Raw genomic sequence first — 57,671 nt, 5'->3', positions numbered from 1 at the left:
TCCGATCTCAGGTCCTGCTCTGGTATAGAGCACACTGTTAGCTTCTCTTGTAATAGTGCTTCCTACAACGTTTGTAATAGCAAGTGTAGGGCAGTTGTAGGACATTATTTCCCTAACAGCCGCGAGGGTATCTGCAGTCTCCCCGGATTGGGTGATTGCAATGGCAAGGGTTCCATCACTTATAACCGGGCTTCTGTACCTGTACTCCGAGCAGATGTCTATATCGCAATGAATTCCTGCAAGCTGCTCAAAAAGGTATTTCCCAAGCAGCCCTGCGTGCCAGGAGGTTCCACATGCCAGAATCTGGACTCTTGAAAGTTTCCTTATCTCTTCATCGGCCATATTAAGTTCTTTGAGATCTATCGTTCCTTCAAGTTCCGAGACTTTGCCTGCAAGTGTATTGTGAATCGCACTCACCTGCTCGTGAATTTCCTTGAGCATAAAGTGTTCGTAACCGGCTTTTTCGGCAGCTTCAAAGTCCCACTCGATCTTTTCTATCTTCTTTTCGCGGACTTTTCCTTCTCTGTCAAAGATCTCTACGCTGTTAGGAGTTAGAACTGCGGTTTCAAAGTCATTTACAAAAATTACATCCCTTGTATAATTCAAAAAAGCAGTTACGTCCGATGCGGCAAAGTTCTCTCCCTTGCCGAGTCCTATAACAAGTGGGCTGTCTTTCCGGGCAAGCACAAGTTTTCCCTGTTCGTCAGCACAGAGAACTGCAAGAGCATAAGAACCTTCGATCTCTTTTAGCGCTTCCCGCAGTCCTGTAAGAAGTTCGCATTTTGCTTCTCTTCCATCTGGCTTACCATATATGTGCTTATGCAGGAGGTGTGCGATCACTTCGGTATCAGTTTCCGATTTGAATTCATATCCTTCTGCAGTAAGCTGTTCTTTCAATGCCATGTAGTTCTCTATTATTCCGTTATGCACAACTGAGATTTTACATGGGTTTCCAGAGGTATGCGGATGAGCGTTTATTGTGCTGGGTCTTCCGTGGGTTGCCCAGCGGGTGTGCCCTATTCCGATGTTGCCACTTAGTCCTTCTGGGATTGTGGCTTCAAGGTTTACGATTTTGCCCACTGACTTGTAAGTATCGATTCCGCTGCCCAGAATTGAAATCCCAGCAGAATCATATCCACGATACTCAAGTTTTTTGAGAGATTCTATGATGACAGATGCAGCAGAGTTTTCCCCTGCATATCCTACAATTCCACACATTTTTCCACCTTTATAGGGTTAAAGAACAACCGAATGACGGGACAGATCCCTGTATATGGTGTTTCCAGATTCCACCTGGCAGTCAACAGCTATTGTTACTCCGGCCTTTACAAGTACGCTATTCCCAATCCGGTTGTCGTCTCCGAAGATGGTGCCGAGTTTGGGAGCTCGATGAATATTTCCGTTCATAATGATCGATAGACCTTCTTTTTCTTCAACAAAGAAACCTGAGCCAATTGTATTGTTGCTTCCAATTATGGAATTAGAGATCTGCCCATGAGAGTATATCCTGCAGTCATTCATTATTATGCTGTTCTGTATTTCGGTAAATGACCTGATCGATACATTGTCTCCTATTGTTGTGGAGGGAAGAATAACTACATTGGGACCTATATCACAATTTTCCCCTATGACTGCAGGGCCTACAATGTAAGTTCCTGAGCGAATCCTTGTATTCTTTCCTACTGCCACCTTTCCACTGAGGAAAACTCCCTCTTCAATTTCCCCCTCAAGCTTCGGTTCCCTGGCTGAATTTAAGACTATGGCATTAGCTTTTAATAAGTCCCAGGCATGGACAGCATCAAGCCATTTTGATTCGGTAGGGACGGAAGTAATGATTTTCCCTTCGTCAATCATAAGCTGAAGGGTATCGGTTATTGCATACTCCCCGTTTTCGGATATCGGGGTTTTTTCGATGGTTTCAAAGACCTTCGGCGTAAAAATATAAATTCCTGTATTTACAATACGGCTCAGGTCTCCAGGCCTTTTTTCCAGAATTCTTGTGACTCTCTTTTTTTCTTTCAGAACCACACCATAGCCTGCAGTCTCTTCCATCTGAACAGTTAGAAGGCTTGCATCCCCTTCATAATTGTTTAGAAGATCCGCTATAGTTTTCGGTTCCACCAGGTTGTCTCCATTGAGCACGAGAAATACCGAGTCCTCGGGGTCAATCCATTTTTTTGCCTGCTCAATTGCATGTGCAGTCCCAAGCTGAGCTTTCTGTTCAACGTACTTTATTTTCACTCCGAAGTTTAGCCCGTCTTCGAAATAGTCCATTATGCGTTCTTTTTTATATCCAACAATCAATATAATGTCAGTTATCCCATTTTTTTCAAGCGAACCTATTACATGCTCTAAAATAGGTCTGTTGGCTATAGGAAGCATTACTTTTGAACGAGTTAGTGTAAGAGGCCTGCAGCGCAGCCCTTCTCCTGCTGCAAGGATAATAGCTTTCATAATTTTAAGAACCTTTTTTAGAATTTATACGTTACCTTCAAAAGTTTTATACGAATAAACTATCTGTAAATATATTTAGAGTTTTATATCTGAATAAGGTACAGCTAACAATAAAAAAGTAATCCTACGTAATTGAGAAATAAGTTCTTCCTACAAGATAAACAACTCCATAACATGAATCCAGTAATTCTAATAAGAATTCCATCCCACTTTCTAGCTTTTACAGGCAATTTTATCTTTTTAACAGTCTCGAAACTTATTTATTTCATAAAATCCTGTATGTCTTTCCTACTTTTTATGTTTTATGCTTCCTAACCTTTGAGAACCCTGACAATTCTTAAGGAACTTTTTCTATTGAAAGTTTCATTAACTGCCACACATTTGATAAATAGTTGTGACAACATACTGAAAATATTACTCCAACCCTTAAATTCCTTCGGAATACTTTAGAATTTCTATAAAGTCCATAAATAAAAAATATTGACTAGTGCTAAAGTTTCTGGAAAATCAGTTTTGAGGGTCACTTTTTCGATTAACCCTGAAAACCTGCGTTCATACTCTTTCTCTAAAGCGTGATCGTTCATAAGTCCCATGTCCCTGAATGTTACATGCCGGCTGACTAAAAATACTTCTATAACCCGAAATAGATAAAATTTCTCTTTTTAGCCTTGAGTAATCGATCATTATAACACCTAAAATTAACAGTTTACTCAAACAGTTAAATTAATATCAAAGAGTGGCAGTTTAGATAGTCGGGAAATAAATTTTTAAAAGGTGATTTTTATCGTGGAGGGTGAAAAGTCAAGGACTCCTGGCGAGAAATGCCAGGCAGTCTCAGAAGTATACGGGCAAATATTAATGGTTGTGGTGACCATCCTACTTGCTGCATTACTGGTGTATCCCAATATCCCGGAAAGTGCACCCAGGGCAAATCTCTTGATCGAAGCTCATAATTTTACGCAAAATGAGACGACGTCAACGCAGAACGCAGAGACACCAACGCAGGATGAAACGACGCCAGCCGGCTATTTAATTGAGGCTTCTTCGGGGTCTGGAGGTAATATTTCTCCTGAGGGAAGTATCTCTGTGCCTGCTGGCGGCAATAAGATCTTCAGTATGATGCCTGATGAAAACTATAAGGTTCTTGATGTGCTGGTGGACGGAAATTCCGCTGGACCGATTTCCACCTATACCTTCAATAATGTGTCTTCCAGTCACAGTATCAAAGCGAATTTTACCGTGAATTTCGATGTGATAAACAACAATACGGTAGTACCAAAGGAAAACTTCACAGTAAATGCAACTGTGCTTGGTTGTGCTTTTACTGGGGACATTTGGAAGAATGATTATTGGGTGGAGGGCCATTGGGAGGGTCATGGATGGAATAAGTATTGGGTGGATGGTCACTGGGAGAGTCATAGGGAAACGGGATCGTTACCTATTACTTGCAGGCTCAAGTTAGGAGACTATATTTGCGCTCCCTGGGGGGATTACACGAATGTATCGGAGGGGAATATTAATGATGGAATATCTCGCTTCTGGGGATCTAATAACACTTTATTTGAAGGAGGGACTTCTGTCGCGGTAGAGGCTTGTTCTTGGAAATATGATACAGATCATGAACTGAAAAAACACCTTATAATTAATACTTCGACTCTGCCATTAAATGTGAAGGTCCTTACGAACGGAGACCCCGTTCCTGATATCCCCGGATTTCAAGGTCAGAACTCGATTGAAGACTTTGTAATAGGGTACATTGAAAACGGTAGTATCAAGCTCAAGGAAAATGAGGCTATATATATTTTTGAACTGGGCAATGAAGACCTGGACAGCTCTGGTGCTGATTTTCAGGATCTTGTCATTTTGGTTTCAGTGAACGGAGCAGATGCCTCAAAGTCTGCAATTGAATCTCATAAAGCGGACTTGAGTAAAACTTCTAATAACACTCCAAATGAAGCCTCGGGCGGAACCTCAAATGAAACCTCAAGTGGAGCGGTACTCAAGTTCGTAATCGAGCACCGTGGGGGAGATACAATTAATTTCAAATCTCCTGAGGAGACCAAGGTTATACTCCAAAAAGGAGATGATCAACGTTATCTAAATTTCACGGAGCTTGGGGCCTTCAAAAGTGGGGATAGAGCCACTTTGATCCCTAAAGAGTATGGTACCAATGGACAGCTTAACTTTAGTCAGGGGGACCGCTTATCTATAAAAATAGTGGATGTCCGAAGCAAATCCTTAATCTACTCTGGAAGCATTATGATTAAATGAAATATATTAACGGGGATTATATTAATGGAGCTGACCTTTACGGGACTCAGCTCCAAAAACAGAAAACAACTTGTAAAAGCTTATATAAGCGTCCGAAGAGGGCCTACTGAAATAAAAATTTACAAAAATTGGCATGTTTTTAATTCCTAATAAAAGACGAGTCGGCTCTTTGTAATAATGCTGCAAAATCTCTGGGTAAATAAGTTTAAGTATAGTACACACATAGTCTCTTAAAAAAATTTAAATGAATCATTGAAGTAATTTCAAAATTGAACTCAAGCAGGAAGCAGGTATTATGCATAGGGAATTTAAAAACAGTTTCAAAATAATAGTCTTTCCACTGCATGGAATTGAGTTGCAGGGGTTAATTTCATGGTTTATCAGTCTTTAAGAAGAATTTCACCAGACACCAATTATAACCTTGATGCAAATACTTTCACTCCGCTTTCCTTAACTTTATATGCTGTGGCGTTGTAGATTAAAACGCCTCTCTATAAATAAAGACAAACAAGAGGCTTGAGGTAGGAAGAATGAAACAGATAGCTGAATCTATTCGAGATCGATTTTTAAAGCTTGGCATCGACGTACCTGTAGAGGATATCGAAAGCAGACTTGATGAACTGATTACTAAATTTAAAGTTCCTTCAAACGAAGCCCAGCGTAGTGTGACCAATTATTTTTTGAAGAAATATTCTATTCCTAAAAATGAATTTTATACCAGACAGGCTGAGCCGCAGCTTACCAAGATAATAGATATTTCTGAAAATGGGCAATGGGCAAATATTAAGGCAAGGGTTGTCCAGCTCTGGGAAAACACTCACGAATCAATCTCTCAGGTAGGGCTCTTGGGAGATGAAACAGGAATTATAAAGTTTACCGAATGGAAAAATGCCGAACTGCCTGGGCTTGAACAGGGTGAGAGTTATTTATTCAGGAGCGTTGTCGTAGGAGAGTACAATGGCAGGTTCCAGGTACAGCTTAATAGGAATACTTCTATCGAAAAACTGGATGAGGCTATTGGAGTTGGAGGCGGAGACTTCATCCCGGCTGCAAGGGAGTCTGAACTCAGAAACATCTCTGACCTTGCCGGAGGCCAGTGGGCTACAGTTAAAGGAAAAGTGGTTCAACTCTGGGAAAACTCTCATGAATCGATTGAACAGGCAGGGCTTATAGGAGACCCCACAGGGGTTATCAAATTTACTAATTGGGCCAGTTCCGAGCTTCCTGACATGGAAGAGGGCAAAAGCTACATGTTGAAAAATGTAGTTGTCAACGAATGGGGAGGTAAGATCCAGATTCAGCTTAATCGGTCAAGTTCCATAGAAGAACTTGATGAAGATATCAAAGTCGGATCCTTAACTTCCACATACTTCGGAGCAATGGTGGATATCCAGACCGGTTCAGGCCTCATAAAACGTTGTCCCGAATGTAAAAGGGCTCTGGTTAAGGGTGCCTGTCCCGAGCACGGAAAAGTAAAAGGTGAATACGACCTGAGGATAAAAGCGGTTCTGGATTCCGGAACTTCCACTCAGGACATCCTGATTAACAGAGAACTTACCGAGGAGCTTGCAGGGCTTTCTCTTAATACTGCAATTGCAATGGCCGCTGACGCTCTCGACCCCGGAGTAGTGCTGGATAATCTAAAACATGAGCTGGTAGGCAGGTACTATACTGTAACCGGGCACAAGCTTGATCGCTATATCCTTGTGGATTCCATTAGTCCAAAAACTTCTCTGGATAGAGAGATGCTTGATGAAATGCTGTCGCTTAATGAAACACTTGCCAGGATGGAGGTGCAGTAAATGCCAGGTTTTTTCAGAGAAGCTGCCCGCAGGGTTTTTGCCCAGGAACTGAAGGATTCGAACCTGACTTCAAGGGATGAAACTGATCAGTATGCTCCACAGTATGTCCTGACGCCCACGGGAGCTAAAGTAAACCGTATCTTCCTTGTTGGCACACTTATCGAAAAAGAAGATATCGGCACTGATTCCGAGTACTGGAGGGGAAGAGTTTCAGACCCGACAGGTTCTTTCTTGGTCTATGCCGGACAGTATCAGCCCGAGGCAGCTCAATTTCTTGCCGAGTGCGAACTGCCAGCTTTTGTAGCAGTTGTGGGCAAAACCAGTACCTATACTACAGATGATGGAAATGTCCTGACTTCTATCCGTCCAGAATCTATCCAGCAGGTAGATGAACTTACTCGGGATCTCTGGGTGCTTGATACTGCAAAACAGACTCTCGAAAGGATAAGGGCAATTGAGGTAGAGGAGGATCAAAACTCAAAACTTGCAAAAGAACACTATTCGACTGATACCGGTTACTACCGCACTATAGTCAAAAAAGCTCTTGAGTCCCTCAAAGAAAGGGAATGAAGCCAAAAATAGTAGAAACTATACTATCAAATCAGGCATTCTCTTCAAATTTAATGGATTTTCAACCACTGAAAAATACAATAATTGTTCCATTTTCTCTCATCATATTTTGGAGTAGAAAATGGAACTTGAAGTTTTAAAACAATCGCTGTTTTCACTGGCCATCAATCCTTATAAAATTGGTTACTATTCAGCCTTCCGGAATCTATTGATTGATATTGATTTTGATGAAATCGGTATGTCTGAATTCTAACTCGTGAGAATTAAAAAAACGCAATCAATAGCCAATAATCAAATAAAATATATTTTCTGAAATTTGCCAATTGAATTCTGTTAAATCAGGCTAATGATGTTGTTTTTCCTAGGCTGAATAGTTACAATAGTAATAAAAATAGATACAAAACAAAAAAATTTAATGATATTTCGTTTAAGCTTGTTTAATCCCGGCAAACAAAAAGTAAGGTATTCAGGTACACCGGAATTTATGTTAGGGCTGGAGGTTCGCTTCAATTCATTTTAACATTTTAAACCTCTTTTTTGAGCTAGCTCTTTCTTCCTTCTGAGCTTTTTCTGCCTTTTATTCTTCACATTTTCAGTAATTATGCGCTCCGGATTTTCTGGATTTGGGGCCTTTGTTTGGCCTGAAAGCCCGTTCCGGGCACTTCTTGGAATCGGTTTTTCCGCGCACTTCAAAACCCAGGCTGAAACATTCGCCTTTTAGCTCATCAATAGCCGTATAAAATCTACAATCTTGGCATGTAGGCATTCGGATTACTACCTCCAGTTATATGAAGGCCACCTGGTCTTAGTCCCAGAGTGTTTGCCCGGATACAACCTCTGAAGCAAGATATCACTTATTTTCAGATACCTTAAGTACGGATGTATCCTCTAAATAATATGTATCTGTAAATAAAACATTTTTGGTAGGCTACCAGAATGAAGGTAGGGATTTGCATCCGGTCAACAGCCGGAAAATTAAGATAACTAACTAAAGTTATTTATACCCCTATACTGAAAGCTTTTGCCGGTTATTTGCGATTGTTTTGTAGTTATTTGCTGATTATTTGGCAGCTACTTATTGGTCATTTGACAGCCATTTGTTGGTTATTTGATAGATATTTATTAATTATTTGGTAACTGTTTAATGACTATCTGCCGGCTACCTGTCGTTTATTTGCTAGCTACCTGTCGTTTATTTGATATTGCTTGCCAGCTATGGATACCGTACTTTTTTGTTAATGACCGTGTTTGCAGAAAAGTATCTCTGACTGGATGAACGTTTCCAAAAGTGAGGATTTATTCATGGAGGACGAGCGTTTTTCCGAGCTGGTTCTTGAGTCAAATCTCTTCATAGTCATCAAATTCAACATCAAGCACGGGAAGCTCAATTACTTCTCCTTCCCTGTTATAGCATGTCCAGCTTTGGCTATCATAGGGGCGACCAACTATGATATGGCAGTTGCCTGTTTTTGAAAAGAGTAGCAGGTCAGCCTGTGAAGGGCTGCGGTTCGGGCCAGGATGGCTGTGGACTGAACCTGCGGCTTTGATGTTCGGCATCATATAGAGCCTGAGAACGGCATTTGAATCACTGGATTCCGTGCCAGGTAATATAAGAACTTCAGTGATGATGCCATCTTTTTCCTGCAAAAGTCCGGCAAATTCCTGGGGAGCCATGGACTTACTAGCCTCCAGGATAAAATTAAGAGTATCACGAGCTATTCCGTTAATTTGCATACTGGACTATTCTTCTTAAATAGTATATCTTTTCTGCGGTAATGATAGAGTGCATTAATTCTCGCCAGCCGAGTTTTTCCGCAATTCAATCGGTCAGGAATTTTCTGGATTGAAAAGACTGCCAGTAAACATAGAATTAAGGCAGTTAATTCAGGTCGGTGGGTTAAAGTCGGTTGGTTCAATGGACCAGTTTCATAATTCTAGCCAGTGGGTTTATCTACGGCCTGGGTAGACTATTACACCGAAAAGTTATTTCTTAAAATTTAATGGACTAAGGCTGTGCTAACAACATTAAAATTATGTGAAAGTTTTAGTGCTTAGAACTCAGTCGCGTTAAGGCTTTGCTACAATGTTAAGTATTGTCAGGGGGTACTGCGATCAAAAATATGCACTCAGATTCAGAGCTGGAAACTGATCTGAAAAAGAACTCCGGAAAATATCTGGACAAAAATTCCGAAAAAACTCTGGAAACGGATTCAGGAAAGGGTCTGGAAAAGTGCCAGGAAAAATGCACGGATCCACACACATCCTTATATCAGGAATCACTTGCCGTGCACCGACGGCTTGGGGGCGTACTGGAAGTTGCCAGTAAAGTTAGCCTTCAAACGATACATGACCTCAGCGTCGCCTATACACCAGGAGTTGCCGAGCCGTGCAGGAAGATAGTCAAGGACCCTGAACTTGCCTACCTCTATACCCTGAAGAGAAATACTGTTGCTGTTATCACTGATGGATCGGCAGTGCTGGGGCTTGGGAATATAGGACCTTATGCTGCGCTGCCTGTTATGGAAGGAAAGGCAATAATTTTCAAAGAATTTGCAGGCATTGATGCCTTTCCAATTTGCTTGGACACACAGGATACCGAAGAAGTGATAAAAACGGTAAAGCATCTGGCTCCTGCATTCGGAGGTATTAACCTTGAAGACATCAGTGCTCCTCGTTGCTTTGAAATAGAGGAGCGGCTGCGCGAAGAACTCGATCTGCCAGTTATGCATGATGACCAGCATGGGACAGCCATTGTAGTTTTTGCCGGGCTTCTCAATGCTCTTAAAATTGTGAATAAAAAGTTAAATGAACTCCGTATAGTGATTTCAGGCCTGGGAGCGGCAGGAGTAGCAATTTTCCGGTTCCTGGTTCGAGCAGGAGCAAATCCGTCAAGAATTCTTGTCTGCGACAGTAAAGGGCTCGTGTATGAAGGCCGGAAAAACGGCATGAACCCCGTAAAAGAGGAAATTGCCAGGCTCACAAACCGTGGTAAATTAAAAGGGGGGCTTGAAAATGCTTTACCGGGAGCTGACCTTTTTATCGGTGTCTCCGTGGGAGGTATAATCAGTGAGGAAATGGTTCGTTCCATGGCAAAAGATGCAATTGTAATGGCTATGGCAAACCCTCTACCTGAGATAATGCCTGATGCCGCAAAGCGGGCAGGAGCAAGGGTTGTTGCTACGGGCAGGTCGGACTTCCCAAATCAGCTTAATAATTGCCTGAGCTTCCCTGGGGTTTTCAAAGGTTCTCTCAGCACCTGTGCGAGAAAAATAACACCTGAGATGGAAATAGCTGCGGCGCGTGCTCTTTCGGAGGTCGTAACGCTCAGTGAACTTTCTGAAGATTACATAATTCCTGACCCTCTTGACAGGCGTGTAGTGCCTGCGGTTGCAAAAGCTGTTGCAGGTGCATCACTTGAAAGTTGCGTTGCAAGGAAAAGCCATGAAGACAAGGCCTGAGAGCGCAAAATTTAGGCTAAAAACCCGGTATCCGGACAGGTTTTCTGCTTTCTCCGGCCAATAAGCTTTTCTTGCTTTTTTCCTTCGTAAAGATCTTCGGCACAAATGCTTCCAAGGACTGTTATTTTAACCAATTTATAGAACCAAATGCAGTTTTGAGACCACCTGAATATCAATTTTTTAATTGATGCTTTCTTAATAACGGCATTCATGCGTCTGCGGTTAAGTGATAACTGTGATAAATTGTCTTCAGTTCCAGAAAGTTTGTCAAATGTTGCAATAGATTGTGAGGTGGAACATGGTATTGATTTCATGTAACTATGCCAAAATTTAAGGCCAGCTTCTAATGAAAAATCGATAGCTTCAGGCAAGAAAATCCCTTAACCGATAATCAATGGGGTACTTTCTCAAGGAGCTCATCCCAAAACCAATTTTATTCCCACATCAATAAGAGTTTCATAATTATTTTCCCAGGGTAAGAAGCTCTTATTGATAATCCAGAATAAGATATTCAGAGAAGCAATTTTGCGTTTTGGGATCAGCTCACACAGGACCCTTTACTCATCCCCAAAGCGGTGAAGAATTAAATCGATAGGTTCGATTTCAAACTTCTCAGCGCCAACAAGACAGGACCCTTCAAAATCGCATGTCCAGATAGGATATGCTGAATATTTGTCCACAGTTTCTTTGTGGAACTCCCTGACCGGAAGTGCTCGAAGGTTAACGTATTTGTCCAGTTTTAGATCCAGGGTATCGTAAAGAATTTCAGTTAATTTGTTCAGTAAATTTAACAATACTATGGTTCGCTGGAATTCTGGATTCCACAACTCGATTCTTTCTACAATCTCTTTAACTTTTATATACTGCTCATATTCCCACGCTTCAAGTATATCATTGTTGAAATGCCTGGATACTATTTCATAGACGCCTGGAATATTAATTATTGATTGAAGAGTTTCCTCGTTAAGAAGTGTATCGTTATTGAAATGCCTGGATACTATTTCAGAAACACCCGGAATATTAACTATTGACTGAAGAGTTTCCTCATTAAGACGTGTGTAAAGAATTCTGTCAAAATCGTCCTTTGTCATTTTGCTATAGTTCATGTTATCGCCATTGTTTATTGCGTAAAATTCTCAAAGAAAAAAAGGAGGTTGATTTCTAATGAAGCTTCCTCTTTTGAACGGAAACGACACAATATAACAGCTTAGCATTATGACCTTCGGGAGCCTTTCAGGTTCCTTGTCGATCCGGCGGTTATTGGCCTGGTTGAAAATGGGACTATGGAAGGTAAGGACTTTATCAGGACAGAAAATCACAATCCTGGATTAAAGCCTACAGGAGCCAGGAAGGTTGTTAATGAATTTTCCAATATGCTGAACAAAAAAGTAAGTTACCGGGGAAAAGAAAGCATCTGGAGCTATGTTATCTTCCTGAAGGTAAGAGAACTAGCCCATAATCTTACGAGCAAAAAGGAAAAACTGGATTTTGTTAAGCCTGAATATGAGATTGAGAGAATTGATTCTTATGATATGAGGCAGAAGATTCTCAATGGAGCACTTACGGGAATTTCTGTGACTCTACAAAGCCGATATTAATTCTGACATCTTTACCTGTAGCTTCTGTCAGGCGGTAAGCAGCTTTACTGGCCATATCTGGAGGGACTTCCTGACCTACTTTGCGGCCGATCAGGAGGGATACTTTTACAGGTTTTTTTAACAAGAAATCTAAAGGCATATAGCCGACTGTAACTTTTTCAAGTGTCAAATCCTTTTCTGCATATTCGGGATCTTTGAACATAGTTATCATTTCTCCGTTAATCTCCTGTTCAACAAGAGATGTCTGAAAAGAAGAATAGGTAACAAGCCCAAGAGCTACAGAGAGTGAGGCAATTGCAATGACAAGTAAAGCTACATGCGAGATCACAGAAGAACGGGCATGTACAACTGCTTCTTTCTCTACCGGACGAAAACCGGAAACCCAGAACATTATGAGGGCTGACACGTTGACCGCAAGCAGGTTAACAAGCACGAGCACGGCAGCTGTAATTGCTACTAAGGGTAGCCCCCATGCGAGTCCCAGCCCTGTCGTTGCAGCTGGTGGAATGAGAGCAATTGCAATTGCCACACCCACAAGGGCAGACCCTGCATTCCGGATAATACTGATAGCTCCTGCTATACCCGATCCCAGAGCAAGGAAAAGAGAAAGAAAATTAGGGCTGGTCCTCTCGGCTATCTGGGATATTTCTCGGATATCAAGGCCAGGTGGCAAAAGTATCGATTCTTTAAGAAGTATACCGATAAGGGCACCCACTGCAATTGCGAGCAGAAGCCCTCCAATCTGCATCTTAATTCCTCGAGACGCAAGTTTTCTGTCGTCAAGCACAGTGCCTACACTTGCAGAAATTGCAGGCCCCATAAGTGGAGCCACGACCATTGCTCCGATGATTGTTGCAGCCGAATCAAGCAAGAGTCCTCCAGTTGCAATAATCGTGCTCAGAACAAGAAACGCACGATAAGTAGAAGTTTCAGGTGCGAGGTTCTCTGCACGTGCAATCAATTCTTCCCGCGAGATACGGGTGCCAGAGTAGCGCTGCTTTAGAACTTCAATGCGTCTTGATACTATAGTTTCAGGTGTCAGGACGATCGTATAGGTATTTTCGCTAATTCCTGCCTTGCGCAATCTGGTAAGTACTGGTTCCACACCAACAGGAGGAACTGGAAACTGGACAAGGGCTTCAAAGTCCTTTCTGCCTGTTTCGTCCCATACGGCATAGTCTATTCCTTCGTCATCCAGCACTGCGAGCACAGGCTGTCGCTTACCCACTGGAATGAGTACCTGAACAAGACGCATAATATGATTATATATATAATTCCTATTTTATATTACTTGGTTTCAAGAAATATTTGCAGTTAATCGAATGTTTTTAATTTTAGAACTTATTTTGAAACACCTGTGTGAAGCACTTGCCCATGGGAAGGAAACTATAACAAGAGATGTGAAGAACCATGCTGAATTTATAAGAAGTCGGTGTAAGTAAGGAAAACGTCCTCGAATTTCTGGCCGATAACTCCATACAGTACATCTTCAGGCTCACAAATCCAGGATAAATCTCAGAAAATATTACCGAATTTACAGGAAAGCTATTTCATGGAAAATACTTTAAACTGGAAATTCAAAATTTTGCGGGCAAAAGGTGGCGTATTAGGGCAATACTCCGCGATTTAATACATAGCCTTCCTTAAAATTCACAACGATATCTTAAGCTCATAAAAATGCAAGATATTATAAATCAATTTGAATATATATTGTTTTACATCTATTTGCTCATGAGAACAGGTGTGGGATAATTCGAAGAGCCATTAGTTTGAACTAGATTTGGGAGCAGGTTCGAGTGTTATTATGGTTTCAGGGGTTGGAAAGCTAACCAGATAATCTTCCCCTATTCTATCAAGATTATCGGATACAATATTTATCTGGAGGCGTTAATCAATCAACCTGCGTTAACGGGTTATGAAATAAAAAATCAGCTTACTGTAAAATGACATGGGGGGAATTGCAAAATATGAAAATAAATAGAATCTCGGTACCTGCTGAGATTTTAGTGTACAGTACTTTTGCTGTTATCCTGACAATAGGAATGAGGGAAATATCTCCTATACTCACAACCGTATTTTTCTCTATCTTCGTCGCACTGATACTTACCCCACCTGTCCGCTGGGTCAAGCGAAAAGGCATTCCCGGAGCACTGGGCGTGCTTCTGGTAATTTTGTTATTAACTCTATTTATCTCGGTTTTCGGGGCAGTGATTGTAGGAGCTGCAATCCAGATTGGAAACCAACTTCCAAACTATCAGAGTCAGTTGATAGAGATCCTGGACGAACTTTTACCGTATCTTCCATCCACCGAAGAACTATCCCTGCAGTCCGTTTTTCGTGGTATTGCATCACTTGCAGTTAGCCTTATGGTAAGCGTCCTTAACGGACTCATAAATGCCGGGACAACGGTTGGAATAATCATAGTCACAGCAGCATTTTTGTTGTTGGGTGTTGCCGGAGCTCAGGAAAAAACAGAACAAAAAGCTGAAGAACAGCTCGTATTCGAATCACGTCTGAATAAATTTGGTAAGGGTCTGATAGAATTTATTGTTATAAGAACAGAGGTAAATTTTGCTACAGCCATCGGAATTACGGTTATTCTCCTTATAGGAGGTATCGACTTTGCGGTTTTCTGGGGTGTTATGGCATTTTTTCTTGGTTATATTCCATATATAGGCCTGGCTCTAACTACAATTCCACCCGCGTTCTTCGGGCTAATCCAGTATGGGCTTATAGGAGCTCTGGCTGTTATTATTGCTATCTCGATAGTCAATGCACTCACTGAAAACGTAATATTTCCTTCACTCGCAGGAAAAGGCCTGAAACTATCTCCAGCTATTGTATTTTTGTCCCTTCTCTACTGGAATTATGTGCTTGGAGCTACAGGAATGCTGCTTGCCACGCCTCTTACCATGGTTTTGAAGATTATCCTGGAGAGTTTTGAGGAAACTAGATGGCTTGCCAGATTGATGGGCCCAGTAGGAAATGAAGCAGAGTCTAAGGAAAGTGCAGGGCAGGAAGAAGAAAATTAAAATCTGGACCGATGAAGAGATACTCGGAAGCTATCGGTTTTGTAAAGATAAAATAAAATCCGCCTATATTTTTTGCCTGTTCACTCGTAATCTTAACCTGAATTTTAGATATGCTCGTTTATATATATTTTAAATTTTATACATCTTTTGTGTTAATACTGCTGTGATTGTTTTTTGATTGTAGAGTTCCTTACAGAGGGGGAAGAAGACTACAGGAATTGTACGAGATTTCATAGCTCATTAATGTGACCACCAGTTATCCGTGAAAAGCAGCACAACAGAAACGGGACAGCAGGGCTGGAAATAATTTCTAATGGGGGAGTAAATAAATGGATGAAGTAATGTATGGGCCAATGCAGCTTTTAGTCATAGTATTCGACAATCCGAACTTCCACGGCCAGATCCGCCGTGAACTTGAGTCAGTCATGAATAAAGGAATGATCAGGCTTATTGATTTGCTGTTCATATGGAAAGACGAAGCTGGGAATATTAAGTCTCTTGAGGCTACACAACTGGATGAAGAGGAAAGAATGCATTTTGGTGCTGTCGTTGGGGGACTTATAGGGTATGGGGCTGGTGGTGAAGAAGGAGCTATAGGAGGCACAGAGGCAGGAATCCTGGCAGCAGCCCAGGAGAATTATGGAATCACTGAAGAAGATATTCTGGAGATAACCGAGGCTATACCTGAAGGTACCGCCGCTGCTATTCTTATTATCGAACACCTATGGGCAAAAAGCCTGAAACAGGCAATAAGAGATGCAGGAGGAGTGCTGGTCTCCCAGGGTATGCTCACACCTGAGCTGCTCGTTGCGGTTGGAGAAGAACTGACAGAAGCGGTTAAATTTGCAGAGAAAAAGAAAAAGGGACCTCAGGCAGCAGTTGCGTTTTGAAAGGCTGCCTGCTCAAATTTAAGCATTAAATATTAAGTATCCTGTATCGAGAAAGTATTCTGTATCGAGACCGATGATAAAGTTCAAAGCCAGATATGATAAAGTTCAAAGCCAGATATGATAAAGTTCAAAGCCAGATGCTGGATCGATAACGTTTGCAGATATTATAATTCAGATTTGACATTATTCAAACTTTTTTGCAGGAAACTCAAAAATATACTGGTATCATATTTGTGTCATTCCTTAATTACATTCTGGTGTCTGACTACTGAATACGATGCGGTTTAATTGTGATGGCCAGGAAGTACTTAGAATAGTTTTATCTAATCTTAAAAGGGACGATTTCAATTAAAAAAAGATGTCAGTAGATAACAAAACGACTTACTTTGACAGTCAAATTATAAATACCTTCAATCTAATTATTGATTTATCGGGAAATAATCACTGGGGGAGTGAAATATAGCGGATTTGATAGGACTTGCTGTGGTCTTTTTAATATTGGCATTGATTGCATATATATTGGGCGCAAGGGGAGTTGCCGGTTTATCAATGGAGATTGCAAAGTGGCTCGTCATAATATTTATCATACTTGCAATCATTTCGTTCCTGTTATGACGGTAGCCTTAACGAAGTTAACAATGGCTCTGGATAGCTTATAGACTTGCTTATAGACTCAAAGTGAGAGAGAACAATATATATCAACAGACCAAGGGCAGTTTACTTTTTGTTATACTGTGCATGTTATTTCTCAGGCACATTAAAAACCAATTTGCTTATTTTTCTTCTCAGATAAGATGATTACACATTAATCAATCCATTTTTAACATTTTATATTTTTTTCAACTCATTTGTGCCAGCTTACATAGAATTTCTTTAATTAATTTAACCTTTTTTGAATAATATTAAACTAAATTGAATCTTTTAACCGTGTATTAGCAAATAATACTCCAATATGTACATTAATACCATAATTTCACTATAATATGTACCAATATACTTATATTCCTTTATATTAATTTCCGGTTAATTAATCGAAGTATCACCCATACTTTGAATGTACTGGGGAATCAAATTGAACAGGCTAACTATTTTACTGGCAGTCTTTCTTCTCTTAACATTAGGCTCGGGTATCGGAGCTGCGGCTGAGGTTTACGTCCAGCCTGGAGATTCGATACAAACCGCATTGGATAATGCAGTCTCAGGTGATTTAATTATCTTAAAACCAGGAATCTATACCGAGAATATTAAAATAGACAAAGATAACCTAGTAATATCTTCGGAATCTGGGAATCCTGATGACACGATAATTACGGCTAAGAGCTCAGACAATCATGTAATCTCTTTAAAGGCTTATAACGTGAAAATTAGTGGACTTGGGATTACAGGAACAAAAAACAGCTATGCAGGAATCTATCTATCAGGAAGTAATAACTGTATCATTGAGAATAACAAAATCCTGAACAACGGCTATGGAATTTACCTTTCGAACTCTAAAAGCAATAAGCTGTCAAATAACGTGATTACAGATAATGAAAAATATGGAATCTTATTATCGGACTCGACCAATAATACCCTCTCCGGAAATACGGCTTCGGAAAATAAAGACACTGGCGTCCATCTAATCACTTCCGACGGTAACACACTTACAGGCAATAACGTATCCTCAAACGACGTTTGCGGCCTTTTCGTCTGTCCAGAGAGTGACGACAATCTGATTTATAATAACTATTTCAACAACACCGTCAATGCAGAGGTTCAAAATGGAGTCGGAAATGCCTACAACACAGAAAAGACCGAAGGCGAGAATATTGTCGGCGGTTCCTACCTTGGAGGCAATTTCTGGGCAGAACCCGATGGTACAGGTTTTTCGGATACAGCAGTCGATGCGGATGGAGATGGAATTGCGGATTCCGCATACAGGCTCTCGCAAAGTACCTACTCTGATCAGTTACCTCTGATTTCGTCTTCCAAATCACAGCAGTCCGGACCTCCGGTAGCAAACTTCGAAATGAACAATAGCAATGGTTCTGCTCCTCTTTCCGTCCAGTTTACCGACATGTCCGAAAATGCAGACTCGTGGAGCTGGGACTTTGAGAGTGACGGGAAAATCGACTCTTCGGAGGAAAACCCGGTTCACGTGTTTACGACAATCGGAACTTACACTGTTACCCTCAGCGCTACGAATAAAAATGGAACAGATTCAAAAACTGCCGCAGTAATTGTCACCCATCCTGTTATGGTTACCTATCCTGTAGAAAACATCTCCGGGAACAATACTACCGATGATTCCGAAGCTGGCGAAAACGCAACAGTTGCAAATGGAAGTTCCGGTAACATGACAAATGTTGAGGCAGGCGGTAACGGAACCTATTACAATCAAACTGAGGACAGTGGAATTGCCAATGTGGAGCTCGATTCTCAGAATGGATCAGAAGCTGTCGGCCTTAATGAAGAAGCGAATGGAGGAATAAACACTTCAAGTGTTGAATATGCACTTGAAAATAAAACAGATGCTCCAGGGTTTGAAATCTTTTACGGAGCAGTTTCCTTGCTTGCTGTGTTCCTGTACAGAAAAGTAAAACCAGGAAATTAAATGAAAACGGCAGATGAATCGAGTAAAAATGATAACTGAACCTAAAAAACGGTAACATAATCCCGCAAAAACTGTAACTGAACCTTAACAAAACTATAGCGGAACCTAACAAAAACTAGGCTCTTCGTCATCCCCTATGGATAAGATGATTTTCAATTCAAGACCGCATTGGTTTTTATGAGAATATTATGAGGATATCCACACAAAACCACGAAGAGCCAAAAAATTAATTAGAATAACGAAAAATTAAATCACAAATTGAGGTTTTTAAATCTTCGTTTTTCTTTTCTGTATGACTTTGAAGAGCAAATTGAAGATTCTTGTGAACTCTTATTTACCTCATACTGATGAAGACTTTTTCTTATTTTCTGTACTGATGAATAAGTACATATTAAGTAAATTACAATAATTCTCAAAGATTACCCTAAATATTTTCAGTGAAGTTATAAAAAATAATTCAAACGATTAATACTGATATTTAAAAAGTTCCATTTCGAGATATTTATCTTCGAAAACGTTTTTTCTACTCTGGCTGCATTTGAATAATACCGAAAAAAACTTTTTTCCATCAGGATTGTTCCTGACCAAATAAAAGAAATTGGGATTATCCTGTATGGGTAATCAGGATTTTCAAAGAGTTGAAACCCTCTTTGAAGGCTTATTTCCTCAATTTGAGGCTTTTAATTGCTTTGAAAATCGCTTCAGGTTAAAGCTGCAAAAGCCGAGAAGCGAAATCCAACCGATCTTTTACAGGAGACATAGTAAATAAGGTTTCTTTCAGGCCGCGATCTTACCTCATTATGATAATGCAGGGATGATTCCAAAAAGCTTTTATATTAAGTCGATGAGGTACTTCGTGGAAATCTTGGGGGAACTTTGAAAAATATATATTTAGTTATTCTCCTTCAAGTTTCAGAAAAAACGACATAATCCGGAATTTGCTCTGCCAGCCCTCTGAAGGCTAAATTGGTTATGGACGCTTGTGGAGTTAGAAAAGAAAAAGACTCGATGAGTTTCGTAAGCTGTTCCAGGAATGCAAAAACAGATTCCAAGCTTCGAAAAACAGACAAAGCGTTCATTGAATTAAGATGCAAATTAGCAGAAGCAAATCAGAATTAATGCAAGGCGGGTAAAACCCAGATCCGTCTTTCATAATCCAGCCATGAATCTTACCCGGGATTCACCCTGCAACTCACTGAGATCCTAAAATGGATCCAATCCATCCAACCTGCGATTCAACCCAAAACCTAACCTTTGATCCAACAGGGGTCTTCCGGATTTAACCCAAAACCCAACCTTTGATCCAACAGGGGTCTTCCAGATTTAACCCAAAACCCAACCTTTGATCCAACAGGGGTCTTCCGGATTTAACCCAATCCAACCTGCGATCCAACAGGGATCATCCTGAATTAGCCCAAAATCAGCTTCGAATGTTCGGCACCTAACCGAGGATTAGCCCAGGATCCGCATTCGAGTCAGTTTGGGACCCAACAGGACTCAACCCCTGTCCAACCTGGAAGTTGACCCCACGATCCAATCCAAGATTTAGCTCCGATCCAATCCTGAAGGTCGTAAGAAATCATGCAGCTTATCAAGAAACCCGAAATAGACCTTGTCTCGGAAGCTCAGAAAGAGGTAGCCAGACAAAAAATTGAGCAAAAAGGCCGATATACGGACAAACTTAAAACTTACAGATGTTCAAAGGAATTCGAAACAACGAACTTTGAAACCCTAAACCCCGAAATGAGATTTTTCATTACATACAGTAACAGTACCCTATCTGGTAGTACCTGCAAGGTTGAAAAGCCAGTTTTATCTATCCTGCAAATTGCGAAGAAAGACTTTTCAGGCTTTAACCTTCAGTCAACTGAGAACGTTTTACAAGTAGTCACTGGCAAAGCAACCGAACATTGCTCCTGCCCGTTGACCCAGAGAATCGGGAACTAAACGCAGTAAAACGGTGTTAACATGTCAGTTAACGACTCGGTCAACCGGATAGTGGCAGGTTCCGGTGTAATACTTGCAGGAACCTTCATAGGAATGCTTCTCGACATTATCACCAAAAAAGTGCTCACGTCACACCTTGCGCCAGCTGACTTTGGCACATATGCCCTTGCACTCACTGTGATCTCAGTTACAGGTGCAATCGCAACCCTTGGACTCAATGAAGGAGTTCCAAGATATATTGCGTTCTTCAGGGGCAGGCATGAGGAACAGAAGGTGCATGAATTAATAATCTCAGCCATGATTATGGGCTTGATTGCAGGCTTGCTTTCAATTCTTGTATCACCCTCCCTGTTCCATACTCTGGCAGGAAATGGCTTTGATGCACAGGGAAAAGTCCTGTCCGTAGTGAAGACTCTTATCTTTGCAGTTCCGTTTACCATACTCCTGAACCTGACAGTAGCGATCTACAGAGGATTCGACCGTACGAATGTTAACATGTATTTCTATAACATCATAAGGCCGGTATCTCTACTTGGGTTTGCCACAGTTGCCGTATTTATCAATGCTTCCCTGAAGGGAGTCGTATTTGCGGATCTGCTCTCAATGATCTTTACCTTTGGCATAATGTCCGTGTACTTCATAAAGAAGCCTCCAATCAAGCAGACAGTCAAGCAGGAAAGGAAAATTCAATTTGGTGACACAACCAGGCAGTTAATAAGGTATTCATTTCCACTCTTGATAACCGCAACTCTGCTTAACATTATGAGCTGGATAGACACAATAATGCTTGGCTATTTCAAGTCGGCTGAAATCGTTGGAATTTACAATGCAGTATACCCTCTTGTAGGGTTCTTGTCTCTGGTAGTATCTTCCATAGGCTTTGTTTATGTCCCTGTTACATCAAAGCTCTGGGGTCAAAACGAGACTGCTCCACTTGGCTCAATTTATGAGGTAATGACTAAATGGTGCTTCCTGCTGACATTCCCTCTCTTTGCACTCATATTCGTGTATCCCGAGTACTTTATTACAAAGCTCTATGGAGCGCAATATGTGGGCGGTGCCACTGCCCTGCGTATCCTTGCCCTGGGGTTCATAACAAATTCGTACTTCGGGTTTAACTATCATACTCTGTTAGCCTCTGGTGATTCGGATTTCCTTATGAAGTGCTCAGTCGCAAGTGCAGGCATTAATGTCGCAGTCAATTTCATGCTTATACCTGAGTATGGCATGGTAGGTGCAGCTATAGGGACTGCAGTGTCCTTTTCATCCATCGAAGTTCTGATGACTTTAAGGGCCTGGAGAAAGCAGAATATGCATCCTTTCACCTCGATGTACAGGAAATTAACTTTTATCGTCATCTTGATGGTCGGGTCCATGCTCGCAGCCAAGAATGCACATCTACTTACCGGAGCACTCTGGGAGTACACAGCCTTCATAATCGGATATTTCCTGATCGTTCACCGCGCAAAAATCCTTGACAGTGCTGAAATGAAGATGATAGGCGAGATCAGGAAGAATTTCAGGTACAGACTCAGCCTCCGCATTCAACCACTCAAGACTCTTGCATCATAATTTAATTCCGTGCAGGGAAAAGCCGCAATCTTTATATTTGAAGAGTATCTACGGCCTGAGCCTTCATGGATTGAAGTGAAAAAAGTCGAAAAGAAAATACAGACAATGCTATAGTTCATCCCAAAACCAATTTTATTCCCAAATCAATGAAAGTCTCAGAACTAGTATCGAGTCAACAGTAAAATGTCGCATAAAATCGATTGCAATTATTCGGAATCATTGAATCCTTGATGATTGACTCGACACTAGTGCTTCGATTCTCAGATAAATACATAATAAGAAAATAATTGCAGTTTAGGACACAAATATTATTTTAAAGTTACATGGAATTATGTAACACAAGACCGGGTATTTGTAACCCTTTTCACTCCCTTAGCAATAAAAATGTTAGGGCATATGGGATCTTTTTTTATTCAGAGTAACAGAGGAACTTATTCTACCTTTTTCTGTCCTAGTTGTAACATAAGGTTCTGAGAACGAGACATATTGAAAAATTTTCTTAATTTAAGGTTCTCCACTCATTTTCAATGTTTGCCAACTATTATTAGACAGTATACTTTCCAAGAAACTGATTTCTTCAAACTGATTTCTTCAAACTGATCTTTTCAAACTGATTTTTTCAAACTGATTTTTCCCCAAATGCGTAATAATATACCTGGAAAAAATAATATATAGTAATAAAAAGTAAGAAGTAAGTATTAAATATTAATTAGTAGTATAGATAATATGTCTCTAGCAAACAGACACAAACCTTAAACCACTTCCTGAATAGTTTAAGTGCCTGAACTTCTTTTTACCCGGTCTGTGAAAGCAGATAGGGATAAGGTTCAGATAATTAACGAAAGATAGAAGGCTCCGTAAATATTCTCCAAAAAATCTCCATTAATTTGAACTGAATGGTTTGATCTATTTTTACTCACGTCTTTCAGCTTTTTGATGTTGATTTACAGATAGAATTTCTACAAAGCCAATAAAAAATATTTAATTAGAACTATTTCGGGAGATAAAAAGACAGAGATAAAAATACTTAATTTTATTTTTATGTTAAATATGAATATTGAATCATATCTAAATATAAATTTATCAAAAAAAGTAATACCAAAATATATATAAGTAGTACTCAACCATACTGCCATGTCAAGGCATTGTTTAGAAAAATAACCAGCAAAATGTTGCAAGATATTTAAAGAAGCTGGGATTTCTTTTTAGGCAAAGTTATATTTATAATAAATAAATACAGGAAGAAATAAAAATGCATATTCCAGATGGATATTTAGGGCCGTATACCTATACCGCGTTTTGGATCATTATGATTCCGATATGGTATTACGCTGGAAAAAAACTGAATGCAGAACTTAAGTCCAAACAGGTCCCTCTGCTGGCACTATCAGCTGCTTTTTCATTTGTAATAATGATGTTCAATGTACCTATTCCTGGAGGTAGCACAGGTCATGCTGTTGGAGGTGCAATTATCGGCATAGTCCTGGGTCCATGGGCAGGAGTTATATCTATTTCTGTAGCTCTGGTGTTACAGGCATTGATGTTCGGTGATGGGGGAATAACGGCCATAGCCGCGAATTGCTTCAACATGGGAGTGGTGATGCCTTTTGTCGGTTACTATATTTACAAGCTTATTAGCGGAAATTCTGAAATCACGTCCTCTAAAAGAGTTATTGCTTCGGCTATAGCTGGTTACTTATCTTTAACAATCGCAGCTTTCTGTACAGGTGTTGAATTCGGAATACAGCCCATTTTGCATCACACTGCAGCTGGAACCCCGCTTTATATGCCCTACCCATTGAGTGTAACTGTTCCTGCCATGGTAATGGAACATGCTCTTGGATTTAGCATCCTGGAAGCACTGATTACAGCACTTATTTTTGCCTATATCCAGAAAACGGATACATCTATACTTTATGTGGAAACATCCGAAGCACAAAAGAAAGAAATGAAGAAGGCAGTTACAGCCTGAGGTAAAAACATGGAAAAAATAATAAGAAACTTAAGCATTGGCTTGATAATCCTTATGATTTTTGCACCATTAGGTCTTTTGGCCGTCGGCGAAACCTTCGGTGAGTGGGGACCTGAAGAGGTCAAGGAGAAGCTCGGTTTTGTGCCTCCAGGGCTTGAGGAGCTCTCGGATTTCTGGAGCGCTCCAATGCCTGATTATGCTTTTGCGGGCGGCGATGAGTCAATGACCATGTCTTCTGTAGCATATATTCTGTCAGCAGTGATAGGAGTAGTAATATGCGGTGGCGTTCTGTATTTAATTGGAAAAAAGGCTGCCAAAAATTAAAATTTTTAAATATTGTCGTGAGTTGGCCATATATTGAAAACAATATAGCTCTTCGCTGTTTTGTGTGGGTATCTTCCTAATGTCTCCATAAAAACCAATGCGGTCTTGAATTGAAAATCATTTTATCCATAGGGAATGACGAAAAGCCACAAATATTTGGTATTGTGAGAATTTCAATAAACCCGTAAGTTTGAGGGATCTTTTATAAGACTTATAAAATATAGATTAATGAGATTTATTGAAATTCTCTATAATTTGGTTCTCTTTATGTGGAATTCCTTTTCCATAACTTTTGGAATATAAAATTTTGTATAAAATCGGCACATTTTTATAATTTTAATTTTTGTTTATTTTTATAATTAACTCATATCATATTTTAATACTAACTGGAATTCAGGTTTTAGAGTGGGTTAACAATGGTCCCAGATTGGATGAAAAAAACAGATACCGGTTCATGTCAGTGCTCAGCGGTGCATCACGGTAAGAAGGGTTTTATAGGAAAGACGATTGACGGAATCTTTGGTTTTTTGGAAGAAGCTTTTGTCTCGGATAGCTTCTCGAAACGCGATGGTTTCCTGCAAAGTTTGGACCCCAGAGCCAAGCTGATTTCCATCCTGACCGTGATATTCGCAACGAGTTTAATCGGAGACCTGAGAGTACTGATCTTTGTTTATATGCTTACTCTGCTTTTTGCATATCTCAGCAAGATCGATGTCTTATTCTTTATCAAGCGGGTGTGGCTCTTCATACCAATTTTTGCAGGAATCATCGCCATACCAATGATCTTCAATGTTTTCTTTCCAGGAGACCCTCTTATCAGGTTAGCTTATCTTGGCCCTGGGGCACACCTGGGACCGTTTTCACTCCCCGAGAGCATATATATCACCAAACAAGGCGTCAACTCTGCTGTGATATTTATAATGCGTGTCGCAGCGTGCGTATCTGCCGTAGTTTTGCTTTTTCTCACCACCCCTCAGCAGGTTCTTTTTAAATCTCTGCGCTCAGTCGGCGTTCCTAAAATCTATGTTTTCACGCTGGAGATGGCCTACAGGTACATTTTTCTGCTAACTGATATGGTGCGGGAGATATACATTGCCAAGAAAGCCAGGACCATAAAGACTGGAGGCATGTTCGAGGAGCAAAAGTGGGTTGGTGGACGAATCGGCTATACGTTAATAAGGTCTCTGGATACAAGTGAAAAAGTTCATGCATCCATGATGTCCAGAGGGTACAATGGTGATGTTAAGATAATGCAGGAGTTCAAAATGCGCAATCGCGATTACATTTCAGTGGCAATTGCGATATCCATGAGCGTATTGCTAGTGTTGATCTCCCATAACATCATAAGGTGATATGAACATGGAAACAATTTTTGATGTGAAGAATGTATCATATACATATGTTGGAAAAATAAATGCATTAAATGATATCAGCTTCAAGGTGCTGCCAGGTGAGCAAATCTCTATAATGGGCTCTAATGGGAGTGGGAAATCGACTCTACTGACCCTTCTGGATGGACTTATATATCCTACTTTGGGAGAATTCTATGCTTTTGACAATCAGATAAGCGAAGATGTTTTTGATGCCATTAAAGATAATGAATTTAGGTCTTATTTCAGGAAAAGGGTAGGATTTGTCTTTCAGAACTCAGATGTACAGCTCTTCTCGTCCACAGTTTATGAAGAGGTTGCCTTTGGACCCCTGCAACTCAATATGACTCTGGAAGAAGTTAAAACCAGAGTGATGGAAGTCCTGGAAATGATTGGAATTACCAAGCTTAAAGATCGATATCCTCATACACTGAGTGGAGGAGAGAAGAAAAAAGTCTGTATAGCCGCTGTTTTGGCTAATAACCCGGATGTCCTTCTATTGGATGAGCCAACTGCAGGATTGGACCCAAGGACTCAGCTCTGGTTGATAGAGCTATTACAGGAACTTGGGAAGGTGGGAAAGACGATAATTACCGCTACCCATGACCTTGAAACAGTAGAGCAGATTAGCAAAAGAGCCATAGTCATGGGCGAAGATCATAGAGTTGTTGTGGATGGAAATGTGGAAACAGTGCTCAATAACAGGGAACTTTTACTTTCCACAAATCTTATCCATGAACACATGCACGTTCATGGCAAGCTTGTGCATGACCATCTGCATGTTCACTATAGAGAGCATATACACGAGCACTAAAATTGAGTTGCTTTATACGATTTAATAAACTGTGCCTGATTATTACATAATTTGATGTTTGTCCATATATTCGGTTAAGATATGATCTATAAGAAATGTTATTTTTGTTGCCGTTTCTGTAAACATATAGCTTCCGTAAACATATAAAATGTAAATCGAGATGCATAAATGATTGCAGTAGGCATTTTAACGTCAATGGATTCCTTAACCTAATTAACGTCAATGGATTTCTTGATCGAATTAACGTCAATGGATTTCTTGATCGAATTAATGTCAATGGATTTCTTGATCGAATTAACGTCAATGGATTTCTTGATCGAATTAACGTCAATGGATTTCTTGATCGAATACAAATGAATAATTCTTTGGCGATAACTGTTTTTATGTGACGGATTTTCATTTTTTATAAAATACATGTTAAAAAATAGTTTAACTGTTTCTTTTGATTTTATTTCTTTCTCCATTCTTCCCTACATATTTCGTTTTTACTTTATCAACTCTCAGAAACCGCAATTTTTTATAAAAATTTAATAAGAGATGTTTAATAAAAGTGCAGTGTCTTATGAACTAGGGGAAAGTATGAGCTGGGGGTACGTAAAAAATCTGGTTGCCAGAACAATAAAGGAATGGATGGAAGATAATGCAATGACTTACAGCGCCGCGCTGGCGTATTATTTTGTACTGAGTCTTCCTGCTCTCTTATTGTTTTCAGTATCCATAGGAAGTATTTTTTTGAAATCTGAAAATCTCCAGAGTAAAATAATAAACAACCTGCAAGGAGCCGCTGATGAGAGAATCATCAATATGATAATTCTACTTTTTGAACGTATTCCGGAAATTAATTCTCTTTCAATAAGCGCATTGATAGGTTTTATCTTTCTTCTATGGAGTGCAAGTAACGTGTTCAGGCAGTTGAAAAATTTCCTTGAGAGAGCATGGGAGATCAAACCCACTGAACCAGGCAACATTAAAGACTTTATCAGGGACGCAATCATGTCCTTTGTTATTGTTATACTCTTTGGAGGGTTGCTCGTAATGGGCATATTTGTTGAAGGGTTTCTTTATGCGGCTTCAAAGTTGTTCCAGCAATTTCTACCATTTTCACCCATAATTGCTGATTATACAGGCTCAATAGCCAGCTTCCTTATTCTTGTGCTGTTTTTCATACTTGTGTATAGAGTGCTTCCAGATAAGAGTTTTGACTTAAAATCGATTTTTGTAGGGGCTTTCGTAACAGCATTTCTTGTAACAATAGGAAAATACGCTATTGTATTTTTTATTGCATATAGTAACCCAACAAACGTCTATGGAGCAATAGGGTCTATTATGGGGTTATTCCTTCTATTTTACTATTCCTCAATTATGATTACGCTTGGTGCGGAGTTTACAAAAGTTTATTCAGAATCTTAAAAATTGGTATTCCCTCATTATTCGGTTGATTTTTTGTTAGTCCATCATTATTCGGTTGATTTTTTGTTAGTCCATCATTATGCTGTTGATTTTTTTGTATTCCGTCATTATGCTGTTGATTTTTTTGTATTCCGTCATTATGCTGTTGATTTTTTTGTATTCCGTCATTATGCTGTTGATTTTTTTGTATTCCGTCATTATGCGGTTGATTTTTTGTTAGTCCTCATTATGCGGTTGATGTTTTCGTGATTAATTTTCCGGTGCTGAAAAAAATGCCTTATGTTTCGTGTATCAAGCATGCTATTAACCTTACTGAATTGCAAAAAAGGTACGATACGCCACTAAAAATGTTTTAGAAATGACACCAACTAACTAATATTCCATGAATTTCATGACCTAAAAATGCTCACCTCAAGAAATAAGGGCTAATTATTCTTTTAATTTTGATTCTGTCTTATTTTACGATTTGTTTTTCATGAAATTCCGGCACCCGTAAAATCCTGGTATAAAACGATTTGTTAAAGAGCTGTATCCGACTGTAAACTAGCCATAAGTTGACCTTAAAATTCTCTTTGAGACCGACACCGGGAATCTTCTTATATTATTAAAAGAAATGTGAGAAAAACGTTATGTACTAGTAAACATAACGCATTATTTGCCATATATTTCCTCTGACTAACGCGACTTATAACATAATATTGCCTTGTCAGAAAATACAGGCATGAGTAAAATAAAAAAACAACTTGTATTGCCGCAGGTTCATTGTTATCAATTCTGAATTCAACCGCGTAAGTACTTAATTATAATAATATTTTGAGTAGGTGAAATTGTGAGAAAAGAACTGATAGTTCTGTTAGTAATATTAGGAGTATTCCTTGCAATAGGGTGCACTGGTAATGGAAATGAAGCTACAAACGAAACTGTTACTCCAGTCACAAACGAAACGGGTGCAGCCACAAATGAAACGTCGGTTTCTGAGCAGAACCCTGACGCTATAACAGTATCTGCCGCTGCCAGCCTTACCGAAGCTTTTACGGATATGGAATCCCAGTTTGAAACTGAAAACCCTGGCACRGATGTGAATTTAAATTTTGCRGGGTCAGGAAATCTGCGTAAGCAAATAGAAGGAGGAGCTCCAGTTGATGTTTTTGCTTCTGCTGACCAGAAAAACATGGACATGCTTGCCAATGAGACCCTYATCGACAACAGTACAAGGAAAGACTTTGCTGAGAACTCCCTTGTGCTCATAGTCCCTGCAAACAGCGATCTTAATATAACCGGAATAAAAGACCTGACAGCCTCAGATGTGGGAAAAATCAGCATTGGAAACCCYGAAACTGCCCCTGTAGGCAAATATRCAACYCAGGCATTGACTGAMGCAGGACTCTGGGACCAGCTAAAAGATAAGACKATACTWGCTGAAGACGTTAAACAAGTACTCACATACGTGGAAAGAGGAGAGGTTGATGCAGGTTTTGTGTACATGACCGATGCAAAGACCGCAGACCCCGGAACTATAAAAATCGTTGCTACCGTCCCTGTTAATACTTCAATCAGTTATCCTATMGCCTTGATTTCTGCTTCTGATAACAAAGAAGAAGCACAGGAATTCGTGGATTTCGTRACTGGAGAMGAAGGACAGGAAATACTGGAAAAATACGGATTTACTCCCGAATCCGAATAAAAAAYAAGTTAAAAACAAAAAATGATTTCCATGCTGGACAAGATATGGTTTCCTTTATTTCTTAAGCTCCGGGTATAGCCATATCTTCTATTCTCTTCCTTTGCGTGGCGTTAATCATGGCTTATGTGTTTGTAAGGCCGTGATTTTTGGGGAAAAGGGCTTGCGGGGTTATTCTTGACCCTTCCCCTTTTCCTTCCCACTGCTTTAACTGGTTACCTTTTTATGAATTTGAAATGCCATCTCTAGCCCAGCTAATCAGAGAAAAAAACTCGGTGAGTGGAAGGTGAGAGATTTCCACTCAATTTGAAGAGGATACAAAAGTAGAGTTATAAAGCTATAGTCTCACTTTCTTTTTTCCGCTTGAAAATTGCAGTTACTCTGCCTTCTTCATCGATATCGTTCTTCATCAGAATCAGTTCCCACCCTTCATTTCCTATTCTTTCAAGTTCGCTCATCAATTGCGGCATGTTTAAGCCGTTAAGCTTGCGAGAATCATACTCCCATAGATGTATCATTTATTACGCCCCCGTTGACGATAAAGATAAATTTTTTAATGTTTATATTGGAATAAAACTATAAATAACCTGAACAAAAGAAAAAAAGCAATCAGGTATTTGCCTCAAACAAAGCTATCTTTTTCCTTCTTCAGGCTTGTTTTGTCGGGATGATCCATACAAAAATTCGGGTAAATTAAACATCATGAGATCGTTGAAAACTTAGTCAAGCATCTTTATTATGATTCAGCCTTCTTGAGAGAATGAAGTGAGCGAAAAGGGTTAGTCCACCCGAGATGAGAATCTGGTGACGGAACTCGGGTTGGAGAGCAGTACTCTAACTGGAAGAAAATAGGGCAATGGAAACCGAGGCTGATAACTCAATTATTATATATAATGTCCAGACTTTTAATAAACAATGATCAAAATCAGCTTCAAGCAGGGAACGCTTCTTATAGAAGGTAATGTGAGAGTTCCCAATGCAGTCTGGGATGAAAGAAGCGGAAATTTTAGAGCTCTTGCTCTTTATTACAGAGATATAACAGATTATCTGAAAAATTCTAAGATCCCTTTTAAAGACGAAGTTCTTGACCTCCTTCCCTGTCCTGACCTGGCAGCAGCTTATGAAGCGTCCGGAAAGAAGCTTAAGTTAAGGGATTATCAGGCCGAAGCTCTTGTGACCTGGGTAGAAAATAATAGATGGGGAGTGCTTGTCCTGCCAACAGGGAGTGGAAAAACTCTTGTTGGGATCAGGGCAATTGCAGGCTGCAATACCCCTGCCCTTGTGGTTGTCCCGACGCTTGATCTGCTGGAACAATGGAAAAAACAGCTTGAAGAAGCCTTTATGATGGAAATCGGAAAGCTTGGGGGTGGGGAGAAGAAAATTCTTCCGATAACCGTTTCCACATATGATTCTGCTTATATTCACGCCGAAACTCTCGGGAACAGGTTCGGTCTCCTTGTTTTTGATGAAGTCCACCACCTTCCTGCAACCGGATACAGGAGCATTGCCGAGTTTTCCGCAGCGCCTTACAGGCTTGGGCTGACAGCCACTTACGAACGGGAAGACGAATTACACTCTGAGCTTAACAGGCTTGTCGGGGGAAAAGTATACGAAAAGCACGTCTCGGAACTTGCAGGCAGCCACCTTGCACCTTACAGGATAAAACGGATAGCTGCTGCACTTACGGATGAGGAAAGAAAAGAATACGACAAGTGTTATTCGGTTTATACAGATTATCTCCGGAAAACCGGGATGGTTCTTCGGGGGCCAGGGGATTTTCAGAAACTGGTTATGAGAAGCGGGAGAGACCCTGAAGCCAGAAAAGCCCTTCTTGCAAGAAACGCAGCAAGAGAACTTGCTTTCAACACGGAGTCTAAAATTGAAAAGTTAAAAGAGATCCTGAATACACACAGGGAAGACAGGGTCTTCATTTTTACGGAACATAACCGGCTTGTCCACCGGATTTCCAGGGAATTTCTTATCCCTGCAATCACTTACAGAACGCCTGCAAAAGAAAGGAATTCCATCCTTGAGAAGTTCAAGGAAGGAAAATACAGGGCTGTAGTTACTTCAAAGGTTCTTGATGAGGGCATAGACGTCCCCGAGGCAAACATAGGGATTATAGCAAGCGGTACAGGGAGTAAATTAGCATATATCCAGCGCCTTGGAAGGATCCTCAGGAAGAAAGAAGGAAAAGAAGCCATACTCTATGAGATTATATCCGAAGAAACGACCGAAGCCGGAACTGCCAGGAGAAGAAAAGAAGCTGTTTCAAATCAAAAAGGCTCTGGAAGATCAACACAGGAAAATCAGATGAAAGGAGAATCAGGAAAGGAAAACCAGATAAAGAAATAGTCTGGAAAGGAAAACCAGATAAAGAAAGAGTCTGGAAAAGAAAACCAGATAAAAAAAGAGCCTGGGAAGGAAAGCCAGATAAAAAAAGAACAAGGAAAGGAAAACCAGATGAAGAACGAAAAAAGCTCAGGAGGCGGCTCACCTGCTCACTTCTGACCTTCTTGTAACCCGCATCTCCGGAGGGAAAATAAAGCCTGTATACGCAGCTTTTGATCCCGAAAACCTGGAACCTGCAAGGCTTCTGATAGAGACTTTCGAGCAGCATATCGGAAAAACCTATGGTGATCTTCTGACTGAACTTGATGGTTACGAGGAAATGAATTACCGCTTTATCAGGGGTCTTTCCCAGTTGCTTGGAAGGCGCACCGTTATAGAAACAGATGCTGCGGTTGACCCGTCTCTGGCGAGAGAAGCTGTTTTTGAAGCCTGTGGAGGCATGGCACTTTCTCCTGCCGAGAGAAAAGAGGCTCTGCGAAAAGCTGCAAAAAAACTTTCAATTTCGGAAAAAGCACTTGAAAAAGCACTCTGGGCGGACCTTGAGGAAAACCAGGTCGTCAAAAGTTTCGTATCCCTTTCTCCTGCAGAACTCCTAAAACAGTACAATATTTCTCTGACTCAGACTCTGCTTTTCCGTGCAGTTGACCTCGATATCTGGATAAAAGGCGATTTTCAGAAAATCCTCTGGAAAATCCTTCGTTCAGGGCTTATGTATTCCCTTGAAGATACTGATGAGGAAACAGGCAAAATCGATAGAGAAATCAATAGAGAAATAAATAGAGAAAAAGAAGGAAAGGAAGGAAAAACCAGAGAAAACTTCGAAGAACTAAAAGCCGTTCATCTGCATCTTGACGGGCCTGCCTCTCTTTTTCGTATCTCCGAACGCTATGGAAATTCCTTTGCAAAAATCTTTCCCGCGCTGCTGAGGTCAAAAGGCTGGAGGCTCAAGGCAGGCATTCTTCACAAAGGCTACCAGGGGAAACGCATCCTGAATTTTACCCTTGATGACTCGGAAAAGTTTTTCAAAATCACTCCTGAAGCAGCCGTGTACCCGGAGGCCCTTTCGCCAGAGCTTCAAATTAAAGAAGAAAAGGAAAAATATGAAGCTGGAAAAGAAACCGGGAAAGAAACCGGGAAAGAAGCTGGAAAAGAAGCCAGGATTGAGGAAATCGATGCTGAAGAAGCTACCTATGACAGCACTCTTGAGCAGATGTTTGGCAGCCTCAGTTTGGGAAGCTGGAAAATAAAAAGGGAGCCAACGATTCTTAAAGCCGGAAAATACGCTTTTGTCCCGGACTTCTCTCTCAAAAGGGACGGAATTAAGGTATATCTGGAAATAGTGGGTTTCTGGACCCCTGAATATCTGGAAAATAAGATTGAGAAGCTCAAACAGGTAAAAGAACCTGTAATTCTCCTGATTGATAGAAAACTCAAGTGTTCTGAAAAGGATTTCCCTTCGCAGGAAGTAATCTTCTTTGACAAAAAAATTCCGGCAAATGAAGTCATGCAAATACTTAGAAAGTACGAAGAAAAAAAGCTTTCAGAAGACCGGTCAAGACTGGAAGAAATGGAATTTCCAATCTCAGGAGAACTGGTAAACCTTGAAGAAATCGCAGTCGGAAAAGGAGTCCTGCCAGATGCCTTAAAGGAAGTGATTGCAGACAGGCTCGCAAAAGCCGGAGAACTGGAAGAAATCGGGGAGTTCGGAAAAATCAGAGAATCAGAAAAAACTGGAGAGTTCGAAAAAGCAAGAGAGTTAGAAGAACTCAGGGAATTCGGAAAAGCCGAAGAATTCGGAAAAGTCGAAGATCTGGAGAAATATCAAAATTACGTACTCCTTGAAAACTACTTAATTCACAGACAACTGCTTGAGAGAATAGATCAAGAACTTGAAAGACCGGGGGCAGTAGAAACGTATGCTGACGCAGTAAAGGTCTTTGAAGGTTTCGGGCTTGACCGCAGCCTTTACTATCCTGTGCTTGAACAGCTAGAGTATAAGGTTATATGGGCAGGGCTGAATGAAGAGAATGCGAAGGTGAGGAAAAAATAGGAAGTCATTTACCTGCAATAGAATAATTTTCAGTATAATTTCGATTCATAAAGGTGTTTAAAGGCAAACTCGATTTTTTTCAAAAACCTTAATAATAATAACTCAAGTACATCCTTTATATGCCAGGTCTTGCAAGAAATAATCCTTTTACTGAAAGAAATACTCTTAAAAATCCTGATGAGTTTTTTGGTAGAAAGGATGAACTCAGGACAATATTTGAAAGACTTAAAAATCTCCAAAGTACTTCAATTTATGGCGAAAGAAAAATCGGGAAATCGTCTTTACTATATTATGTATTTAATAAAATTCCTGAGGAATTAGGAAGCAGTTACAAGGCTATATACGTTGATCTGCAAGACCCAAATTATTATACAGCTTACGATTTTTTAAGAAACGTTTTAACAAAGATGGAGTGCAATCCTAAGGTTATTTTAGAAAACAATACTGATGATAAAGCTCACAACAGAGAAATATATCATAAAAATTTAAGCGCTTTTTCAACATCCATCGAAGAAATAAAGAACGACCACAAATATATTCTCATAATTGATGGATTTGAACACATCATTAGAAAACCACAAGATTTTAATAAAGATTTCTTTGATACTTTGAAGACTGTTGGAGAACATGAAAACATAGCTTACTTAACTGCTTCTTTATATTCTTTAAGAGATTTATTCATAGAGAATAAACTTACCTCAACATATTATGGTCTATTTTCTGAATTGAAACTTGGTGAATTCAAGAGTTTTGAAACCAGTAATTTTTTAGATGCACAAAGAAAAGGTATTGAGTTTAACGCAGATGAGAAAAAACTGATTAGGGAAATTGCAAAAAATAATCCACTATATTTGAGAGTAAGTTGTGATCACATTTTTTCAAACGGAGAAAACAGATGGAATAGAAATAAAATAAAAGAAGAAATAGTGAAGGAACTCGAATATTATAATTATAAAGAAGCAACGAAGAAAAAAAATCAGAAGAAAAGCATTAAAAATATTAAAATTAGAGTACATAAAAACGGATTAAAGGTAGTCAAGCTCTTTATTTATCTATTAAAAATATTTTCGCCTAAATGAGGAAAAATGTTCAATGACATAAAAACCTCTCTGTTCCAAATATATCAGTGCATATTTAATCCCATTACATTCACTGAGTACGAGAACAGTCTAGACAAGAAAAGCAAACGGAAATTACTTTTGAAATTATCTTTTTACTCATACGTTATTTCTTTTTTTATTGTTTTAACTGTTAGATTTATAAGCTTTTCTTTTTTTAAAGTTCCTTTTAGCTGGACAAATATTATTTTCAACATTTCTATCGGCATTGCTATCAGCATTGCTATCAGCATTACTTTTGGTATTGCTAAGGGCATTGATGTCGCCATTGCTATCGGCATTGCTAGGGGCATTGATTTCGCCTGCATTATCGGAATTGATGTCGCAATTGATGGAGGAATTGATGTCGGCACTGCTATCGTTATTACTTTCGGCATCGCTTTCGGCATTGCTTTTGGCATTGCTGTCGCCATTGTTATCGACATTGCTTTCGGCATTGCTATCGGCATTACTTTCAGCACTACTCTAGGCATTGCTTTCAGCATTGCTATGGGCATTGCTATCGGCACTGCTTTAGGCATTGATTTAGGCATTGCTTTCAGCATTGCATCGATTATTAGTTTTCTTGTGTTTTATTATAGGGTATTCTATGTGTTTCCATACTTAATACAATATTTCCGCGCAGTTTTTTCGAAAGAAAAGGCTTATACATTGTTCAAGAAGTCTCCAATATATTGGGATAAAGCAGTTATTTATCCTCTTCCATTTTTAACAGATTTCCTGCTGATGTTAACTGAGGCAAACAGAGATAAAGGAATAGCAGAAATTGAATTTGTATCTACTAGCAGACCTACACAAAGGAAAGCAGCTTTCAATGCTCTTTTACAGATAACAATTAAGGACTTAAGTCAGTTAGAATCAATAAAAGAGATATCTGATGCTTCAGGAAACGTTTCACTCCTTTATTCTTTTGAAGGATTTTTGCCTAGAGAATTTAGTAAAATTCTAAGAGTTATAGACGATTTATCTATCGACGCAAGTAATTACCTTAATTCCTCAAGTGATTTTAATAGGCTTAAAAATTTGAATAACCTTGAAAGTGACATTCTTGATTTTAAGAAAAGCTTAATTGCTACCAAAGGGCCAGTAGGAGCCAAGTTTCTTTCCCTTACAGAGAAGTGGTCACAAATAGTTGAAGAAGAAAAAAAGCAAATTACAAAAAATAATTCCGATAGTTTTGAAGAAGTTCCGAATCCTTATATTTTTGGAAATCCTGTAAGAATTGATGACGCTTCAAGGTTATTTGTAGGCAGAAATGATGTTGTTGATTTAATTAAATCAAATTTGGCATCTAATATTTCTCAAAAACCCTCATTATTTTTATATGGAAGAAGACGAATTGGAAAGTCGTCTGTTCTGATTAATCTTCCGAAACTATTAGAAAAACAATACATTTCTGTATACATTGATTTTCAAGGCCCAAAATACGGAGAAAGCCAATCCTCATTTTGCTATCATCTCTCAAAGTTAATTTGCGACTCACTAAATGACAGAGGATTTCCTTTTGAGTATCCACCTCTTGGTTCTTTTCAAAATACTCCATTTACAACCTTTGGCAGCTGGTTAGATAAAACTGAGGAATTGCTCGCAAAAGAAAGTAAATTAGTACTAATTTGTTTTGACGAATATGAAAAGATAGAAGAACGTATACTAAATGGTTCTCTTACTAAGGACATACTGGATCAGCTGAGAAATATTATCCAACATCGTAAATGTTTTGTTATATTAATATCCGGAAGCAACGAGTTAAGAGAACTACAACTAAACTGGTCAGACTACTTAATAAACACAAAGATGATCAAAATAAGTTATTTATCCAAAGATGATGCAAGAATTTTGGTCACAAATCCAATTGACGACTTTACCTTAGACTATGAGGGCGGGAAATATGGAGAAGCTGTCAATCGGATAATTTATTTAACAAACTGCCAACCTTACTTAGTTCAAGCAGTCTGTTTTGAGCTAGTCAACTACTTGAATTCACATCGTCGTAAAGAAGCTTCTGTCGAAGATGTTAATTTAGCAGCAGAAAGAGTATTGGCTTCTGCGAACGCTTATTTTGATTATATCTGGAACATAGAGTGTACGGATAGCGAAAGAGAGTTCCTGCATCAAGTGATTGAATATAATTATAAAGAAGGAAATAAAAAGGAAATTGATTCTCTTTTAAGAAGAGAAATTATCGAAAAAGATGGGAACGCCTATAAATTTAAAATTGAATTGATGAAAAAATGGATTGAAAAGAATGAGATATACAATTGAATAACCGTTATTGAATTCCCTGTACTACGAAAACCATCCATTCAGTTTACTCAGTGTATTCCACACTTTTCTTTACAGGCTTGAAAAGTTTCATAAACTCGTGCACGTCCTCCGGAAAATCCGTACTGACAGCAAGCCCTATTTCTTTTGCCTCGCCGGCTGAGAGAGGTGTGCTGTGGATCATTTCTCCGCTGACCAGTTTTTCGACCACTTCATCGAGCCTGCTTTCCCCTGCCGGGCCTGGCTGAATTTTGCCTTCAAGAAGCTCTTTTGCAACATTTCTGGTGAATTTGAGGGCTTTTCTTGAGATATCGCTCATGACAAGGGTGATATCATCGGATTTTTCCTTTTTTGTTTCCACAGCATATATCCAGGAGGGGGCAGGGTACATCCCGCGAATAAAGTCTCCTATCTGGGGGTCGATTGGCCCGATAACCGCGTCCTTATCCATCACGATTTCATTTGCGGCAAGGGCGATGATTGTGCCTCCTGACATTGAATAGTGCGGGATAATAACTTTCGTGTTTTTCGAGTGTCGCCGCAGGGCGCGTGCGATCTGGATACTGGAATGGAGCTGACCGCCTGGCGTGTGCAGGATCAGCTCAAGCGGATAATCTTTGTATTTTCTTATCCAGCGCAGGATTTGCTCGGCGTCTTCCTCATCTATGTACTGGTAGGCCGGTATCCCGAAAAGAGATATTGCCTCCCGCCTGTGAATCATAGTGAGCACCTTGCATCCGTGGCTTTTTTCCATAGCTTTCAGTTTTGCCATGCGCCGCAACCGGATTTGTCTTAGCTGCGACTGCGGGTAGATTATTGCATAGAGAAACAGAAGTACAAACAGAAGGGACATTAAATCCCAGAGACTAATTGTCGTGCTGTCAAGCGTAACCAGAATATTCCCCCAAAAGTCTCCCGCGGGCATCTTTAAAGCTAATAGGACTTACGCAGTTGAACTAAAAAATCAACAGCATCAGACCGTTAACTGTCTAAAACGTGACTTTAATCCACAGTCTTTGCCGTAATTGATTTTGTTCTTCAAGTGCGTAAGTCCTAGCTAATTTTTGACCACTTGATCAAAAGATAAGATAAAATCGGAACCAAAACAACCCTCGGGTTTAATCCCATTATTAATTGTCTTGCAGGTTTTTAATTTTTGGCTCCCGACTGCAGAAAAAAGTCTACTTCCAGTAGTACAGGAAAGGCCCTGAAAAAGAACAGGTCTTCTGCAAAAGGTTATGGAGAAATTATCCTGAGCCCGATAATCCCTGAGAATATCAAAATAACACAGAAAGCCCTGGCAAAGTCCATAGGTTCATTAAAGAGCAAAACACCAAGAATTGTAGTGCCGATAATCCCGATTCCGGTCCAGACCGCATAGCTGGTTCCGATTGGTAGAGTTTTCAGGGACTGGGAAAGAAAATAGAAGCTAAGAAACATGCACATGACGGTGAAGATGCTTGGATAAAGCTTCGTGAAACCTTCCGTATATTTTAGACCTATTGCCCAGGCTGCTTCAAAAAGACCTGCGATAAAAAGAAAGAACCATTCCATTTTCGTTCCCAACCTGCTTATGTGAATTTTTAGAGTTATCCGTGAGGATAGCAGTCAAAAAGTGTTAAAAGCCTTTTTCTTCTTATAACCTTGCCTGTGAAGAGCCTGGAAAAGCCTATACGTTTCTAAAAAGTACACTAATGAATAGTAAATTCAGATTAATAAACCAGCAAAATCAGCAATTAAAAAATCAAAATAGAAGTCTGAACTGGAAATCAGAACCGGAAATCAGAACTGGAACTCAAAACTGGAACTCAAAACTAAAAATCAGAACTAAAAATCAGAACCGGATATTGGAATTAAAACCAGAAGAAACAGACAATAAACCTTTAACCCATGTGGAATAATATTTCAGTATGGCAGCCCCGAAGTACCTGAAACGTTACTTCAAGGTGCAGAGAGATGAAATGCCTTCCCTTTTTAAGATAACCGAAAGAATTCCGGTCCAGTTTGATCCAGGCATGCAGCTTGAAGAGCTAAGGAAAATTCATAGTAACGAGATCGAAGAGTACCGAAAACTCAAAGAAGACCTTGAACGAGAAGCCGCGGAAGTCCTTGACTATAAAAATGCAGATGACAGGCTGGCATTTTTTACCAGAAGCTTCCTGGAGCTTCCAAAAGCCAGTCCCTCTCTTCTTGACCTTAAAATTGAGATTGTAGACAGAATGCTGGAAAAATGCCAGTGCTGCGGGTGGCGCTGTGAGGTTGACAGGAAAGCCGGCGAAAAAGGATTCTGCAGGCTGACAGACCTTTCCAATTATGCTTCTGAGTTCCTGCACATGGGAGAAGAGCCTGAGCTTGTACCATCTCACACGATCTTTTTTACAGGCTGTACTTTTGCCTGCGTTTACTGTCAGAACTGGGATATTTCGACCTGTCCTGATGCTGGAATTCGAATTGAGCCAAGGAAACTTGCAAAACTGATCGACATTCGGAGAACGCACGGAGCAAGGAACGTAAATTTCGTTACCCCAACTCCTCACGCGCATACCGTCCTGAAGATAGTCCGGGAAATCTCTGTAAATACGCCTGTGGTCTGGAACTCAAATATGTACCATTCCCCTGAAATTGCGGAAATCCTCGAAGGGGTTGTGGATGTCTACCTTGGAGATTTCAAATACGGAAACGATGTATGCGCCCGGAAATATTCAAAAATAAAAAATTACCTGGAAATCGTGCAGCCAAATTTCGAATTTGCCTACAAAACCTCAGAAATTCTCCTTCGCCATCTTGTGCTGCCAGGCCATCTGGAATGCTGTACAAGGCCGATTGCCAAATGGGTTGCAAAACATATCCCTAAAATCAGGTTCAACCTGATGTTCCAGTACAGGCCATGCTACCGGGCTATGGAGTATCCGGAGATTGGACGCTGCCTGACTCAGGAAGAAGAGATTAAGGCGATCGATATTGTGAGAGAGGCAGGGATTGAGGATTTACTGGTCTAATTGTACATGTAAATGAACTGTGCTGTTTTTGAGAAGGAAAGGGCAGAAGAGTAGGTGGGACCCACATTCAATATTATATATAAAAAAGAATATATTTATATTTGAATTTACAAATTACTATTTATGGGGAGGGGAAGCGGAGTCTGTAAATTTCTATTAATAATTTTCACTTTTAGTTTGCTGGTTCAGGGGACTTGGGCAGCAGAAGCAAACAATGAAACAAATACGAATTTAAATGACACAATAGCAGAGATTAATGGCTCAATAAACGGTAGAATAAATGGTACACTATATAACGAAACAAATAAAACAATAATTGGCATTATAAACGGTACTGTAAATGGCACAGTAGATGGTACTGTAAATGGCACAGTAGAAGGTACTGTAAGAAACACACAAATGTTTCCAAGTATTCTTTTATTGCCACTTTTTCTTGGATCTCTTCTCTTTTTGTTCTGGCTATGCCGTTTTTTTGATCGGATGAACTTCTGTTTTGTTACGTTTTTACTTATAGCGTCATTGTTGGTTCTTCTGTGGCTTCACCCAGTTAATTTGATACTAAAACTGGTTCTTTATGCCCTCATTGCTTTGATATTATTTTTTATATACACGGCTAGTATGTATGAATATAATAAAAGAAAAAAATATGAAAATAACGCAAGTGATAGAATTAACTTGATAATGGAGCTTCACGATATATTTCGAAATTTTATTGTAATTTTTGTAGTCCTTATATGGCCTACAGTGCTTTTATATTTTGATTATCAGAAAATAGAATATATTACATTTTATGGAATAACGAAACTGCAATTTCCGGTCTATATAATCGCTGCATCATTTATTGGCGTCCTTTCTTACCTTCTTTTAAGTATTGAAGAAACATTCGAACAACTTATTCCGGAATATAAAAAGACAAGTATTGCCTGGTCATATTTCAGACGAATTCTTATTGCACCATTTATAGCGCTAGTAGGCTTCTATTTGCTAAATCACCTTCTAAGACTAGGAAAAGCTGAAGAAATAAATAATTATTTTGTTTTCGTGTTTTCTTTTTTTGCCGGGGTATTCACCAAAACGATAGAGGCATGGATCTTTGCCTGGGTTCAGGAGCTTCTTCCCGGTGATAAAAAGAATGAATTCGATGCCAGGGTTGGATACAAAGTCGAAAACTCTTGCTTTGTCACAAAACTGCGGCTTGACGAAGACCTTGCATATCTTCTATATAATGCAAAAATAAGAAAAATAGAAGAACTTGCAAGCTTCAATAATAATGTGGGGGTTCTTTTAAAAAAAGTTAATATTGATACTCGAAATCAAGGAGAAGGTACTAACTGTCCACTAAACGAGAGAAAAAACACGCTTGGAAGCTGTATGAGGGAACAACTTGCAAGCTTCAATAATAATATGAGTGTACTTATTAACAAAGTTAATACTGATGCCCAAAATCAAGAAGAAGGTACTAACTGTCCACTTAACGAGAGAAAAAACACGCTTGAAAGCTATATGAGGGAACAACTTGCAAACTTCAATAATAATATGGGTATACTTATAAATCGATTTAACATTGATACTCGAAATCAAGGAGAAGGATGTCTATTAAACGAAATGAAAAAGACTCTTGGAAGCTACACGGAGGAACAACTCCAACTATATATAGACAGGGCAAAGTATTACACGGAAATGGATAAAAACTCGGATTTAGTCAAATACCTCAAAATGGACAAAGATTTAGCGTTCAAACTTTGGCTACTTGCCGATATAAAAGATATATATGACCTGAAAAACTGTGATCCAAAATATATCCATAAAAAAACTTGTGACTACAAAAAAGAGTCTCAGGAAGATCATGACAGGTTATGTGAATGTTCAGGGGAAATAATTCAAAGTTTCAAGGAAAAAGCAAAGGTAGAGTTGGAACAGGACATAATTCCGGTTGCTGTTTTTTTGGCCTGCCCTATATCAGAAAAAGCTCCTTTAAAAGTTGAATTCACAGATAAGAGCACGGGTAGTCCTACATCATGGGAATGGAGTTTCGGAGACAATACTCCACATTCAAGAGAAAAGAATCCTGTACACACGTACTATAGTGCAGGGACATATACTGTCAGCTTAACAGTGAAAAATAAAAAAGGTAGCAGTACAAACAGAACCCAGCAAATTAAAGTGGAATGAAGTATAAGTCCAGTACTTCACTAATTCACTTTCCCGTAAATGATGAAATAAGAAGGTAAAGTTTCTTCCACTTTTTAGGAATTCATTTGCTTTTTTTCAGTTCATTCTTTTAAGTCCGAAACATTATTGCATGATACTTATATTCGTAGTACATTGATTGTATATAGCGCATCTCAAAATCGTGTTTGTTCGCAATTTTCTGGATTTTGTAAGGGTTATGGGTAAAACCGTAAATGTTTCTCGGACGGTTTTTTAAGGCCGCCAATATTGAACTCTGAAAATCGCAACCTACCCGGTATAAAGCTTTTAAAAGCCCTGCATTCGGTGCAAATACTCCTAATTTCCACAATGGATATAATCGCGGGTCCAGTATGTCAAAAAATACTATCTTACCGTCTGTACTGAGATACTCTGATGCCTTAGCAATAAAGTCATCAATTTCTTGAAACGTTAAGTACTGGACCACTCCGGCTGCAGTTATTCGATCAAAGTTTGAGTCAAGGTTTTCCCAGAGTGTCTCATGGTCAGCAAGTATAAGGTCAATATTATTACATTTTCTTTGACTGATCCTTTTACTTGCTTCTCCAAGCATGGATGGGGAAAAGTCTACTCCTAAAAGCTGTTCGTATTCAGGAGCATAGTAGGTAAGGAGTTCTGCAGAACCACACCCAAAGTCAAGCAGCGTTTTGCCTCCGTCAAGGTGGAATAGTTTTTCCCTGGCTTCCATAGCAAGAAACTCCTCAGACGAATATCTGTGCCCTCCGTGTGTTTTATCCTTAAAAAAGCCTTCCCAGGTATTCTTTGGCCCCGTATGTGTTTTTTTCATCTTTTTTCTACTTTCTACTTCCATGCCCCTTCCCCCCGATAAAATTCCGTGTTTTATAATTTATAATTTATAATTTATAATTTTGAATTTATGTTTTAACAAATACGTTAATTATCGATCACATAATTCGTAATGAAGTAGACAGAGACTTCAAATTAATTTATTATATAGAAAAATAGCGTATTCTGTTTTCTTCCATAAAGAATCTTCAGATCCCCTTATCTCAAGAATAGTACACTATTTTCTTACTCCCCTAATACTCCTATTTTTGATAATGAAATATATACTTGATCTCTAGGAAGATAATGTCACTGAAGAATGCCAGGCTGAAGATAAGCAAACAGAATAAGTTTTCAAAATTATTTAGCATCAGCGCTTTTTTGAACTTTATTATCTGTTTGAAAGTTACACTCTTTATAAAAAATTTTGATATTAGTATTTGCTGTTATTTTATTGTCCCCTTTATATTTTTAAGACCTTATTATATAATTTTAGAAAAATATATATAAGATTAGTAGGAACTAACTTACCGTCTTCCGAATAATCATAAAGAAAAACGTCAACTACTTCCAAATAAAGATGGGACCGAAAAAAAATGGCAGATACAGAAGGATTACTCCTTGAGATTGCTGATGCGGTAATCTCCTGTAAAAAGGAAAAAGTAATCGAAACGGTAGGAAAAGCGAAGTTAAAGCTCCCCCCAGAAGAGATCATAGAAAAAGGGCTCTCGTCAGGCATGAACCAGGTAGGAACTCTTTTTGAGAGAGGGAAACTTTTCCTGCCCCACGTGATGATGGCAGCCGACGCAATGACTGCCGGGGTAAAGCTGCTTGAAGAAGATTTGCCAGCAGGCACACAGGAAAAGAAACTGGGGGTTATCGTAAACGGAACTGTCGAGGGCGACGTCCACGATATCGGCAAGTCAATAGTCTCTACTATGCTCCAGTCCTCAGGTTTTGAAGTTTATGATCTTGGCAGGGATGTGCCTACAAGGAATTTCGTAGAAAAGGCAAAGGAAGTCAATGCTGATATTATCGGCATTTCCGCCCTTATGACGACGACCCTTCAGGGGCAGAGGGAGGTAATTGAACTCCTCAAGGAAGAAGGGCTCAGAGGCAAAGTAAAGATTATGGTAGGCGGAGCCCCTGCAACCCAGTCCTGGGCTGACAAAATCGGTGCAGACTGCTATGCTGAAAACGCAAGCGAAGCCGTGGCAAAAGCAAAAGAACTGCTGCTATGAGCCTCAACTCTCAATAAAATCGATATCATCTAAACTAAGTTTGTCAAAAGGAGAATTCTAAAAATGGCAACCGAATACGCTTTGAGAATGGGAGACGGGAAACGTGTCTTCCTTACCAAAGAAAAAATAATGGCGGAAATCGAGGCCGGTACTGCAAACGCTGCTGACCTTGGCGAGATCCCTACCCTGAACGCCAATGAAGTGGACAAGCTTGCAGAGATCCTTATCATGCCCGGCAAGGCTGTTAGTGTCGAACAGGGCATGGAAATTCCTGTGACGCACGACATTGGTACTATCAGGCTTGATGGTGATCAGGGTAACAGTGGAGTTGGCATTCCTTCCAGCCGTTTAGTTGGCTGCATGATGCACGAGCGGGCTTTTGGTGCTGACACAATGGAACTCGGGCACATTGATTACAGTTTCAAGCCGGTAAAACCTGTTGTATCAAACGAGTGTCAGGCAATGGAAGTCTGTCAGCAAAACATGATCATTCCGTTGTTTTATGGGGCAATGCCCAATATGGGACTTTACTACACCCCTGATGGGCCCTTTGAGAACCCTGGTGACCTTATGAAGCTATTCAAGATTGATAAGGCAAAAGAATCTATGGAACACGCTGCCGAGCACCTTACCAGAGACACGGTATGGGTCATGCAGAAACTTTTTGCCTCCGGGGCTGACGGTGTTAACTTTGATACAACCGGCGCGGCAGGCGATGGAGATATGTACGGCACACTTTATGCAATCCAGGCCCTTAGAAAAGAGTTCCCTGATATGTACATTGAAGCAGGTATGGCTGGCGAGATGGTGTTAGGTATGCACGGAGAACTGGAGTATGATGGAGTGCGGCTCGCAGGTTTATGGCCGCATGAACAGGCTCCGCTTATTGCAAAAGCCGGAGCAAATGTTTTCGGACCAGTATGCAACACCAATACCAGTAAGACCTCAGCCTGGAACCTTGCTCGTGCAGTTACTTTCATCAAAGCTGCAGTCGAAGCGTCTCCGATTCCCTGTCACGTAAATATGGGAATGGGAGTTGGCGGAATTCCAATGCTTGAAACTCCTCCGATTGATGCGGTTACCAGAGCAAGCAAGGCGATGGTCGAAATTGCAGGCGTCGACGGCATATAGATMGGAGTCGGCGACCCRATGGGTATGCCGATTTCCCACATAATGGCTTCAGGTATGACTGGAATTAGGGCTGCAGGTGACCTTGTTGCAAGGATGGAGTTCTCAAAAAATATGCGCATAGGCGAGGCAAAAGAGTACGTCGCAAAAAAACTCGGAGTCGACAAGATGGACCTTGTGGACGAGCACGTTATGCGTGAGCTGCGTGAGGAGCTAGATATCGGGGTTATAACGTCAGTACCAGGCGCGGCAAAAGGTATTGCTGCAAAGATGAACATCGAAAAGTTGCTCGATATTAAAATTAATTCCTGCAACCTTTTCAGAAAACAAATTGCCTAAAAAATTTGAATAAAGGTGATTTTATGAGCAGTGACCATTATCCTTCCCATCCTCAAACTGACCTGAATCCAGCAGGAGATTGCAGCAGGGCACACTGCGAGCCACAGGAGCTTGAAAGAAGTATTGACTGGAAGCAAGGGCTTGCAATAGCTCTTGGCGTTCCTTTGTTAATCCTACCGTCGATAGGTTATTTTACAGGCTATGTCTGGGCTTTTTCAATAATATTATGGGGCCTGACTATTTTACTCGGCTTTATCCAGAACCTCGCATTCGGAGAGCTTGCAACGGTTTTTCCTAAGGCATCGGGTTTGCCAGGTTATACCCAAACCGTTTTTGGCTCAAATTCGAATAAAATTAATCAAGGAAAATTTAAGTTTGGTAAATTCATAGGTGGTTTCAGCGCCTGGAGTTACTGGTTCGGCTGGAGTCCTGTGCTTGCAATTTATGCGATCCTGATAGGGGACTACTTTCAGGGCTTGATACCAGCCCTTGCCGTAATCCCCAAGACTTTCCTTTCCTTGTTGGTAGGTGGATTTATTTTTGGTTCTCTTGCAGTTATAAATTCAAAAGGACTCAAGAATGGAGCAAGAGCAGGGTACGTCTTAGCGGTAGTCTCTTTGATTCCTCTTATGGTTATTACACTTGCTCCATTCCTCACAGGTGACTTTCATATTGCTAATATCACAGGCTCATGGTTCCCTGTTGACTGGACCTGGGACCTGCAACATGTACTCATCATTTTCGGGCTTTTCGCAATGGCAGAATGGAGTGCTTGTGCCTGGGAAACAGCAGCAATTTACGGGCCAGAATACAAGAACCCTAATACTGATACTCCAAAAGCACTACTAGTCTGCGGAGGAATTTGTCTTGTGCTTTATATACTGGTTCAGACATCTGTAATAGGTACTCTTGGAGTTGATCAAGTAATTGCCCAGCCTGTGTCTCCTATGCTTCCTCTTGCAAATATATCTCTAGGTTCTCTTGGGGCTTCCATCTCGATAATAATGCTTATCGGAGCCATGCTACTGATTATCCAAACTGCATTTCTCTCCTCGGCAAGGTCAATTTATTCAATGTCAATTCAAGGCAATCTTCCCGCATTTCTAAGCAAACTGAACTCTCACGGACACCCGATGAATGCAATGGCTGCAGATGCCATGTTCAATATGTGTTTAATCCTTTTGGGAAATCCTACTGCAATTCTTGCAGCTTCTGCAATCGGGTATATGTGTGCTAACGGAATCAGTCTCTATACGTATTTCAAAGTAAGGAATGACCCTGAGTTCTCAAGGTTAGAAAGACCCTTTAAAGCCCCACGCGGCTGGAAAAACGTAGCACTGGCAACGGCAATTTTGAATGTTCCCTTCTTTCTTGTAGGGATAATTTACCTCAACAGCCTTGAACTAGGCTGGGCTACTACAGGAGTAGGTTTTTTCGTGCTTTGTCTCTACATCCCGCTCTGGTTTTATTCCCAGAGAGAAGCAAAAGAAGGAAAAGCTGCGGAAAAAGATGTCATTCTTGGTGAAATTTCAGTGTAAGAAACTTAAGTATAAAACAAGAATCGAAGTGGCGAAATACAAACAGAGATCTCAGAATAAAAGGAACCTAACATATTCCCTTAAGTCTTTCTGATTTCGGGAAAAGTCTCGAATAGAAAATTAAGTTTGGAATATTCATGTTCCGGTTTCTTTTCATTTTTACCTTCTGTTACGTATTTCAGCACAGGTTCGGGAGTTATTATAACATTTTACATGAATGTCGCCTTTTTGCTCTTTATTTTCTTTATTCCAGCATCCATTTCCACACTGATTTAACCATGACTATTTTTTTTCCGTTTTTGCCGTCAACTCTAATGGTCTCTTCTTCGTCCATTGTCAGAATAAGCCCCTCTTCAAGGCCGTACTCGTCCATAGCTTCCGTAAGCCCCAGAATTTCTCTTTCCATTACTGCAGGGTTTCCGAAGCAAACCGAAATCTGAATTGCAGCCGAAACTTTTTGGCTGTCTTTTTCCTTAATGATAAAATCACATTCTCTTTGGTTCTGGAAGTAGAATACCTGTTTTTCCCTTCTCAGCAGTTCAAGGAACACAAGGTTCTCAAATCTCAGCCCAAGGCTGTCAGGGTAACCGGGATATACTGCTTTGAAAAGGCCGGTATCGCCTGCATAAATCTTACAGGGAACGTCTTTTTCCTTCCCGATTTCCTGGAGGCTGTTGAGTTTTGGGACCCTGTAAAGGAAGAAAATGTCTTCTAGATAGTCCAGATAGGTGTCTATGAGTTCCTCGCTCTCGATTCCACTAATTTTTTTCAGGGTCTCGGGGGAATATTCCGAAGCCATGTTCGAAATTAGAAATATGGCAAGCTTTTTTAACTTCTGGATATCATATCCGGCTGCAGCACCTTTTTTCAACCCTTCTTCAAAATATTTACGGGAAAGACTGATGTCATCTTTTTTGATTACATCCGGAAAACCACCGTTTTCGAAATACTGCAAAAACATGCATAATAGCTCATCACTGCTTGATGGCGTTAGAAAATTAGGCTCTGCTATTCTGTTACCTTTAATCTGCAGGTATTCCCTGAAAGAGAAAGGAAAAAGCCTTAAAATTTTACATCTACCTGAAAACCTGGAAGAAAACTCATTTGTTAATTTTGATCTCGATGAAGTTAGATAAATTTCTGCCCCCTGCCTGTGAAGCCTGTCAACCCAGTTCTCCCAGCCCTGAAGATTCTGGATTTCATCAAAAAAGTAGAAAATTCGCCCTTCTCCGTCTTCAGTTTCTTTTTTGCGGATTTCGGCTGCAGTATCCTCAATAGCCTGTAAATCTCCAGATCCCGGTTCCGGTATCTGACTATCCTCAAAATCAATATAAATTTTTACTCCAACCATGTTACTGGCAACCTGGCTCATGAAGGTGGTCTTACCTGCATGAGTGGGTCCAGAGATAAGTTTAATTTCACTGCCTTCCACGGAACAGCAAGGGAAGATCTCTCTGGGGATTAAATCCGGGGCATTTTGAAAAAAATTGTGGTGACTGCAGATAATGGGGAGGAGTTCTAATTTTTGTCTGTTGTCAAAATTTTGCATATTATCAAAATAATTTGTGAGATGAAATTATATAGTTTTTCTGGCGCGAATAAGTCTTTCATCCAGCAATTATCTGAAAACATAAAACTAGAAAATTTACAAAAATAAAGGAGATTCTTGAATTCTCATGAACTTAAAATTTTCATTAGCAGAGAGCGTTTTTCTATAAACACCTGCGTAATTAAGGTATCAATTTAATGGGATTAAAAAAAATTCATAGAAACATATAAATAATTGGTCAAGTGTGACCCAATTATAAGTAAGAATCAGATCAACAGGTAAAGATCAGGTTTTTTAAGTTTTTCTGGAATCTTATTCGTTTTTTGGTTCAGAAACTATTTTTGTCTTCCCGCAGCGCGTGCATACGAAATACTTTTCTCTTACATTTGAAGCATGAACTACCCCTAAGTAAAAGACTCAGGGGGTTCATGAGTTATCCATGTCCCCTGAGTTAAACTCAGGGGTTTTACGCTTCGTCATATCAATAGATGAGTTAGAAAATTCCTCTTCCTTAATTTACAGAGTAGATTGGATTTTTTTCTGAAGAACTTTTATTTCCTGAAACTTCTCCATTTTTTCTTCGGAATCCGTACAACTGATATCTTTAAAGTTATCCAGAGCTACTTCCGCCACAATTGAAGAGTTATTTAGAGCCTTTTCTTCAGCCTGGACTCTCAGAGTCTCAAGTGTCCACTGGCACTGCAAAACTGCATCATTAAGCTCCTTCTTTACAGATAGTTTTCCTATCTCTTCTATGGAAAGCGCTGTTGAACTCAGAGCTTCATCAAAATAATTCTCAGTCGCAAGCTTACCTATTTCCTCAAGCAAAAGCATGCTGCTTATAGTTTCAAGTTCAAGGCTTTTTGCTGCAACCTTTTTCCCGATCTCTCCCAGGCCCGTTACTGCACTGAGCACAACGTCCTCCATACCATTTATGGCAGCAGAGATTCCGATCTCTTTAAAGAGCAAAGAAAAGGCAATTACTTTTTCCTGATCCCACTTTTCTGGGAAGAAGTTCCAGATCTCCATCAGGGTTGTAGCAGCGACCTTTGAACCGGCTTCAAGGGAATGTGCGGCTGCAGTTTTTCCAAGTTTTCCGATTGCTATGAAAGCCCTGCCCAGGGCAGACTCAAATCCCTTGTCTGCTGCTTTCCTTGCCAGTTTCCCGAGGGACAGGATAGAATTGATCGTAACGAGCTCCATCTCTCTCTCTGCAGCTGCCTGTGCGCCACTCTCAATCGATAGGATGACTCTCTCAGCATCTGCCTCTTCATTCTCTGAAAGGAAATCTGCCGCAATTCCTGTAAGGGAGTCAAGCGCCTGGAAAGCTCTGCTCTCATCTCCCTCGTCAACTGCAGATAAACTTACTTCAACTGCCTCTGCCTCATTTAATGTAATCATTCTTTTTGCCCCTCTCTATTGTTAGTATCCCTCTTCATTTTTAGCGTCCTTTATTATTGATAGAACACATTAAGCTTCAACTTTTATCCCGCAGGTTTTATAATTCTTGCCTGTATGTTTTATCACATATTTTCGACTTCAGATTATTGCGTAAGATATACGGGCTGCGCAGGAAATAGAGTCTGGCTTACTCTATGAAGTTACGAGGTTATTAGTGTTACTATTTTGTAACCGAAGCAGTTCATTCAAAAAAGAGTTTCCGTTTTTTCAGAAAGTATGTTTTGAATTCAGTTGAAATTACGTACCAGTGGACTCTTTCATCCCGATTTGCCTATCTCTTTATAGGCAAGGGTGTTTTCCAGAACTTTTTCGTACACTTCTTTGTCTTTCAGTCCAACAATTCTTGCCTTTACTCTATCTGTGGTAATATTTCCATCTAGCTGCATGTAAACATATGTTCCATTTTCAATACCCATAATCATGGAAGAGTCTGGAATATAGCCGACATCAAAATAAGTTGCAAGTTGAGGATTTTTGTTTATATTTATGGACATTATTGTTGCTCTATCTCCGTACCTGGCAGCCAGCTCATCGATAATAGGGCTCATAGATTGGCAAGCTCCACACCATTCAGCTCCAAGTCTCAAAAAGACCGGGCCTCTCTCAAGGAATTTATTTATCTGGCCAAGTTCGGTTGTTTCGATAACAATTCCTTTTTTGCGGTTACTCGTTGAGTTTTCAGGGTACTTTTTTTCAAATAGCGACAACAAAATGTTGCCATTAGCTCCCAAAGCTCTGGAGCTATTGCCTGAAGAAATCCTATTTGCCGTAGGCCTATTTACCATAGGCATATAGTCAATTGCTCCGGTGATATGGTTAATGACGTACTGATTATCAATTACACCATTTCCATCGGAATCTATCCCTGTATGATCATTCCAGAAATTACCTGCCGAGCTACTGTTCCATATATTATTTCCTTCGTCTACGGCATTCAGAAAGTTAATAAATTCATTTTCATAGAACGAATTATTTGATGAACTCCTGAGGTCCACACCAATGTCATTAAGGTAAAGATTGTTATTGGTTAAAATATTGGACCATGCTTTCTGGCCGAGAATCCCATATTCATTTTTCAAAATGAGGTTATAAGCAAGCTTATTTCCCTTAGATGTTTGAAGGAGAACGCCCACTCCGTTTGAACTTGCTGTGTTGTTAACAAGAGTATTGTTAAAGGAATTATTCAGCGAAATTCCCTGATTATTTTTCATTATCCAATTGTTTGACAGTACATTCTCCTCTGAATTATCAAGCACAACTCCCTCATTCCCGAAGCTTACAAGGTTTCCATTAAGGTAGTTGTCCTGAGAATTCTTGAGAACAATCCCCTGATCAGTTAGTATCAGCGTATTGTTCTTTAAAGAACAGTTTCTTACGCCTTCAAGGTAAAGTCCAACCTCCTGAGATGTATCCTTTTCAAAAGGACCTCCTGCAATATGAAAACCGTTTATCGTCACATTATCTGAGCTGATACTGAAGACCGCATTGTCAGAAGCTGTCCCTATAATATAAGTGCGGTTAGTCTGGCTGCCTGAGAGCATGGCATGGGAGAGAATTGTAAGTTTCCTGTTGACTATTATATTTTCACTGTATACACCAGGGCTGACAAGGACTGTATCCCCGTCATGTGCATTATTGATAGCTTCCTGGATCGAAGTATAATTTCCAGCTCCACTGTTATTATCTCCACTGTTATTTACAATTACAACCGCAGCCTCAGCTTGAGTAATTACTGTCCAAGGTATAAATAGGGAAATTATGAGAATAGCCTGAGTGAATTTCCTTTCCATAAACCAACGACCCCTAAAATTACTAAAATTAACCTGGCAAAAAAGAAATCTTGATTTTATAACAACTTGTAAGAGGAATAATGGGAATAAAAATCATTATGAAATATATATTCTGAAAAATATACCTTAAATGTTAAAGTTTCCCGCATTTCTCAAGCCAATCAACAGTAGCTAGAATTAGCATCATTTTCAGTACTCTACCAATGCAGTCACTTAACTCAATTACATTGGTCATCGGTTAAGGAACTTTCTTGCCAGTAAGTATCGATTTTGCATTAGAAACCAGCGCTTTCAATTTTGGCCTATTTACGTGAAATCGATACTCTGGTTCAGCTTATAACTTAATAAAATATTTAGCAAGCATTGTGTAAATGGACACAGTTTGTCACGATTTCTCGCTTAACAGAAGACGCATGAACTCAATTTGTTGATTCCCAGTTTTACAGTTCCCATGAAATCTGGTGATTCCCAGGAACACAATCAGAATCAAAGCTATTCGGATAAAACGGCAGTTTAAAATTTTATAAGTTTTCAATCAAGAGATTCGGCTTCGTGTATATATTCAGATCCATTGAGAGTGTCAAGGGCAAGTTTTGTCATAAGCATGTGGCTTATTAAAAATTTATCTTTAACTTCAAAAATCATTGTTCCTAGAGAATTAGCAGTTCTTATGATTAGATTCTCAAACTCGGTAAACCCCGTATAAGAAGATTCGCTCTCCAAAAGGACAGGAATATCCTGAAGAGAATCAGCTTCCCCTCCCTGTTGAACAAGCAGGCTAAAAATACCCGGAAATTCTCTAGAGAAGAGAATAGCCTCTTTTCCAGGAGGTTGGGATAAAAGAATACATGACTTTGGAGGAAGAAATCCTCCGTTTTCAGGAACCCGGATACTCTGCTGCCCGAAAGTTTCCTTTCCTATGGACCCTATAGCAAGAGCTGCTGCAAGCACCTCTCTCTCCGTCTTCTGAAGTGAGGCAGAGTTCGCAATTTCTCCAAGATATGCGACTGCAATCCTGACCGCAGACTCCATGTTTTGCCCAACCGCTGCTTTACCAATTGCGCAGAGAGAGTAAAGGATGCTTAAACCGGTATCAGTCATTTTCTGCTCTCTTGCAATTTCAGCCATCTTTCCAAGTGAAAAAAGTGATAAAAATACTCCAATTTCCATTTTTTGAAAGACAGCCGCGCTACCTATGTCCCTTATACAGATAACAGCCTTTTTTGCGTCGGGCTCGAGTTTTCTATTTATATATTCGGTTCCTCGTTCCGTAAGGAAATCTATGGATCGTAATACTCCAAGCTCATCATTTTCCTTAACTGAAGTTAGCCCGAGATCCGTTGCCCCTGTTTCGTTTGAAATAGACGTTCAGAACACCCCACTAAAAGTTTATATTGGGAAAAGGCACCTTAAGACCAGATAATCCTTCCTGCACTCTTTTCCCTGTAAAGAAGGCGGGAGTTGCGATTTAATCTCAAACTGATTAACTCAAACTGATTAACTCAAACTGATTAACTCAAACTGATTAACTCAAACTGATTAACTCAATATGAATAATCGTTAAACTGAGTGTAACAGTTCATAAACCTGTACCTGGTGATCTTTTCTTTCCCCTGGAAATTTTATTCAGCTTATCTTCCAGTCTCTCAATTTTCAATCTTTCAAAGTGCAGGAGAGCTACTTCGGCAATTATGGATGCACTCATCAGATAGCGGTCTTCGGCATTAAATTTAATTGCTTCGAGTGAATAGGCTGCCTGAAGCAAAGCCTTATCAAGACCCTGGAGATCTGCAGTTTTTCCTATATCCTGGATAGAACGCACACTCATGTCTGCAGTTTCTTTCAGGTTTTTTTCAATCGCCCCTGTCCCGATCTCCTGCAGCAACAGCTCGGCGTTTAATACCGCGTCCTCAAACTTCTGGCTTGCAGCAGCCTTTCCGGTTTCCCCGAGAAGGACAACTGTGCTGCTTGCAACGTCACCAAGCTTTTGCCATGTAACGCTTTTTCCAATCTCCCCAAGAGCGAAAATAACTGCAATTGTTTCCTTTTTAGCTCCTCGCGAAGCTGCGGTGTTTCCCATCTCGCCAAGGCAGGAAGACGCGATCCTTGCGGAAGCCTCCATTTTTTGTCCTGCTGCGGCCTTTCCAATCTCTCCGAATGCGAGTGCTATGCTCACAAGAGCATTTTGCATATTCTGCTTGCATGCCTCTGTGGCAACTTGGGGAAAAAGCAGAAGCGTATTGACAACAGTCGGTTCAAGCCTGGCAATAGCTGCCGCTTTTCCTATATTTTTGATATATTCAATTAATCTTTTTGTGTCGGTTTCCTGTCCTTCTTTTGCGTATTTCAGTGCAAGCTCGAAGAGGTAGTTAAGGACTTCTTTGATTTCGGTTTCATTCCTTTCATTAACCAGAGTAAGTCCCAGTTCCAAAGCTTCGTTTTCATCGAGCGGTAGAATAATCCTTAATGCCCCCAGGTTCTCTCTCAAGTAAGTATGGATATGTGAGAATATGAGCTTTGTCATGGAAAAAGCACTGTTGAGAAATATTTTATCACTTGGAGGTCGGAATAAACTGGAAATTGTTATTATGAAATAGCACTCATCGAAAAATATAAATATTACTTATAGGTAATAAGAATCCGGTTGCTTGCGGGTAGATCTTAAAGCCTCATTTCACACACCACGACCAAAACGATTATTATGAAGGATAAGTTTCATTCCCTTCTTCTTGTCCGTCTCTAACCGTTTTCTCGCAAGCAGCTATTCTATTTTTTTACAACTATGAAATTCAGGGTGCGGGACCTATCGCAGGAAACTCATTTGTACAACTTTGTTTGAGTCAATTAATGCCTTCCTCTTATCAAAACAACCAGTTGGATTATGTACCGGCGCTTGAAAGAATAGATGCACTCAAAAAGGATGTTACTTTCACAGAAAAACGAATATGATATCCTTTGAATAACATGCACAACCAATGAAACTGCTAGCAGATGGCACATTTTCATGTTAAATATATACTGACAGTGAAGAGAAGTATAGAAAAAAAGCACTCAATAAGGATTCAGTAAGTATAAAATATTCAGAAATTGTTCAGAAAGTGCCTCAAAAGTATGGAAGTCTGGACTAAAAGTCCAGACACAGTTGAAGAATTAAGCAACTTCTCAACTGAATTCTATTTTGAAAGCAGTTTTCATTTTTAATAAACTATGTTTATTTTTATTTTAGAATACAAGTCCAAGCTCTTCGAGCTTCTTCCTTGCTCCGTCGTAGACCTGCATGTACTCGTCAGTTGGGGTTACGGTCTTTACGTCGTAACATTCCTGGAAGGTTTTTCCTGCTGGTGCGCTTGCATAATTCTTCTCATAGAGGGCTACAAGCTTGTCAAGGATTACATTTACTTCGGAGATTTCTACGCCTGCCGTTGCCCTTGCTACTTCTCCCATCATCCTGGCTTCCATACCTGTAGTCTTGTCGGTAACGACACCCTTTGCTGATGCAACTCCTGAGAGGATTTCTCTACCTGATGCCGTGTCTGTTATTGACTGGGCTGAAGCTTCGAGCAGGCACATTTCAGTACATGGGCCTGCACATGGGTAGTACTGGTTACCTGACAGTATGTCCGTAAATTCGGAAATTGTTGCACATGCCCATCCTGCAATCATCAGTGTCTCTCTGGTGTTGGTTGAACCCCAGCGGATGTGGACAGGACCATCCAGATGCCAGCTTGCGTTGCTCATGACAACTGAGTTGATGTGGGTTGCAATGTTGACTATAGTTGTTTCTTCAATGCCGCCAGCGTACCCGCCAAAGATCGGCATCTGCTCGTCCATAATGATGTCGCTGTTTGCAGTGTAGTGAGCAATAACTGAAATTGCATCGAGATCGATCTTGAGTTCACAGAGTTGCGAGACCTCGTGGCTGTCCGTACAGGTCATTCCGCCGGCACAGTCAGCGGAAATGTTTCCCTGAGCGGACAGGGAGGTCTCTGGGCCCTAGACAGCCATGCCAGGCCTACCAGCCATGGCGCAAGCATTCTTAATCAGCCTTGTTTCAGTTTTTGCGGCAAGGACCTCGTATGGACTCTTTGGAATAGGCGCTTTTCCACGCACTGTAGTCATTACACCGTTAACGATGGTGTCTACTTCCTTTTCCAGAGCATAGCTCATGTGAACAGGCATAAACACGTCTTCCGATATTGGAGAGCCGGTAGGTCCACCCTGTACAATTGGCTTTCTCTTATCCCCAACACTTCTCTTCCTGACATTTACTGCTTCCCTGCCTGTACCGAGCACGAATTCCTTCTGGACATTGTTGATCGCATCCCAGATTTCGTCTTCAGTGTACTTTACGATCCTGTGTGTATCGGTACAGTAAATTCCGCACTCAAGGAGCATCTCAAAGCCGGCCTTGAAGAGTTTTTCCATCATATCCTTGTCTGTCGGGATAAACTCTCCCTTGAAGTCAAGCCCGTACTTCTGCTTGAGTTCCATTGCTTTCATCGGGATCTTCATGAGGTCCCAGTCGTCCAGAGTACACTTTTCTCCTACTTTTGCCCTGTCGTAGAAATCATAGCAATCAAAGGACTTTCTAAATGTCATTTTCTTTTGCCTCCCAGGATTATTTCATTACCTCAAGTGCAACTTTTGCAGCTTCAGCAGCGTTTTCTGCAGTTGCATCCGCTCCAATCTCGGTAATCCATTTATCAGACACAGGAGCTCCTCCGAACATGCACTTTACATCGTCTCTCAGGTTTTCTTCTCTGAGCCTGTCCATAAGGTCTTTCTGGCCAAGCATGGAGGTGGTCATAAGGGCAGAGCCTACCAAGAGGACTTTTTTTCCCTTGTGCTTTGCAGCCTCTTCTACAACGGTTTCATTAAGCACATCAACTCCAAGGTCAAAGATCTGGAACCCATTTGCTCCGAGCATGGTGGTAACAAGCCTGTGACCAATGTCGTGAATATCYCCTTCTGCAACAAAGGTGATGGCAAGTCCAGCTTCTTCTCCCTCTTTCTTGTTCTATTCAAGTTCAGGGGTAAGAACTTCCAATGCATTGCTCATCGCTTTTCCAGACATCATGATCTGAGGCAG

General features: G+C 40.1%; 42 protein-coding genes and 4 pseudogenes (1 of these 46 running past the window's edge). 28 read left to right on the top strand and 18 right to left on the bottom strand.

All coding sequences use genetic code 11. From position 1 onward, the window contains the following. Positions 1-1,218, bottom strand: partial view of a glutamine--fructose-6-phosphate transaminase (isomerizing) gene (gene glmS, locus FXW07_RS06595; protein WP_229394767.1) — the 5' portion only. The gene continues 636 nt to the left of window position 1, outside the view; only the first 1,218 of its 1,854 coding nucleotides appear in the window; its start codon is at positions 1,216-1,218; its stop codon lies beyond the left edge, outside the window. Positions 1,219-1,236: 18 nt separating this feature from the next. Next, positions 1,237-2,454: a bifunctional sugar-1-phosphate nucleotidylyltransferase/acetyltransferase gene (gene glmU / locus FXW07_RS06590; RefSeq protein ID WP_048120717.1), complete on the bottom strand. Its 1,218-nt coding sequence runs from the start codon at positions 2,452-2,454 to the stop codon at positions 1,237-1,239. Positions 2,455-3,240: 786 nt separating this feature from the next. Here glmU and FXW07_RS06585 point away from each other — a divergent pair. From FXW07_RS06585 to FXW07_RS19240, 4 genes are all read left to right on the top strand, one after another. Next, on the top strand, positions 3,241-4,725 hold the full coding sequence (locus FXW07_RS06585) for a type IV pilin (RefSeq protein WP_229394766.1): 1,485 nt from the start codon (positions 3,241-3,243) through the stop codon (positions 4,723-4,725). 530 nt (positions 4,726-5,255) lie between these two features. Further along, entirely contained in the window at positions 5,256-6,527 is a 1,272-nt protein-coding gene (locus tag FXW07_RS06580; RefSeq protein WP_229394765.1) for a replication protein A, read from the top strand. Beyond that, positions 6,528-7,097, top strand: a complete 570-nt coding sequence (locus FXW07_RS06575) for an RPA family protein (RefSeq protein WP_048155887.1) — start codon at positions 6,528-6,530, stop codon at positions 7,095-7,097. It abuts the gene before it with no gap. A 121-nt stretch (positions 7,098-7,218) separates the two neighbouring features. Beyond that, the gene (locus FXW07_RS19240; protein WP_255678822.1) at positions 7,219-7,350 is read left to right on the top strand and encodes a hypothetical protein; all 132 of its coding nucleotides are present in this window, start codon (positions 7,219-7,221) and stop codon (positions 7,348-7,350) included. Between the two features lie 339 nt (positions 7,351-7,689). On the opposite strand, the gene FXW07_RS06570 is transcribed toward FXW07_RS19240, so the two are convergent. Together FXW07_RS06570 and FXW07_RS06565 are read right to left on the bottom strand one after the other, a co-directional pair. After that, positions 7,690-7,863, bottom strand: coding sequence for a hypothetical protein (locus tag FXW07_RS06570; RefSeq protein WP_197078753.1), 174 nt, complete (start codon positions 7,861-7,863; stop codon positions 7,690-7,692). A gap of 572 nt (positions 7,864-8,435) precedes the next feature. Continuing rightward, on the bottom strand, positions 8,436-8,831 hold the full coding sequence (locus FXW07_RS06565; protein WP_048155885.1) for a Mov34/MPN/PAD-1 family protein: 396 nt from the start codon (positions 8,829-8,831) through the stop codon (positions 8,436-8,438). Positions 8,832-9,217: 386 nt separating this feature from the next. Between FXW07_RS06565 and FXW07_RS06560 the strand changes: the two genes are divergently transcribed. Continuing rightward, positions 9,218-10,555 carry an NADP-dependent malic enzyme gene (locus FXW07_RS06560; protein ID WP_229394764.1) on the top strand — a complete coding sequence of 446 codons (1,338 nt, stop codon included), beginning with the start codon at positions 9,218-9,220 and terminating at the stop codon, positions 10,553-10,555. Positions 10,556-10,566: 11 nt separating this feature from the next. Here FXW07_RS06560 and FXW07_RS06555 read toward each other — a convergent pair whose 3' ends face one another. Together FXW07_RS06555 and FXW07_RS06550 are read right to left on the bottom strand one after the other, a co-directional pair. Then, positions 10,567-10,926 carry a hypothetical protein gene (locus FXW07_RS06555; protein ID WP_229394762.1) on the bottom strand — a complete coding sequence of 120 codons (360 nt, stop codon included), beginning with the start codon at positions 10,924-10,926 and terminating at the stop codon, positions 10,567-10,569. Positions 10,927-11,112: 186 nt separating this feature from the next. Next, on the bottom strand, positions 11,113-11,661 hold the full coding sequence (locus FXW07_RS06550; RefSeq protein WP_229394760.1) for a hypothetical protein: 549 nt from the start codon (positions 11,659-11,661) through the stop codon (positions 11,113-11,115). 120 nt (positions 11,662-11,781) lie between these two features. On the opposite strand from FXW07_RS06550, the pseudogene FXW07_RS06545 reads away from it, so the two are divergent. Next, positions 11,782-12,153, top strand: a pseudogene (locus FXW07_RS06545) (CRISPR-associated endonuclease Cas1); the annotation flags it as partial. Here the strand turns inward: FXW07_RS06545 and FXW07_RS06540 are convergent. After that, positions 12,116-13,408 (bottom strand): TIGR00341 family protein, encoded by a 1,293-nt coding sequence (locus FXW07_RS06540; RefSeq protein WP_229394759.1) that lies wholly within the window; start codon positions 13,406-13,408, stop codon positions 12,116-12,118. The pseudogene FXW07_RS06545 and the gene FXW07_RS06540 overlap by 38 nt on opposite strands. A 712-nt stretch (positions 13,409-14,120) precedes the next feature. On the opposite strand from FXW07_RS06540, the gene FXW07_RS06535 reads away from it, so the two are divergent. From FXW07_RS06535 to modA, 12 genes are all read left to right on the top strand, one after another. Continuing rightward, complete coding sequence (locus tag FXW07_RS06535; RefSeq protein ID WP_229394758.1) at positions 14,121-15,185, top strand: AI-2E family transporter; 1,065 nt, start codon at positions 14,121-14,123, stop codon at positions 15,183-15,185. 329 nt (positions 15,186-15,514) lie between these two features. After that, positions 15,515-16,075 carry a DUF1269 domain-containing protein gene (locus FXW07_RS06530; protein WP_229394756.1) on the top strand — a complete coding sequence of 187 codons (561 nt, stop codon included), beginning with the start codon at positions 15,515-15,517 and terminating at the stop codon, positions 16,073-16,075. 468 nt (positions 16,076-16,543) lie between these two features. Continuing rightward, the gene (locus FXW07_RS06525; protein WP_229394755.1) at positions 16,544-16,690 is read left to right on the top strand and encodes a DUF1328 domain-containing protein; all 147 of its coding nucleotides are present in this window, start codon (positions 16,544-16,546) and stop codon (positions 16,688-16,690) included. A 457-nt stretch (positions 16,691-17,147) separates the two neighbouring features. Beyond that, entirely contained in the window at positions 17,148-18,668 is a 1,521-nt protein-coding gene (locus FXW07_RS06520; RefSeq protein WP_229394754.1) for a NosD domain-containing protein, read from the top strand. Between the two features lie 1,581 nt (positions 18,669-20,249). Beyond that, positions 20,250-20,615, top strand: coding sequence for a hypothetical protein (locus tag FXW07_RS06515; protein WP_229394753.1), 366 nt, complete (start codon positions 20,250-20,252; stop codon positions 20,613-20,615). 21 nt (positions 20,616-20,636) lie between these two features. After that, on the top strand, positions 20,637-22,187 hold the full coding sequence (locus FXW07_RS06510; RefSeq protein ID WP_229394752.1) for a flippase: 1,551 nt from the start codon (positions 20,637-20,639) through the stop codon (positions 22,185-22,187). Positions 22,188-23,439: 1,252 nt separating this feature from the next. Beyond that, complete coding sequence (gene cbiM, locus FXW07_RS06505) at positions 23,440-24,159, top strand: cobalt transporter CbiM (RefSeq protein WP_229394751.1); 720 nt, start codon at positions 23,440-23,442, stop codon at positions 24,157-24,159. A gap of 9 nt (positions 24,160-24,168) precedes the next feature. Beyond that, a complete protein-coding gene (locus FXW07_RS06500) occupies positions 24,169-24,483 on the top strand; it encodes a PDGLE domain-containing protein (protein ID WP_229394750.1) in 315 nt (104 codons plus the stop codon). A gap of 416 nt (positions 24,484-24,899) precedes the next feature. Next, positions 24,900-25,835, top strand: a complete 936-nt coding sequence (gene cbiQ / locus FXW07_RS06495; protein WP_229394748.1) for a cobalt ECF transporter T component CbiQ — start codon at positions 24,900-24,902, stop codon at positions 25,833-25,835. A 7-nt stretch (positions 25,836-25,842) separates the two neighbouring features. Beyond that, on the top strand, positions 25,843-26,667 hold the full coding sequence (locus FXW07_RS06490) for an energy-coupling factor ABC transporter ATP-binding protein (protein WP_229394747.1): 825 nt from the start codon (positions 25,843-25,845) through the stop codon (positions 26,665-26,667). A 579-nt stretch (positions 26,668-27,246) separates the two neighbouring features. Next, positions 27,247-28,077, top strand: coding sequence for a YihY/virulence factor BrkB family protein (locus tag FXW07_RS06485; RefSeq protein WP_229394746.1), 831 nt, complete (start codon positions 27,247-27,249; stop codon positions 28,075-28,077). Positions 28,078-28,906: 829 nt separating this feature from the next. After that, complete coding sequence (gene modA / locus FXW07_RS06480; RefSeq protein ID WP_229394744.1) at positions 28,907-29,761, top strand: molybdate ABC transporter substrate-binding protein; 855 nt, start codon at positions 28,907-28,909, stop codon at positions 29,759-29,761. 326 nt (positions 29,762-30,087) lie between these two features. Here the strand turns inward: modA and FXW07_RS06475 are convergent, their stop codons facing one another. Continuing rightward, entirely contained in the window at positions 30,088-30,276 is a 189-nt protein-coding gene (locus tag FXW07_RS06475; protein ID WP_048120677.1) for a hypothetical protein, read from the bottom strand. 397 nt (positions 30,277-30,673) lie between these two features. On the opposite strand from FXW07_RS06475, the gene FXW07_RS06470 reads away from it, so the two are divergent. The 4 genes from FXW07_RS06470 to FXW07_RS06455 all read left to right on the top strand — a co-directional run bounded on the left by FXW07_RS06470 (position 30,674) and on the right by FXW07_RS06455 (position 37,540). Then, a complete protein-coding gene (locus FXW07_RS06470) occupies positions 30,674-32,113 on the top strand; it encodes a DEAD/DEAH box helicase family protein (protein ID WP_229394743.1) in 1,440 nt (479 codons plus the stop codon). Positions 32,114-32,255: 142 nt separating this feature from the next. Continuing rightward, complete coding sequence (locus FXW07_RS06465) at positions 32,256-34,160, top strand: DUF790 family protein (protein WP_229394781.1); 1,905 nt, start codon at positions 32,256-32,258, stop codon at positions 34,158-34,160. A gap of 119 nt (positions 34,161-34,279) precedes the next feature. Further along, a complete protein-coding gene (locus FXW07_RS06460; RefSeq protein ID WP_229394741.1) occupies positions 34,280-35,239 on the top strand; it encodes an ATP-binding protein in 960 nt (319 codons plus the stop codon). A 120-nt stretch (positions 35,240-35,359) separates the two neighbouring features. Continuing rightward, positions 35,360-37,540 (top strand): hypothetical protein, encoded by a 2,181-nt coding sequence (locus tag FXW07_RS06455; RefSeq protein ID WP_229394739.1) that lies wholly within the window; start codon positions 35,360-35,362, stop codon positions 37,538-37,540. Positions 37,541-37,586: 46 nt separating this feature from the next. Here the strand turns inward: FXW07_RS06455 and FXW07_RS06450 are convergent, their stop codons facing one another. Together FXW07_RS06450 and FXW07_RS06445 are read right to left on the bottom strand one after the other, a co-directional pair. Beyond that, on the bottom strand, positions 37,587-38,465 hold the full coding sequence (locus FXW07_RS06450; RefSeq protein ID WP_229394737.1) for a hypothetical protein: 879 nt from the start codon (positions 38,463-38,465) through the stop codon (positions 37,587-37,589). 311 nt (positions 38,466-38,776) lie between these two features. After that, positions 38,777-39,094 (bottom strand): multidrug efflux SMR transporter, encoded by a 318-nt coding sequence (locus FXW07_RS06445; protein ID WP_229394736.1) that lies wholly within the window; start codon positions 39,092-39,094, stop codon positions 38,777-38,779. 140 nt (positions 39,095-39,234) lie between these two features. On the opposite strand from FXW07_RS06445, the gene FXW07_RS06440 reads away from it, so the two are divergent. The 3 genes from FXW07_RS06440 (at position 39,235) to FXW07_RS06430 (ending at position 42,711) form a co-directional block, all read left to right on the top strand. Continuing rightward, positions 39,235-39,441 carry a hypothetical protein gene (locus FXW07_RS06440; protein ID WP_229394734.1) on the top strand — a complete coding sequence of 69 codons (207 nt, stop codon included), beginning with the start codon at positions 39,235-39,237 and terminating at the stop codon, positions 39,439-39,441. Positions 39,442-39,450: 9 nt separating this feature from the next. Next, entirely contained in the window at positions 39,451-40,539 is a 1,089-nt protein-coding gene (locus FXW07_RS06435) for a radical SAM protein (RefSeq protein WP_229394733.1), read from the top strand. Between the two features lie 123 nt (positions 40,540-40,662). Beyond that, positions 40,663-42,711 (top strand): PKD domain-containing protein, encoded by a 2,049-nt coding sequence (locus FXW07_RS06430; protein WP_229394731.1) that lies wholly within the window; start codon positions 40,663-40,665, stop codon positions 42,709-42,711. 109 nt (positions 42,712-42,820) lie between these two features. Here FXW07_RS06430 and FXW07_RS06425 read toward each other — a convergent pair whose 3' ends face one another. Continuing rightward, positions 42,821-43,561, bottom strand: coding sequence for a methyltransferase domain-containing protein (locus FXW07_RS06425; protein WP_229394730.1), 741 nt, complete (start codon positions 43,559-43,561; stop codon positions 42,821-42,823). Between the two features lie 571 nt (positions 43,562-44,132). Here FXW07_RS06425 and mtbC point away from each other — a divergent pair. From mtbC to FXW07_RS06410, 3 genes and pseudogenes are all read left to right on the top strand, one after another. Beyond that, on the top strand, positions 44,133-44,777 hold the full coding sequence (gene mtbC, locus FXW07_RS06420) for a dimethylamine corrinoid protein MtbC (RefSeq protein ID WP_229394729.1): 645 nt from the start codon (positions 44,133-44,135) through the stop codon (positions 44,775-44,777). A gap of 63 nt (positions 44,778-44,840) precedes the next feature. Then, positions 44,841-46,244: pseudogene (mtbB, locus tag FXW07_RS06415) on the top strand ([dimethylamine--corrinoid protein] Co-methyltransferase). A gap of 23 nt (positions 46,245-46,267) precedes the next feature. After that, a complete protein-coding gene (locus FXW07_RS06410; protein WP_229394728.1) occupies positions 46,268-47,782 on the top strand; it encodes an APC family permease in 1,515 nt (504 codons plus the stop codon). Positions 47,783-48,026: 244 nt separating this feature from the next. On the opposite strand, the gene FXW07_RS06405 is transcribed toward FXW07_RS06410, so the two are convergent. The 7 genes and pseudogenes from FXW07_RS06405 to FXW07_RS06375 all read right to left on the bottom strand — a co-directional run. Then, the gene (locus FXW07_RS06405; RefSeq protein WP_229394726.1) at positions 48,027-49,331 is read right to left on the bottom strand and encodes an ATP-binding protein; all 1,305 of its coding nucleotides are present in this window, start codon (positions 49,329-49,331) and stop codon (positions 48,027-48,029) included. A 516-nt stretch (positions 49,332-49,847) separates the two neighbouring features. After that, entirely contained in the window at positions 49,848-50,732 is an 885-nt protein-coding gene (locus FXW07_RS06400; protein ID WP_229394725.1) for a hypothetical protein, read from the bottom strand. Between the two features lie 317 nt (positions 50,733-51,049). Further along, complete coding sequence (locus FXW07_RS06395) at positions 51,050-52,582, bottom strand: NosD domain-containing protein (protein WP_229394723.1); 1,533 nt, start codon at positions 52,580-52,582, stop codon at positions 51,050-51,052. A 531-nt stretch (positions 52,583-53,113) separates the two neighbouring features. Beyond that, the gene (locus FXW07_RS06390) at positions 53,114-53,710 is read right to left on the bottom strand and encodes a hypothetical protein (protein ID WP_229394722.1); all 597 of its coding nucleotides are present in this window, start codon (positions 53,708-53,710) and stop codon (positions 53,114-53,116) included. Positions 53,711-54,161: 451 nt separating this feature from the next. Further along, positions 54,162-55,106, bottom strand: a complete 945-nt coding sequence (locus FXW07_RS06385; RefSeq protein WP_229394720.1) for a hypothetical protein — start codon at positions 55,104-55,106, stop codon at positions 54,162-54,164. Positions 55,107-55,804: 698 nt separating this feature from the next. Then, positions 55,805-57,181: pseudogene (locus tag FXW07_RS06380) on the bottom strand (monomethylamine:corrinoid methyltransferase). A gap of 19 nt (positions 57,182-57,200) precedes the next feature. Further along, positions 57,201-57,671 (bottom strand): annotated as a pseudogene (locus FXW07_RS06375) (cobalamin-dependent protein); the annotation flags it as partial.

This window comes from Methanosarcina sp. DH1 (genome assembly GCF_020804205.1).
Taxonomy (GTDB): domain Archaea; phylum Halobacteriota; class Methanosarcinia; order Methanosarcinales; family Methanosarcinaceae; genus Methanosarcina; species Methanosarcina vacuolata.
This window is presented reverse-complemented; position numbering and strand designations above follow the sequence as displayed.

Coding starts and splice junctions, on each gene's coding strand:
- cbiM (WP_229394751.1), top strand. CDS start 23,440: ATGCATATTCCAGATGGATATTTAGGGCCGTATACCTATACCGCGTTT.
- mtbC (WP_229394729.1), top strand. CDS start 44,133: ATGGCAGATACAGAAGGATTACTCCTTGAGATTGCTGATGCGGTAATC.
- FXW07_RS06390 (WP_229394722.1), bottom strand. CDS start 53,710: ATGGCTGAAATTGCAAGAGAGCAGAAAATGACTGATACCGGTTTAAGC.
- FXW07_RS06515 (WP_229394753.1), top strand. CDS start 20,250: ATGCAGCTTATCAAGAAACCCGAAATAGACCTTGTCTCGGAAGCTCAG.
- FXW07_RS06575 (WP_048155887.1), top strand. CDS start 6,528: ATGCCAGGTTTTTTCAGAGAAGCTGCCCGCAGGGTTTTTGCCCAGGAA.
- glmU (WP_048120717.1), bottom strand. CDS start 2,454: ATGAAAGCTATTATCCTTGCAGCAGGAGAAGGGCTGCGCTGCAGGCCT.
- FXW07_RS06430 (WP_229394731.1), top strand. CDS start 40,663: ATGGGGAGGGGAAGCGGAGTCTGTAAATTTCTATTAATAATTTTCACT.
- FXW07_RS06450 (WP_229394737.1), bottom strand. CDS start 38,465: ATGCCCGCGGGAGACTTTTGGGGGAATATTCTGGTTACGCTTGACAGC.
- FXW07_RS06425 (WP_229394730.1), bottom strand. CDS start 43,561: ATGGAAGTAGAAAGTAGAAAAAAGATGAAAAAAACACATACGGGGCCA.
- FXW07_RS06470 (WP_229394743.1), top strand. CDS start 30,674: ATGATCAAAATCAGCTTCAAGCAGGGAACGCTTCTTATAGAAGGTAAT.
- FXW07_RS06580 (WP_229394765.1), top strand. CDS start 5,256: ATGAAACAGATAGCTGAATCTATTCGAGATCGATTTTTAAAGCTTGGC.
- FXW07_RS06400 (WP_229394725.1), bottom strand. CDS start 50,732: ATGATTACATTAAATGAGGCAGAGGCAGTTGAAGTAAGTTTATCTGCA.
- FXW07_RS06540 (WP_229394759.1), bottom strand. CDS start 13,408: ATGCGTCTTGTTCAGGTACTCATTCCAGTGGGTAAGCGACAGCCTGTG.
- FXW07_RS06385 (WP_229394720.1), bottom strand. CDS start 55,106: ATGACAAAGCTCATATTCTCACATATCCATACTTACTTGAGAGAGAAC.
- FXW07_RS06570 (WP_197078753.1), bottom strand. CDS start 7,863: ATGCCTACATGCCAAGATTGTAGATTTTATACGGCTATTGATGAGCTA.
- FXW07_RS06550 (WP_229394760.1), bottom strand. CDS start 11,661: ATGAACTATAGCAAAATGACAAAGGACGATTTTGACAGAATTCTTTAC.
- FXW07_RS06535 (WP_229394758.1), top strand. CDS start 14,121: ATGAAAATAAATAGAATCTCGGTACCTGCTGAGATTTTAGTGTACAGT.
- FXW07_RS06405 (WP_229394726.1), bottom strand. CDS start 49,331: ATGCAAAATTTTGACAACAGACAAAAATTAGAACTCCTCCCCATTATC.
- FXW07_RS06500 (WP_229394750.1), top strand. CDS start 24,169: ATGGAAAAAATAATAAGAAACTTAAGCATTGGCTTGATAATCCTTATG.
- FXW07_RS06460 (WP_229394741.1), top strand. CDS start 34,280: ATGCCAGGTCTTGCAAGAAATAATCCTTTTACTGAAAGAAATACTCTT.
- FXW07_RS06410 (WP_229394728.1), top strand. CDS start 46,268: ATGAGCAGTGACCATTATCCTTCCCATCCTCAAACTGACCTGAATCCA.
- FXW07_RS06395 (WP_229394723.1), bottom strand. CDS start 52,582: ATGGAAAGGAAATTCACTCAGGCTATTCTCATAATTTCCCTATTTATA.
- FXW07_RS06435 (WP_229394733.1), top strand. CDS start 39,451: ATGGCAGCCCCGAAGTACCTGAAACGTTACTTCAAGGTGCAGAGAGAT.
- FXW07_RS06565 (WP_048155885.1), bottom strand. CDS start 8,831: ATGCAAATTAACGGAATAGCTCGTGATACTCTTAATTTTATCCTGGAG.
- FXW07_RS19240 (WP_255678822.1), top strand. CDS start 7,219: ATGGAACTTGAAGTTTTAAAACAATCGCTGTTTTCACTGGCCATCAAT.
- FXW07_RS06485 (WP_229394746.1), top strand. CDS start 27,247: ATGAGCTGGGGGTACGTAAAAAATCTGGTTGCCAGAACAATAAAGGAA.
- FXW07_RS06475 (WP_048120677.1), bottom strand. CDS start 30,276: ATGATACATCTATGGGAGTATGATTCTCGCAAGCTTAACGGCTTAAAC.
- FXW07_RS06440 (WP_229394734.1), top strand. CDS start 39,235: ATGAATAGTAAATTCAGATTAATAAACCAGCAAAATCAGCAATTAAAA.
- FXW07_RS06445 (WP_229394736.1), bottom strand. CDS start 39,094: ATGGAATGGTTCTTTCTTTTTATCGCAGGTCTTTTTGAAGCAGCCTGG.
- FXW07_RS06490 (WP_229394747.1), top strand. CDS start 25,843: ATGGAAACAATTTTTGATGTGAAGAATGTATCATATACATATGTTGGA.
- FXW07_RS06560 (WP_229394764.1), top strand. CDS start 9,218: ATGCACTCAGATTCAGAGCTGGAAACTGATCTGAAAAAGAACTCCGGA.
- FXW07_RS06510 (WP_229394752.1), top strand. CDS start 20,637: ATGTCAGTTAACGACTCGGTCAACCGGATAGTGGCAGGTTCCGGTGTA.
- cbiQ (WP_229394748.1), top strand. CDS start 24,900: ATGGTCCCAGATTGGATGAAAAAAACAGATACCGGTTCATGTCAGTGC.
- FXW07_RS06530 (WP_229394756.1), top strand. CDS start 15,515: ATGGATGAAGTAATGTATGGGCCAATGCAGCTTTTAGTCATAGTATTC.